Source organism: Rhizobium sp. 10N414 (assembly GCF_056394785.1).
This window is the reverse complement of record NZ_JBFTIN010000010.1, coordinates 55951-112548: the sequence shown is the minus strand read 5'-3', so window position 1 is coordinate 112548 and position 56598 is coordinate 55951. Positions and strand designations below refer to the sequence as shown.

The 56598-nt window shown below is 60.7% G+C and carries 53 protein-coding genes, 1 tRNA gene, 2 pseudogenes and 1 riboswitch (1 of these 57 only partly in view); of the genes and pseudogenes, 34 read left to right on the top strand and 22 right to left on the bottom strand.

The genetic code is table 11. The features are described 5' to 3' along the window. The first annotated feature begins 503 nt into the window (after nt 1-503). Both AC1DE4_RS12195 and AC1DE4_RS12190 read left to right on the top strand, forming a co-directional pair. Nucleotides 504-659, top strand: a complete 156-nt coding sequence (locus AC1DE4_RS12195; protein ID WP_018855882.1) for a DUF3309 family protein — start codon at nt 504-506, stop codon at nt 657-659. A 26-nt stretch (nt 660-685) separates the two neighbouring features. Continuing rightward, nucleotides 686-949 carry a YMGG-like glycine zipper-containing protein gene (locus tag AC1DE4_RS12190; RefSeq protein WP_018855881.1) on the top strand — a complete coding sequence of 88 codons (264 nt, stop codon included), beginning with the start codon at nt 686-688 and terminating at the stop codon, nt 947-949. A gap of 148 nt (nt 950-1097) precedes the next feature. Here AC1DE4_RS12190 and efp read toward each other — a convergent pair whose 3' ends face one another. Further along, nucleotides 1098-1667, bottom strand: a complete 570-nt coding sequence (gene efp / locus AC1DE4_RS12185) for an elongation factor P (RefSeq protein ID WP_018855880.1) — start codon at nt 1665-1667, stop codon at nt 1098-1100. Between the two features lie 150 nt (nt 1668-1817). Here efp and epmA point away from each other — a divergent pair, with 150 nt between their 5' ends. The 7 genes from epmA to AC1DE4_RS12150 all read left to right on the top strand — a co-directional run bounded on the left by epmA (nt 1818) and on the right by AC1DE4_RS12150 (nt 10005). After that, on the top strand, nt 1818-2885 hold the full coding sequence (epmA, locus tag AC1DE4_RS12180) for an EF-P lysine aminoacylase EpmA (RefSeq protein WP_025658088.1): 1068 nt from the start codon (nt 1818-1820) through the stop codon (nt 2883-2885). Further along, on the top strand, nt 2882-3934 hold the full coding sequence (locus tag AC1DE4_RS12175) for a lysine-2,3-aminomutase-like protein (protein WP_025658089.1): 1053 nt from the start codon (nt 2882-2884) through the stop codon (nt 3932-3934). The genes epmA and AC1DE4_RS12175 overlap by 4 nt, the downstream gene beginning before the upstream one ends. Before the next feature lie 262 nt (nt 3935-4196). Then, complete coding sequence (locus tag AC1DE4_RS12170) at nt 4197-4448, top strand: acyl carrier protein (protein ID WP_018855877.1); 252 nt, start codon at nt 4197-4199, stop codon at nt 4446-4448. Then, nucleotides 4449-5630: an acyl-CoA dehydrogenase family protein gene (locus AC1DE4_RS12165; protein ID WP_025658090.1), complete on the top strand. Its 1182-nt coding sequence runs from the start codon at nt 4449-4451 to the stop codon at nt 5628-5630. It begins immediately after the preceding gene. Nucleotides 5631-5634: 4 nt separating this feature from the next. Continuing rightward, entirely contained in the window at nt 5635-6543 is a 909-nt protein-coding gene (locus AC1DE4_RS12160) for an amino acid--[acyl-carrier-protein] ligase (RefSeq protein ID WP_025658091.1), read from the top strand. Nucleotides 6544-6551: 8 nt separating this feature from the next. Continuing rightward, nucleotides 6552-7514, top strand: coding sequence for a DUF1839 family protein (locus AC1DE4_RS12155; RefSeq protein WP_025658092.1), 963 nt, complete (start codon nt 6552-6554; stop codon nt 7512-7514). Nucleotides 7515-7530: 16 nt separating this feature from the next. Next, nucleotides 7531-10005 carry a glycoside hydrolase family 2 protein gene (locus AC1DE4_RS12150; RefSeq protein ID WP_477881448.1) on the top strand — a complete coding sequence of 825 codons (2475 nt, stop codon included), beginning with the start codon at nt 7531-7533 and terminating at the stop codon, nt 10003-10005. Nucleotides 10006-10047: 42 nt separating this feature from the next. Here the strand turns inward: AC1DE4_RS12150 and AC1DE4_RS12145 are convergent, their stop codons facing one another. Together AC1DE4_RS12145 and AC1DE4_RS12140 are read right to left on the bottom strand one after the other, a co-directional pair. Beyond that, on the bottom strand, nt 10048-10284 hold the full coding sequence (locus tag AC1DE4_RS12145) for an Lrp/AsnC ligand binding domain-containing protein (RefSeq protein WP_007794587.1): 237 nt from the start codon (nt 10282-10284) through the stop codon (nt 10048-10050). A 67-nt stretch (nt 10285-10351) separates the two neighbouring features. Beyond that, entirely contained in the window at nt 10352-11242 is an 891-nt protein-coding gene (locus tag AC1DE4_RS12140; protein WP_025658094.1) for a LysR family transcriptional regulator, read from the bottom strand. A 219-nt stretch (nt 11243-11461) separates the two neighbouring features. On the opposite strand from AC1DE4_RS12140, the gene AC1DE4_RS12135 reads away from it, so the two are divergent. The 6 genes and pseudogenes from AC1DE4_RS12135 (at nt 11462) to AC1DE4_RS12110 (ending at nt 19293) form a co-directional block, all read left to right on the top strand. Next, entirely contained in the window at nt 11462-12745 is a 1284-nt protein-coding gene (locus AC1DE4_RS12135; protein ID WP_025658095.1) for an NAD(P)/FAD-dependent oxidoreductase, read from the top strand. 17 nt (nt 12746-12762) lie between these two features. Continuing rightward, nucleotides 12763-14301 (top strand): L-piperidine-6-carboxylate dehydrogenase, encoded by a 1539-nt coding sequence (gene amaB / locus AC1DE4_RS12130; protein WP_477881446.1) that lies wholly within the window; start codon nt 12763-12765, stop codon nt 14299-14301. A gap of 71 nt (nt 14302-14372) precedes the next feature. Continuing rightward, nucleotides 14373-15362 (top strand): Ldh family oxidoreductase, encoded by a 990-nt coding sequence (locus AC1DE4_RS12125; RefSeq protein ID WP_477881444.1) that lies wholly within the window; start codon nt 14373-14375, stop codon nt 15360-15362. Nucleotides 15363-15494: 132 nt separating this feature from the next. After that, nucleotides 15495-16523 carry an iron ABC transporter substrate-binding protein gene (locus tag AC1DE4_RS12120; protein WP_025658097.1) on the top strand — a complete coding sequence of 343 codons (1029 nt, stop codon included), beginning with the start codon at nt 15495-15497 and terminating at the stop codon, nt 16521-16523. A gap of 115 nt (nt 16524-16638) precedes the next feature. Further along, nucleotides 16639-18256 (top strand): annotated as a pseudogene (locus AC1DE4_RS12115) (ABC transporter permease). Continuing rightward, complete coding sequence (locus tag AC1DE4_RS12110) at nt 18253-19293, top strand: ABC transporter ATP-binding protein (RefSeq protein WP_025658098.1); 1041 nt, start codon at nt 18253-18255, stop codon at nt 19291-19293. Before AC1DE4_RS12115 ends, AC1DE4_RS12110 begins: the two are co-directional and overlap by 4 nt. Here AC1DE4_RS12110 and AC1DE4_RS12105 read toward each other — a convergent pair whose 3' ends face one another. The 13 genes from AC1DE4_RS12105 to AC1DE4_RS12045 form a co-directional block, all read right to left on the bottom strand. Continuing rightward, nucleotides 19294-20619: a glucoamylase family protein gene (locus AC1DE4_RS12105; protein ID WP_025658099.1), complete on the bottom strand. Its 1326-nt coding sequence runs from the start codon at nt 20617-20619 to the stop codon at nt 19294-19296. It lies immediately after the preceding gene. Nucleotides 20620-20735: 116 nt separating this feature from the next. Next, nucleotides 20736-21365: a thiamine phosphate synthase gene (locus AC1DE4_RS12100; RefSeq protein ID WP_025658100.1), complete on the bottom strand. Its 630-nt coding sequence runs from the start codon at nt 21363-21365 to the stop codon at nt 20736-20738. Beyond that, nucleotides 21362-22135 carry a thiazole synthase gene (locus AC1DE4_RS12095; RefSeq protein ID WP_025658101.1) on the bottom strand — a complete coding sequence of 258 codons (774 nt, stop codon included), beginning with the start codon at nt 22133-22135 and terminating at the stop codon, nt 21362-21364. Before AC1DE4_RS12095 ends, AC1DE4_RS12100 begins: the two co-directional genes overlap by 4 nt. Before the next feature lie 2 nt (nt 22136-22137). Next, a complete protein-coding gene (gene thiS / locus AC1DE4_RS12090; RefSeq protein WP_025658102.1) occupies nt 22138-22335 on the bottom strand; it encodes a sulfur carrier protein ThiS in 198 nt (65 codons plus the stop codon). After that, a complete protein-coding gene (gene thiO / locus AC1DE4_RS12085) occupies nt 22335-23306 on the bottom strand; it encodes a glycine oxidase ThiO (protein ID WP_025658103.1) in 972 nt (323 codons plus the stop codon). The genes thiS and thiO overlap by 1 nt, the downstream gene beginning before the upstream one ends. A gap of 1 nt (nt 23307) precedes the next feature. After that, on the bottom strand, nt 23308-25134 hold the full coding sequence (gene thiC, locus AC1DE4_RS12080) for a phosphomethylpyrimidine synthase ThiC (RefSeq protein WP_025658104.1): 1827 nt from the start codon (nt 25132-25134) through the stop codon (nt 23308-23310). Nucleotides 25135-25227: 93 nt separating this feature from the next. Further along, nucleotides 25228-25339, bottom strand: a riboswitch (TPP riboswitch). Nucleotides 25340-25386: 47 nt separating this feature from the next. Next, nucleotides 25387-26157: a FadR/GntR family transcriptional regulator gene (locus AC1DE4_RS12075; protein WP_037214695.1), complete on the bottom strand. Its 771-nt coding sequence runs from the start codon at nt 26155-26157 to the stop codon at nt 25387-25389. 18 nt (nt 26158-26175) lie between these two features. Further along, nucleotides 26176-27237 carry a four-carbon acid sugar kinase family protein gene (locus AC1DE4_RS12070; RefSeq protein ID WP_025658106.1) on the bottom strand — a complete coding sequence of 354 codons (1062 nt, stop codon included), beginning with the start codon at nt 27235-27237 and terminating at the stop codon, nt 26176-26178. Further along, complete coding sequence (locus AC1DE4_RS12065) at nt 27234-28226, bottom strand: ABC transporter ATP-binding protein (RefSeq protein WP_025658107.1); 993 nt, start codon at nt 28224-28226, stop codon at nt 27234-27236. Before AC1DE4_RS12065 ends, AC1DE4_RS12070 begins: the two co-directional genes overlap by 4 nt. After that, entirely contained in the window at nt 28226-29233 is a 1008-nt protein-coding gene (locus AC1DE4_RS12060; RefSeq protein WP_025658108.1) for an ABC transporter ATP-binding protein, read from the bottom strand. The genes AC1DE4_RS12065 and AC1DE4_RS12060 overlap by 1 nt, the downstream gene beginning before the upstream one ends. Next, nucleotides 29233-30192: an ABC transporter permease gene (locus AC1DE4_RS12055; RefSeq protein ID WP_025658109.1), complete on the bottom strand. Its 960-nt coding sequence runs from the start codon at nt 30190-30192 to the stop codon at nt 29233-29235. Before AC1DE4_RS12055 ends, AC1DE4_RS12060 begins: the two co-directional genes overlap by 1 nt. 2 nt (nt 30193-30194) lie before the next feature. Beyond that, entirely contained in the window at nt 30195-31151 is a 957-nt protein-coding gene (locus AC1DE4_RS12050) for an ABC transporter permease (protein ID WP_025658110.1), read from the bottom strand. Nucleotides 31152-31293: 142 nt separating this feature from the next. Further along, the gene (locus tag AC1DE4_RS12045) at nt 31294-32943 is read right to left on the bottom strand and encodes an ABC transporter substrate-binding protein (protein ID WP_025658111.1); all 1650 of its coding nucleotides are present in this window, start codon (nt 32941-32943) and stop codon (nt 31294-31296) included. 306 nt (nt 32944-33249) lie between these two features. Between AC1DE4_RS12045 and AC1DE4_RS12040 the strand changes: the two genes are divergently transcribed. The 7 genes from AC1DE4_RS12040 (at nt 33250) to AC1DE4_RS12010 (ending at nt 40279) form a co-directional block, all read left to right on the top strand. Then, nucleotides 33250-34155, top strand: a complete 906-nt coding sequence (locus tag AC1DE4_RS12040; RefSeq protein WP_477881437.1) for a dihydrodipicolinate synthase family protein — start codon at nt 33250-33252, stop codon at nt 34153-34155. Between the two features lie 11 nt (nt 34156-34166). Next, nucleotides 34167-35354, top strand: coding sequence for a sialidase family protein (locus tag AC1DE4_RS12035; RefSeq protein WP_477881435.1), 1188 nt, complete (start codon nt 34167-34169; stop codon nt 35352-35354). A 350-nt stretch (nt 35355-35704) separates the two neighbouring features. Beyond that, nucleotides 35705-36838, top strand: coding sequence for an iron-containing alcohol dehydrogenase (locus AC1DE4_RS12030; protein ID WP_025658114.1), 1134 nt, complete (start codon nt 35705-35707; stop codon nt 36836-36838). 32 nt (nt 36839-36870) lie between these two features. Continuing rightward, nucleotides 36871-37860, top strand: a complete 990-nt coding sequence (pdxA, locus tag AC1DE4_RS12025; RefSeq protein WP_477881488.1) for a 4-hydroxythreonine-4-phosphate dehydrogenase PdxA — start codon at nt 36871-36873, stop codon at nt 37858-37860. 78 nt (nt 37861-37938) lie between these two features. Beyond that, on the top strand, nt 37939-38904 hold the full coding sequence (locus AC1DE4_RS12020) for a hydroxyacid dehydrogenase (protein WP_477881434.1): 966 nt from the start codon (nt 37939-37941) through the stop codon (nt 38902-38904). A 37-nt stretch (nt 38905-38941) separates the two neighbouring features. Then, on the top strand, nt 38942-39991 hold the full coding sequence (locus AC1DE4_RS12015) for an Ldh family oxidoreductase (protein WP_477881433.1): 1050 nt from the start codon (nt 38942-38944) through the stop codon (nt 39989-39991). 114 nt (nt 39992-40105) lie between these two features. Beyond that, the gene (locus AC1DE4_RS12010; protein WP_477881431.1) at nt 40106-40279 is read left to right on the top strand and encodes a hypothetical protein; all 174 of its coding nucleotides are present in this window, start codon (nt 40106-40108) and stop codon (nt 40277-40279) included. A gap of 174 nt (nt 40280-40453) precedes the next feature. Here the strand turns inward: AC1DE4_RS12010 and AC1DE4_RS12005 are convergent. Continuing rightward, nucleotides 40454-40528 (bottom strand) — tRNA-Gly (locus AC1DE4_RS12005). Nucleotides 40529-40781: 253 nt separating this feature from the next. Here AC1DE4_RS12005 and AC1DE4_RS12000 point away from each other — a divergent pair. The 4 genes from AC1DE4_RS12000 (at nt 40782) to AC1DE4_RS11985 (ending at nt 43285) form a co-directional block, all read left to right on the top strand. Next, the gene (locus tag AC1DE4_RS12000) at nt 40782-41291 is read left to right on the top strand and encodes a prolyl-tRNA synthetase associated domain-containing protein (protein ID WP_062374261.1); all 510 of its coding nucleotides are present in this window, start codon (nt 40782-40784) and stop codon (nt 41289-41291) included. A 53-nt stretch (nt 41292-41344) separates the two neighbouring features. Further along, nucleotides 41345-42310 (top strand): thioredoxin, encoded by a 966-nt coding sequence (gene trxA / locus AC1DE4_RS11995; RefSeq protein WP_025658119.1) that lies wholly within the window; start codon nt 41345-41347, stop codon nt 42308-42310. A 112-nt stretch (nt 42311-42422) separates the two neighbouring features. Beyond that, complete coding sequence (locus AC1DE4_RS11990) at nt 42423-43088, top strand: LON peptidase substrate-binding domain-containing protein (RefSeq protein WP_018855843.1); 666 nt, start codon at nt 42423-42425, stop codon at nt 43086-43088. 8 nt (nt 43089-43096) lie between these two features. Next, nucleotides 43097-43285, top strand: coding sequence for a Trm112 family protein (locus AC1DE4_RS11985; protein ID WP_007794429.1), 189 nt, complete (start codon nt 43097-43099; stop codon nt 43283-43285). Here the strand turns inward: AC1DE4_RS11985 and AC1DE4_RS11980 are convergent, their stop codons facing one another. After that, nucleotides 43286-44500 (bottom strand): ubiquinone biosynthesis hydroxylase, encoded by a 1215-nt coding sequence (locus tag AC1DE4_RS11980; protein ID WP_025658120.1) that lies wholly within the window; start codon nt 44498-44500, stop codon nt 43286-43288. 86 nt (nt 44501-44586) lie between these two features. On the opposite strand from AC1DE4_RS11980, the gene tesB reads away from it, so the two are divergent. From tesB to AC1DE4_RS11950, 6 genes are all read left to right on the top strand, one after another. After that, entirely contained in the window at nt 44587-45471 is an 885-nt protein-coding gene (gene tesB / locus AC1DE4_RS11975) for an acyl-CoA thioesterase II (protein WP_018855841.1), read from the top strand. A gap of 211 nt (nt 45472-45682) precedes the next feature. Further along, nucleotides 45683-46033 (top strand): P-II family nitrogen regulator, encoded by a 351-nt coding sequence (locus AC1DE4_RS11970; RefSeq protein ID WP_018855840.1) that lies wholly within the window; start codon nt 45683-45685, stop codon nt 46031-46033. A gap of 28 nt (nt 46034-46061) precedes the next feature. Next, the gene (locus AC1DE4_RS11965) at nt 46062-47495 is read left to right on the top strand and encodes an ammonium transporter (protein WP_477881428.1); all 1434 of its coding nucleotides are present in this window, start codon (nt 46062-46064) and stop codon (nt 47493-47495) included. 241 nt (nt 47496-47736) lie between these two features. Next, complete coding sequence (locus tag AC1DE4_RS11960; protein WP_477881426.1) at nt 47737-50397, top strand: FtsK/SpoIIIE family DNA translocase; 2661 nt, start codon at nt 47737-47739, stop codon at nt 50395-50397. Nucleotides 50398-50533: 136 nt separating this feature from the next. Next, nucleotides 50534-51205, top strand: a complete 672-nt coding sequence (locus tag AC1DE4_RS11955; protein ID WP_025658123.1) for an outer membrane lipoprotein carrier protein LolA — start codon at nt 50534-50536, stop codon at nt 51203-51205. 126 nt (nt 51206-51331) lie between these two features. Beyond that, entirely contained in the window at nt 51332-52135 is an 804-nt protein-coding gene (locus AC1DE4_RS11950) for an exodeoxyribonuclease III (RefSeq protein WP_477881424.1), read from the top strand. Between the two features lie 4 nt (nt 52136-52139). Here the strand turns inward: AC1DE4_RS11950 and AC1DE4_RS11945 are convergent, their stop codons facing one another. Together AC1DE4_RS11945 and AC1DE4_RS11940 are read right to left on the bottom strand one after the other, a co-directional pair. Then, nucleotides 52140-52595 (bottom strand): cyclic nucleotide-binding domain-containing protein, encoded by a 456-nt coding sequence (locus AC1DE4_RS11945; RefSeq protein WP_018855835.1) that lies wholly within the window; start codon nt 52593-52595, stop codon nt 52140-52142. A gap of 1 nt (nt 52596) precedes the next feature. Continuing rightward, nucleotides 52597-53280, bottom strand: a complete 684-nt coding sequence (locus AC1DE4_RS11940; RefSeq protein WP_018855834.1) for a response regulator transcription factor — start codon at nt 53278-53280, stop codon at nt 52597-52599. 143 nt (nt 53281-53423) lie between these two features. Here AC1DE4_RS11940 and AC1DE4_RS11935 point away from each other — a divergent pair. Then, nucleotides 53424-53968 (top strand): annotated as a pseudogene (locus AC1DE4_RS11935) (L,D-transpeptidase family protein). A gap of 138 nt (nt 53969-54106) precedes the next feature. Further along, entirely contained in the window at nt 54107-54937 is an 831-nt protein-coding gene (locus tag AC1DE4_RS11930) for an aldo/keto reductase (RefSeq protein WP_018855833.1), read from the top strand. A gap of 56 nt (nt 54938-54993) precedes the next feature. On the opposite strand, the gene AC1DE4_RS11925 is transcribed toward AC1DE4_RS11930, so the two are convergent. Both AC1DE4_RS11925 and leuC read right to left on the bottom strand, forming a co-directional pair. Beyond that, nucleotides 54994-55530: a SixA phosphatase family protein gene (locus tag AC1DE4_RS11925; RefSeq protein ID WP_025658126.1), complete on the bottom strand. Its 537-nt coding sequence runs from the start codon at nt 55528-55530 to the stop codon at nt 54994-54996. Nucleotides 55531-55642: 112 nt separating this feature from the next. Beyond that, nucleotides 55643-56598, bottom strand: the 3' portion of a protein-coding gene (gene leuC / locus AC1DE4_RS11920) for a 3-isopropylmalate dehydratase large subunit (RefSeq protein ID WP_018855831.1). Its footprint extends 454 nt past the window's final position; 956 of the gene's 1410 nt are visible here — the last part of the coding sequence; the start codon falls outside the window, past its right edge; the stop codon is at nt 55643-55645.

The following is a 56598-nucleotide window of genomic DNA, read 5'->3' as shown; positions in this document are numbered from 1 at the left end:
TGAGGCGAGGGTGCCCCAGGTCAAGTCAGCTCCTCTCCGAGCAGCACACACATGGACAGCCGTTGTCTCAAACGCAAGGGCCGATTTGAATTTACTCCGCAGTTTTCTGTTGCGCGAATAGCTTGCAGATTGCTCGTTTTGCGATTCGGAACAGCTTGAGAACGAATCGGAGACGAATCGCAGACTCCGCATGATTCAGTGTTTGTTCACGGCTAAGTATTGATTTTGAATCACTTTTTCCCACAAGATGCTGAATCTCGAAATTCGCGGCATACGTGCAACGCAATCTTGTCCAGGCTGTCAACGTCGTTTTGTCCGAAATCGACGAGCGACATCTGCCCGTGTCTTGTTGTCATGGGGGCAATATTACGCGGCGGGACGGAAAACGGCGTACGATTAGGTCATTTTGCCGCTAAAACCAAACATTTGATACATATGGAACAAAAATCGGAGATGTGTGTTTCTCGTCCATTCCAGGTGTAATGACGTCGAGGACTTGAACCATGCTTGGCACCATACTGCTCATTATCCTTATTCTGCTTTTGATCGGCGCCTTACCAAATTGGGGCTATAGCCGCGGATGGGGCTATGGACCTTCCGGCGGTTTAGGGCTAGTTCTCCTCATTATTGTTATTCTTGTGCTAATGGGTCGCATCTAAGCGACGAAAAAACTGGGAGTTATGTCATGATGAAGAAGATTGTGCTCATTGGCGCCCTCGTCGGCGCACTTGCTTCCTGCACGGCGACGGAACAGGGAACCGCAATCGGCGCGGGTTCCGGCGCTATTATCGGCGGTGCCGTCAGCCATAGCTGGGGCGGTGCTGCAATCGGTGCCGTTGCCGGCGGTCTCGCTGGCGCACTGATCGGCCAGTCCGTTGAACGTCGCGGTTACTGCGTCTACAGAGACCGCTACGGGCGCCGTTACGAGGCACGTTGCCCGCGCTACTAAGGCGCTAGGATTACTATTTTTGAGATCGAAAGCGCCGGCCTGACTGGCGCTTTTTGTTTGAGCAACCGCCGGATCAGCTAACTGCCGACAGCAAAAAAGCCCCTCGTTTCCAAAGCGGCTTAGTTTACTCGGCGCATGCGGCAGACAGTCAGTCTTTTGCGCGCTCGACGTAGGAATTGTCTTCCGTGGCGATAACGACGCGCGTGCCGGCGTTGATGTGCGGCGGCACCATGGTGCGCACGCCGTTCGACAGCATTGCCGGCTTGTAGGAGGACGAGGCCGTCTGGCCCTTAACGACCGGTTCGGTTTCCGTGATTTCGAGGGTCACGTGGCGCGGCAGTTCGAGAGCCAGCGGAACGCCTTCATGGATCGACAGGATGCAGGTCATGCCTTCCTGCAGATAGGCCTTCTGATCGCCCATCGTTTCATCGTTCACGACCACCTGGTCGTAGGTCGCCGGGTTCATGAAGTGGAACCCTTCGCCATCTTCGTAGAGATACTGGAAGTTCACGTCTTCGACGAAGGCGCGCTCGACCTGTTCGGTTGTACGCCAGCGCTCGGAGACCTTGACGCCGTCAACGATACGACGCATGTCGACCTGCGTGACCGGCGTGCCCTTGCCCGGATGAAAGTTCTGGGCAGTCAGAACGACGTAGAGCTTGCCATCCACGTCGAGAACGTTGCCCTTGCGGACGGAAGAGGCGATGACCTTGACCATTAAGACTTCCTTGTAACTCGGCTTTTGGCGTCGTAGAGGACTGTCGATACAGCCCCGAAGACGCGATTGATTGTTCTTTGGGGGCGCAACTAACCTAAAATCCGGCAAATAGCCAGCCCTAGCGTTGGAAGGCCGGCCAGGACGACGCCAATGAATCCCTCGAACGCCAAAGTATCGCCGTGGTGGACGCCGAGCGTGCATTTGGACCGCCGTCCGTTCCTGATTGGGCGCAATGCCATCCAGTCCGCGCTGCGCCGCTATTTCCTGAGCGAGGATTTTCTGGAGGTCGACACCGCGACGCTGCAGGTTTCGCCGGGCAACGAGGCGCATCTTCATGCGTTTGCCACCGAAGCCTTGACGACGGACGGCCAGACTGCAGCGCCGCTTTATCTGCATACCTCGCCTGAATTCGCCTGCAAGAAGCTGCTTTCGGCTGGCGAACAGCGCATCGCCTGTTTCGCCCACGTCTATCGCAACCGCGAGCGCGGCCCCCTGCACCACCCGGAGTTCACCATGCTCGAGTGGTATCGCGTGGGCGAAAGTTACGAGAGCCTGATGATGGATTGCGTTCGAATCCTGGCGCTTGCTGCGGAAACCATGAAGACGGCGCGGCTCACCTATAAAAGCCGGGACTGCGATCCGTTTGCCGGGCCGGACAGGATCAGTGTTGCCGCGGCTTTCGAACGCTATGCCAGTATTGATCTGCTGGGCTCCGTTGCAGCCGACGGTGCGACGGATCGGGCGCATCTAGCTGACCAGGTCAGGAGGGTCGGCATGCGTGTTGCCGATGACGATGGTTGGGCGGACTTGTTCAGCCGCGTGCTTGTCGAAAAGGTCGAGCCTCATCTGGGTTTCGACCGTGTGACCATTCTTGACGAATATCCGGTGTCGGAAGCGGCACTAGCGCGCCCCTCGGCGCGAGATCCCCGTGTTGCCGAACGTTTCGAGGTCTATGCCTGCGGCGTCGAGCTTGCAAACGGCTTCGGCGAGCTTACCAATGCGGCGGAACAGCGCCGCCGCTTCGAGATCGAGATGTCTGAAAAAGCTCGCATCTACGGCGAAAGCTATCCTCTCGATGAGGACTTTCTGGACGCGCTTGCCATCATGCCCGAGGCAAGCGGCATCGCTCTTGGCTTCGATCGGCTGGTGATGCTGGCAACCGGGGCCTCGCGGATCGATCAGGTGATGTGGGCTCCGGTCGCGGAGTACGGCAGATGAACAGTAACGGGCCCATCAAGACGGTCGAAGGGCTGGCACGCGCAAGGCTGCTGGCTCGGAGAGACCGGGACGCGCTGGCTGATGTCGCCGCACGCTATGCCATTGCATTGACTCCGACCGTTGCAGGATTGATCGACCGAGCCGATGATTCAGATCCAATCGCCCGGCAATTCGTTCCTGAGCCGGCTGAGCTGATCACGACGCCCGAAGAGCGCGCCGACCCGATCGGCGACGAAGCCCATAGTCCCGTACAGGGGATCGTTCATCGCTATCCCGACCGGGTGCTGTTGAAGGCGGTGCATGTCTGCCCCGTCTACTGTCGCTTCTGCTTTCGCCGCGAGATGGTCGGTCCGGAAGGCTTGGGCACCCTTGACCCCAATGCAATGTCTGCGGCCTTCGCCTATATCCGCGACCATGAGGAAATCTGGGAAGTGATCCTGACGGGCGGCGATCCGCTCGTATTGTCACCGCGACGGCTGGAAGAAATTCTTCGCGAACTGGCATCGATCGACCACGTCAAGATCGTGCGGTTCCATACCCGGGTTCCCGTGGTTGATCCATCGAGAGTGGATGCGGCCCTGATTGCGGCCCTGAGAGCGAGCGGCAAGACCGTCTACGTGGCGCTGCACGCCAATCATCCCCGCGAACTGACCGCCGAGGCGCGCGCAGCATGCGCTCGCCTGATCGATGCCGGCATGGTCATGGTCAGCCAATCGGTGCTTCTGAAGGGCGTCAATGATGATCCGGCGGTGCTGACGGAGTTGATGAAGGCCTTCGTCGAGACGCGTGTGAAGCCGTACTATTTGCATCATCCCGATCTGGCGCCAGGCACGAGCCATTTTCGGCTGACGATCGAAGAGGGGCAGAAGATCGTCGCCGCATTGCGTGGCCGGATTTCAGGTCTTTGCCAGCCCACCTACATACTCGACATACCCGGTGGCCATGGCAAAGCAGTGATCGCTCCTCAGTCGATCAGTGAGATGGGCGAAGGCTGCTATTCGGTTTCGGATTATCGCGGCGGCGAGCACCTGTATCCGCCGGTCGCCTAGTCAAAAATGGGCGAAAGAAGTGTTGTTATTGGACAATGTGTCACAAGATCCGTTGGTCACCCAAAAATACAGCTCGCGAGCAAGATGTTGAAATCTAACACAAGCTCCCCCCCTTCCCCGTTTCTTTCGTAGGAATTTAGCTGAGAAGCTTAGCTGACTTTAACTACGTCATTTAGGACAATTTTGTCTTTTCCAGACTACGCGTACTCCGAGAACAAGGCGGTTTCGCCACTCGAGATATGATCATCTTGGAGAAGTCATAATGAATACTACGATCCGTGAGCTCCTGGTCAAATTTGGAAAGCTCCCTGTCTCTGTCGATCAGGTCGCCGATGATGCCGACCTCTATGCGGTCGGCCTAACGTCTTTCGCTTCCGTGCAGCTTATGCTTGGCATCGAAGAAGCCTTTGATATCGAGTTTCCCGACAATCTCTTGAATCGCAAGTCTTTCGCCAGCATCGCGGCGATCGCAAGGACCGTTGACCAGATCAAAGATAGCCGGAAGGTCGCCTGAATGAACTTTCCGGTCAAAATCGCGCAAGAGGATCTTGCCGCCAGAGCCGCGCGCGTGTCAGCGATTGCGGCAAAGCATGCAGACTCCGTCGATTTTGAAGGGAGGTTCCCGCACGAAGCCGTGGAGGCAATGAGGGCCGAGCGCTTGCTAGGCGTTCAGATCCCACGCCATTTCGGTGGCGAAGGCGCGACGATCGCACAGATCGCCGAGTTATGCTCGATGCTTGGTCAGGCTTGTGCTTCGGCTGCCATGGTCTTCGCCATGCATCACATCAAGCTTTGCAGCCTTGTTGAGCACGGCGGCGAGAGCGAGTGGCATCGGGCCTTCATGCTACGTGTTGCTGCCGAGCAATTGCTGGTCGCGTCGGCAACGACGGAAGGCGGGATCGGCGGCAATCTCAGGAATAGCATCTGCGCGATCGAGGTGGATCGTGACATTTGCCGTCTGGAGAAAGATGCCACTGTCATATCCTACGGCTCCCACGCCGATGCGATCATGGTTACCTCGCGTGCCCACGCAACTGCCGCCTCTTCCGATCAGGTGCTGACCGTCTTTCTGAAGGAGCAGTACACGTTGGAAAAAACGCATACGTGGGACACGCTCGGCATGCGCGGTACCTGCTCAGATGGTTTCCTCTTCAAGGGCGAGGCTGCGGCCGAACAGATCCTGCCGAAGCCTTTCGCAGAGATCGCGGCGCAATCGATGCTGGCATCGTCGCACCTTCTTTGGAGCAGCGTGTGGTATGGCATCGCGGTAGACGCGGTTGGCCGTGCACAGGCGTTCGTGCGCGCCGCAGCGCGCAAGTCGCCGGGTACGCCACCGCCCGGAGCCTTGAGGCTCGCCGAGGTGTCAAACTTGCAGCAGATGGTTCGATCGAACGTTGTCGCCGGTCTGAAGGCCTACGAGGACGCCAGGAGCGACGCCGACAAGCTCTCTTCCATGGGCTTCGCCGTCACGATGAACAACGTAAAGATTGCCTCATCTGAGACGATCCTCGAGATCGTCAATCACGTGATGCTGATTTGCGGGATCATGGGCTACAAGAACGGCACGCCATTCAGCGTCGGCCGCCATCTGCGCGATGCCCACTCGGCGCAACTCATGATCTCGAATGACCGCATTCTCGGCAATACGTCGAGCATGCTTCTTGTTCATAAGCAGGACACTAGCTTACTGGGGTGACGACATGGACGTGCAGACAACGTTTCTGGACAGGCTATTTGAATCGGGTCTCTTGATCGATACGGGCGTTGACGGTCTCTACGGGCGCAGCGGACAATTCGAAGACGTGATCGCCGCCTTCGAGCGCCTGATCGACAGGTTCGGCGGCGCCGACGGCGCGGAAGCGATGCGCTTTCCGCCCGGGATGAACCGCGCCTTCTTCGAGAAGAGCGGCTACATGAAGAGCTTCCCGCAGCTTGCCGGCACCGTCCACAGTTTCTGCGGCAGCGAGCTCGACCACATCAGCCTACTCCAGTGCATGGAGGTGGGCGACGATTGGACCAAGGATCAACAGGCAACCGACATCGTATTGACGCCTGCAGCTTGCTATCCGCTTTATCCGACTGTCGCTCGGCGCGGCAAACTGCCGATGAGCGGCGGCCTCTTCGATCTGCAATCCTATTGCTTCCGCCACGAGCCTTCGCAGGATCCCGCCCGCCAGCAGCTCTTCCGCATGCGTGAATATATTTGCATGGGGACCGAGCAGCACGTCACGGATTTCCGTCAACGCTGGATGGATCGCGGCGTCGAAATGATGAAGGCGGTCGGTCTGGATGTGACCATTGATGTCGCGAACGACCCGTTCTTCGGCCGTGCCGGCAAGATGCTGGCCAATAATCAGCGCGATCAGAACCTGAAGTTCGAGCTGCTTATCCCGATCACCTCGGTTGCCAAGCCGACGGCCTGCATGAGCTTCAACTACCACCAGGACGCATTTGGTGCGAAATGGGGCCTGTACCTCGAAGACGAGAGCGTTGCGCACACCGCTTGCGTCGGCTTCGGGCTTGAGCGTATCGCGCTCGCGCTGTTTCATCACCACGGGCTCGAGGTCAAGCATTGGCCTTCCAAGGTGCGTCAAGCGCTGTGGGGCTGAATGAAACGATGAGAGCCGTCTTTCCGCGGGTCCGCCCGGACGGCTATCAACCGCATTCGCTCCATTCCGGCGAGCGCATGTGGCCTGAAACCAATTGCTATGTCGACCTCTGGATCGAAGTGCTGAGCGGCTGCGGCGCGGTACCGGAGGCGATGCTTGGCTTTACGCTCACGCAGGACTTCGAGGGCGATCAGTTCACCTTCTTCAAGGTGCCGCTCGAGGATCTCGAGTCACTCTATGACATCCGTGTCACTGAGCTTGCCATTTTCGACCGCGTCGAACGGCATATCGAGGTGCAGATCGCACGCGGGCGCCTTTGCCTGATCGAGATGGACTCGTTCTATATGCCCGATACGCAGGGTACCGCTTATCGGACCGAGCATGGCAAGACCACCGTGGCGATCAACAGGCTCGATCTCACCGGCAAGCGCGTGGAGTATTTCCACAATGGCGGCTATTTCCAGCTTGAGGGTGAAGACTTCGAGGGGCTGTTCCAGCTGCAACTGACGGCGGACGATCCGTCGTTCCTTCCCTACACCGAGTTCGCGAAATTTCCGGTTCGCATGCCGGATACGGCGCATGTCAGCACTATGGCACGCAGGCTTCTAGGAACTCACTTCGGTCGCCGCCCAGTCTCGAATCCGATTCGCGCCTTTGTCGAAGTGTTTCCGCAGCAGGTGGAAGCAGTCGCAGAGCGGCCGTTTGGCTTCTTTCACAAGTACGCATTCAATACGCTGCGCCAGTTCGGTGCCAATTTCGAGCTTGCCGGAGATCACCTGGCTTGGCTTTCTGCGAGCGAATTCGCGTCCGCAATTGAAGACGCGCGCCGAATTTCCGAAGTCGCGAAGTCCGTGCAGTTTCAGCTCGCCCGGGCGGTCACCCGGAAGAAATACGAGCCATTACGCACGGCGCTTGATCCGGCAGCCGATGCGTGGGATTCCATGATGGCTTCTCTCAAGGAGCGCTTGTGAAGCCGGGAGTCTAAGCATGCGGGGACGGTTGGCGAGTGTCGGTGCGGAGGAAACTCTGCTCGCCGAAGGTTGGAATCTGGTTCTGACGGAACCGGGCGCTTGTGCGACGCCGCATGACATTCCGTTGTCGGCGCAGTTTATCGCCGCCGAGGTGCCGGGGACCGTTGCCGCGGCATTGGAGAAGGCCGGGCACTTCGATCGTGAAAACCCGGAGCCGCTCGACACGCGCGATGCGTGGTATCTTTGCCGACTTTTTGACGTACAACCCGGCGATGCGCTTCTTCGCTTCGAGGGCTTGGCGACGCTGTGTCATGTCTTCCTCAATGGGCAGGAGATCCTGTCATCGGGAAGCATGTTCACCATGCACGAGATACCGGTGACGCTTTCCGGCGGCGACGAACTGGCGCTTTGCTTCCGGGCGCTGGCACCGCGGCTTGCCGAGCCCGGCCCGCGCGCTCGTTGGCGGCCGCAGATGATCACGCCGCAAGGCTTGAAGAATATTCGAACAACGCTGCTCGGGCGCATGCCGGGCTGGTGTCCGGAAGTTCATGCTGTCGGTCCGTGGCGCCCCATCACGCTTGTCCCGCGCGATGTCGTTTCGATTGACAACGTCACTGTCCGCGCCGTGCTCGAGGCGGATAACACCGGGCGACTGAGCGTTTCGCTTCATGCAAATGTCAACAATCCGGATCTAGTGCTCCGGTGCGGAGGCGTTCAGCAGACATTCGAGAAGATCGGCGAGAATCACTATTCGGCAATCGTCAGGCTGGAGAACGTCGATCTCTGGTGGCCCCATACTCACGGCGCACAGTGCCTCTATGATTTCTCGATCCTCGTCGACGGCGTTGAGCATCACGCCAGCCGAATCGGCTTTCGGCGCATCGACGTCGACCGCGGAAAAGACGGAGAGGGTTTTGCGTTGTTGATCAACGGCGAGCGCATCTTTTGCCGCGGTGCGGTCTGGACCACGGCGGATATCGTCCGGCTGCCGGGTGGCAAGGCCGACTATGAGCCGTTCCTGCGCCTTGCCGCGCAGGCAGGCATGAACATGCTCCGCATTGGCGGCACGATGGCCTACGAAACGCGGGAGTTCTTTGAGCTCTGCGACGAGCTTGGTCTGCTCGTCTGGCAGGACTTCATGTTTGCCAATTTCGACTATCCGAAGAACGACAAGGCTCTCACTGCGCAAGTCCACGCGGAAGTCGAGGAATTGCTGCATGCCGTTCAGGGGTGCCCGTCGTTGGCGGTGGTTTGCGGCGGCAGCGAGATCTATCAGCAGGCCGCGATGCTGGGATTGCCGCAGGACTATTGGTCGGGTCCGATCACGGAGGAGATTATTCCGGCGATCGCCGGGCGTATGCGCCCCGACGTCCCCTATGTGCCAAATTCGCCTTCGGGCGGCGCGATGCCGTTTTCTCCGAATGCGGGAGTCACCCACTATTACGGGGTCGGCGCTTATATGCGCCCGCTTGACGACGCGCGCCGTGCCAACGTTCGCTTCGCGACCGAGAGCCTGGCTTTCGCCCATGTTCCACAGCAGCGAACGCTGCAACGCCATCTGGATGTACCGCCTGTCCATAGTCCGCTATGGAAATCACGTGTCCCCCGCGATCGCGGCGCATCGTGGGATTTCGAGGACGTCAGGGATTTCTATCTGGCGGAACTCTATGGCGAGGATCCGGCGCGTCTCCGTCGTGAGGATCGTGATCGATACCTCGATCTCTCCCGCGTCGTCACCGGTGAAGTTGCGGAAGCGACGTTTGCCGAATGGCGCCGGAAGGGGTCGAGCTGCAACGGCGCGCTGGTCTGGACCCTGCAGGATCTGATGCCCGGAGCTGGTTGGGGTGTGATCGATTCAACCGGCGAGCCCAAGCCGGTGTGGTATGCCCTGCGCCGCGCTTTCCGGCCTGTGCAGGTCGTCGTGACCGACGAGGGCACAAATGGCCTCGACGTTCACGTCCTGAATGAGACCGAGCATGCTCTCCAGCTTGATCTCGAGCTGGTTTGCTTGCGGCATGGCAGGCAGCACGCCGTCAGCGGCGGCCGCATTCTGACCTTGGCGCCGAGAAGCTGCGAGACCTTTGCCGCCACTGATCTCTTTGGCGCCTTTTTTGACACGACTTACGCCTTCCGCTTCGGCCCGCCCTCTCACGACGTCACCGTCGCGCGCTTGCGTCTGCCGGACGGAGGTCCTGTGGTCGCCGATGCCTTTCATTTTCCGTTGGGGCGCTCCAAGGCCCTCCACGACGCCGAAATCCAAGTGTCGGTGGCGCCACAGGACGAAGGGTGGGTCGTCGATCTCGCAGCCGACAGGTTCGCCCAGTCGGTCCACCTCAACGTCGATGGCTATCGGCCGGAGGATGATTGGTTTCATCTTGCGCCTGGCGCTAGCAAACGCGTCAGTCTGCTTCCGACGGCTGGAAGGACAGACGGAGAGGCACCCTCGGGTGAGGTCACAAGCCTTGGCGGTACGCGGGCGCTTTCCTTTTGACACCTCCAGCCTGCTCCTTGTTGAGCGGAATGGAACGGCAGTTCAGAAGGCCTTGAAGGTCAGTGTCGTCAGGGAACGCACGATGCCCGGGATGTTGGCGATGTTATCGTTGATGAACTTGCCAATGTCCTGCCCCTCTTCGATGTAGACCTTGAGCAGGAGATCATAGTCGCCGCTCGTCGAATAGAGCTCCGAAGCGCGCTCGGTCTGGTAGATGGCATCGGCGACTTCGTAGGTCTTGCCTGGCGCGCACTGGAGCTGAACGAAAATTGGCTTCATCGGAGTTTCCTGCATCATATTCTGGTTCGGCGCATAATGATCGAAAGCGCCATGTCAGCGCAAGGCTTCAGATCGCGGCTTCTCGAACGATCCAGTCGCGAAATGCATCCAGCGGCGCGTAGTCGGCCCGTTCTGGCGGATAGGCAAGATAGTAGTGCTCGCTGCTTTCCGTTTCGCGATCAACGGCTGCAACAAGGTCGCCGCGTTTCAATTCATCTTGAATCAGGAACGTCGGCAGCAGCGCAACGCCGAGACCGGCCATCGCTGCTTGGGCTGCCGTCGCGAACTGATCGAAGAGCATGCCGTGCACGGTTTGAAAGCTCACGCCGTTGTCCGCAAACCAGCGCTCCCATGCATCCGGGCGCGTCGTCAGGTGCAGCAGCGGGGCATCGAGTAGATCCTGTGCCGCGTTGATCGCATGTCGGCTGCGGAATTCGGGGCTGCAGGCCGGAATGGTCTTCTCCGACATTAGAAATGTCAGCTCCGCGCCCGGCCAATGAGCGTGGCCGAAGTGAATGGCCGCGTCGATCGAATCGAGCCGGAAGTCGAAGGGTGACAGCCGGGTGACAAGATTGATCGTCACTCCCGGATTGGCGGCAAGGAAACCTCCCAGCCGGGGTGCCAGCCAGCGCGTCCCGAAGGTGGGAAGAATCGCCAGGTTGAGCGTACCACCATGCGGATTGGCACGAAGATTGAGTGATGCGCTCGAAATGCGCCGCAGCGCCTCGCGTATCTCGCGGGCATAGCCGTCGCCGGCCAGCGTCAACCGCACGGTTTGGCGCTCGCGCACGAAGAGTTCGACGCCGAGCTGCTCTTCCAGTGCCTTGATCTGGCGGCTGACAGCGCTCTGAGTAAGGTCGAGTTCGCGCGCGGCGGCCGTCACGCTGCCGGTGCGTGATACAGCCTCGAAGGCGATAAGCAGGGATGTCGACGGAAGAAAGCGTCGCGATGCCAGCATCCATCATTCCATTTTAGAATAAGCTATTTCCTAAATGTCGATATTTACGGCTTATCCGGCTTTGTAAAGTCATCCATCTGACAGAATCGGAATGAACTGAAAAATGCGATCGAACTGCCTGGTGCGTACTCCTGGCTGCGATCGGCAACCTGATCAGCGGTTTAACAAGCAATCGCACGGCGCTAGAATGCCGCCTGCCTAATGGATGGATTTTGATCGATGCTGAACGATCCCCGCTCCCACGGCCTCTGGGAAAAAACCGCTCCTCAGCCGCCCGTGACACCGGCGCTCGCAGGCGCTGTGAACGCCGACGTCGTGGTCGTGGGCGGAGGCTATACCGGCCTTTCCTCAAGTCTCCATCTGGCGGAAGCGGGCTCGAAGGTCGTGTTGCTGGAAGCCAAGGAAATCGGCTTCGGCGGTGCGGGCCGCAACGTCGGCCTCATCAACGCCGGCATGTGGGTCATGCCGGATGACCTTCCCGGTGTTCTCGGCCCGGTCTATGGCGAGCGGTTGCTGGACCTGTTGGGCAACGCGCCGCGGCTTGTAATGGAGTTGATCGACAAGCACGGCATCGCCTGCGAGCTTGAACGAAATGGCACGCTTCACGTCGCCGTTGGCGAAAGTGGCTTGAAGGAAATCGAGGATCGCGCGCGGCAATGGGCGGCACGCGGCGCTCCGGTGACGCTGCTGGACGCGGCGGAGACGGCCAAGCGTGTCGGCAGCAGCGCCTATACCGGGTCGTTGCTCGACATGCGCGCAGGCACACTTCAGCCGCTCGCCTACGCCCGCGGGCTTGCGCATGCGGCCGTCAAGGCTGGCGTTTCAATCCACACGTCGAGCCCGGTCATCGGAACTGAGCGGAAGGGCAATCGCTGGACCGTCAGCACTGCAAAGGGAGAGGTTACGGCCGACTGGATCATCGTGGCGACGGACGCCTACAGCACAGGCCCTTGGGAAGCGGTACGCAACGAGCAGGTCCATCTGCCCTATTTCAATCTTGCAACCCGGCCGCTCAGCGACAATTTGCGCCGCTCGATCCTTGCCGGGCGCGAAGGCGTTTGGGATACGAAGGAAATCCTCTCCTCCTATCGCATGGACCAGGCGGGACGCTTGGTCTTCGGCAGCGTCGGTGCGCTGCGCAACACCGGGCTTCAAATCCACACGGCCTGGGCCAAACGGTCCTTGAAAAAGCTCTTTCCGCAGCTTGGCGATGTCGAGTTCGAATGCGAGTGGTACGGCAAGATCGGGATGACCGACAATGCGCTGCCCCGCTTCCACAGGTTTGCGCCGAATGTTGTGGGCTTCTCCGGCTACAACGGTCGCGGGATCGCGCCCGGCACAGTGTTTGGCCGCACGCTCGCCCAGCTCATCCTGGGGCAGACGACGGAAGCGGACTTGCCACTGCCCCTTACAGCACCGTCCGAACCTAGCTTCCGCGCGGTGAAGGAAATGTGGTACGAAGCCGGCGCCCAAGTGGCCCATTTCGCAGACGCCCGATTTTGAGAACCGAGGTTGACCCCATGACCATCTCTGCACTTGATCTCGCCACCGAGACGAAAAAACTGCTCACGGAACTGGGCGTCGGCGCTGATCGCTATATCGGCGGCACGCTTCGCGTTACCTCTCCGGTCACCGGCAAGGAGATCGGTGCGCTGAAGGAGCATTCTGCTTCAGAAGCAAAGGACGCCATCGAGGCTGCACACAAGGCATTCCTCGAATGGCGGGCCGTCCCGGCACCGAAGCGCGGCGAACTCGTGCGCCTGCTCGGCGAAGAGCTCCGCTCGGCAAAAGCCGCTCTCGGCCGCCTCGTCTCGATCGAGGTTGGCAAGATCACATCCGAGGGGCTCGGCGAAGTCCAGGAAATGATCGACATCTGCGACTTTGCCGTCGGCCTGTCCCGCCAGCTCTACGGTCTGACCATTGCCACCGAGCGCTCCGAACACCGGATGATGGAAAGCTGGCACCCCTTGGGCGTGGTCGGCATCATCTCGGCCTTCAATTTCCCGGTCGCCGTCTGGTCGTGGAATGCTGCCCTGGCGTTGGTTTGCGGTAATTCGACAGTCTGGAAGCCGTCTGAGAAGACGCCGCTGACAGCGCTTGCCGTTCAGGCGCTGTTTGAGAAGGCATTGAAGCGGTTCGTTGCCGAAGGGGGCGCGGCACCTTCGAACCTGTCGACGTTGCTCATTGGTGGACGCGATGTCGGGGAAGTGCTTGTCGACCATCCCAAGGTGCCGCTCGTCTCGGCGACCGGTTCGACGGCCATGGGCCGCGTTGTTGGTCCCCGCCTGTCACAGCGCTTTGCGCGATCCATCCTCGAGCTCGGCGGCAACAATGCAGCGATCATCTGCCCGACGGCCGATCTTGACCTGACGCTGCGTGGCGTTGCCTTTTCGGCCATGGGCACGGCCGGTCAACGCTGCACAACGCTGCGTCGCCTGTTCGTGCACGAGAGCGTCTATGACAAGCTCGTTCCACGCCTGCAGAAGGCCTATGGCTCGGTGTCGATCGGCAACCCACTGGAAACGGGGACGCTTGTCGGGCCTCTAATCGACAGGCAGGCCTTTACGAACATGCAGTCGGCTCTTGAGCAAGCGAAGGCTGCCGGTGGCAAGGTTACCGGTGGCGAGYGCGTCGAGAACGGTGCGGGAGACGCCTTCTACGTCCGGCCGGCGCTCGTTGAGATGCCTGTTCAGGCCGGCCCCGTCGAGCATGAGACATTTGCGCCGATCCTCTACGTTATGAAGTACACGGATTTCGATGAGGCTCTGGAACTGCACAACGCGGTGCCGCAGGGACTGTCTTCTTCGATCTTCACGAACGATATGCGGGAGGCCGAGACCTTCGTTTCTGCTCGCGGTTCGGACTGCGGTATTGCCAACGTCAACCTCGGTCCGTCCGGGGCCGAAATCGGTGGTGCCTTCGGCGGTGAAAAGGAAACTGGCGGCGGTCGCGAATCCGGTTCGGACGCCTGGAAAGCCTACATGCGCAGGGCGACGAACACGGTCAACTACGGCAAGACGCTGCCACTTGCCCAGGGCGTCAAGTTCGACGTCGAATGATCGTTGCTGCATTGCAGCCGAACGGGTGATGACATAACACGTCATCACCCTTTTTCGTTTTGCAGGTTGCCATGCATTTCACCCTAGCTGCGGCGGAAACGCTCGTTGTCGATGCCTTGACGCGCAATCGTGTGGACGAGGCCAATGCGCGCTCGGTCGCCAGGGCACTCGTTGCCGCCGAAGCTGCTGGACAAGGCGGTCATGGCCTGCGCCGGGTCGAGGCCTATACAAAACAGGCGAAGGCAGGCAAGGTCGACGGATTCGCCAGGCCGCAGCTCGAACGGCAGTTTCCCGCCGTCGTGCGCATCGACGCCTGCCATGGCTACGCCTATCCAGCCTTTGATCTTGCCGCTGCAGCGCTTCCGGAGATCGTCAGGGAGCAGGGTATCGCCTTGGCAGCGGTTCATCGTTCGCACCACGCCGGCGTGCTTGCCTTGACCGTCGAGCGCTTTGCGGACATGGGGTTTGTCGCTCTGATGGTCGCCAACGCCACGGCGTCCATGGCCGCCTGGGGCGGGCGCAAACCCGTCTTTGGAACGAATCCGATCGCGTTTGCCGCGCCGATCCCGGAGGCCGACCCGCTCGTTATTGACCTGGCCCTTTCGCGCGTCGCCCGCGGCAAGGTGATGGCTGCGCGCCAGAAAGGCGTCGCTATCCCTGCGGATTGGGCCTTTGACCGCAATGGCCAGCCGACGACGGATGCGGTTGCGGCACTCGAGGGGACGATGGCCCCATCCGGCGAAGCCAAGGGGGCAGCGCTGGCGATGATCGTCGAATTCCTCGCCGGCGCACTGACCGGGGCCAATTTCTCGTTCGAGTCCTCCTCGCTTTTTGACGACAAGGGTTCGGCGCCCGGCCTCGGGCAGATGCTTGTCGTGATCAACCCTGTCGCCAGCGGTGGAAAGGGCGTGGCGGAACGGCTGGCCAGGCTGGTGGACGAGATTTCATCCGACCCCGGAGTGCGGCTTCCGGGGCGTCGCGGCCAAACTGCCCGACGCCAGGCGCTGGAGCATGGCATCGATGTCGAGGACGAAGTGATTGCGACGATCTGCGAGCTCTAGAACGATTCTAAAGTTGATCAATGGTTTCAAGTATTTGTGATATTTGTGCCATCACTAAAACTTGAAATTCCAAATCAACAAAAATATACGGCTCATCATCCCGGGATCCCCGGTGAAACAATGGAGGGCTTCATGACAACTTCCCTTAATCGCCTTTCCGGCGCGCTGGCGCTTGCCGCCTCGCTCGTTGCCGCAACTTCGCTGGCCACCGGCGCCGCTGTCGCGCAGGAATCCGAAGGTATCGTCGTCTACAATGCGCAACACGAGAGCCTCGGGCGCGAGTGGATCGATGCGTTCACCAAGGCAACCGGCATCAAGGTTACGGTGCGCCAGGGCAGCGACATGCAGCTCGCCAACCAGATCGTCCAGGAAGGCGACGCGTCGCCGGCAGACGTATTCCTGACCGAGAACTCTCCGGCCATGACGCTGGTCGACGCCGCCGGCCTGTTTACACCGGTCGACAAGGAAACCCTCGAGCAGGTCCCAGAGCAATATCGTCCGTCTGACGGCATGTGGACCGGCATTGCCGCCCGTTCGACGGTTTTTGCATACGACAAGACGAAGCTGACCGAAGACAAGTTGCCGAAGTCGCTGCTCGACCTCGCGGATCCGGCCTGGAAGGGTCGTTGGGGCGCTGCGCCTGCTGGTGCCGACTTCCAGGCGATCGTCAGCGCCTTGCTCGAGCTCAAGGGCGAGGAAGCGACCGCAGCCTGGCTCAAGGCGCTCAAGGAAAACTCCACGCCATATAAGGGCAACAGCGTCGCCATGAAGGCGGTCAATGCCGGCGAAGTCGAGGGTGCGGTGATCTATCACTACTACTGGTTCGGCGATCAGGCGAAGACCGGTGAGAACAGCAAGAACGTTGCCCTGCACTACTTCAAGAACCAGGATCCCGGCGCCTTCGTCAGCATTTCCGGCGGCGGCGTTCTGAAGTCGAGCCAGCATGCCAAGGAGGCTCAGGCTTTCCTCAAATTCGTCACCGGCAAGCCGGGCCAGGACATCCTCAAGAACGGCACGTCCTACGAATATGCGGTCGGCAAGGATGCAGCATCGAATGAGAAGCTCGTTCCGCTGGCTGATCTCGATGCACCGAAGGTCGATGCAGCCAACTTGAACAGCAAGAAGGTGACGGAACTGATGACGGCCGCCGGCATCATCTAAGTCTTTCTGTCACGGGCCCGGGGGCTAAAACTGTTGCTTTTGGCTCAAGAAAAACGTAGGGCATGACGAAATCGGCAACCGCCTTTCATAGGCGGTTGCCTTCCTTTTTCAGCGTATAAAGGCGGCAGGCCTTGCTGCAGGACAACAGATTGCTTGTTCCCGGTCATGAAAGGCCGATGGTGCGGCCGGTGGCGGGAATAGATCGGCTGCGGGCGCGTTTGCCCCACGCTTCCGTCATCCTCTTTGCTTCCGTCGTGGCGCTGTTCAGCCTGGTTCCGCTTGGTTTCATCGGCTGGATAACCTTTGATGTCGGCTGGCAGACCGTCAAGGAATTGGTGTTTCGTGCGCGCGTTGGCGAACTGCTTGTCAATACGGTGCTGCTGGAAGCCTTTACCATTCCGCTGTCGATCGCCCTTGCCGTAACGCTGGCCTGGCTGGTCGAACGGACGGACATCCCCTTCGCCCGGCTTTGGTCGTGGTTGGCGGTTGCGCCGCTGGCGGTGCCGGCCTTTGTCCATAGCTACGCCTGGATCAGCGTCGTTCCCGGCATGCGTGGGCTGCAGAGCGGTGTCTTCGTTTCCGTACTGGCGTACTTTCCGTTTCTCTATCTGCCGGTTGCCGCTGCCTTGCGCCGGCTGGATCCAGCCATCGAGGACGCGGCCTCTTCCCTTGGCCTCGGACCGTGGCGCTTGTTCTTCCGCACCATCCTGCCGCAGTTGCGCTTCGCCATCTGCGGCGGTTCGCTGCTGATCGGGCTGCACCTGCTGTCGGAGTACGGCCTCTTCGTGATGATCCGTTTCGACACTTTCGCAACAGCGATCGTCGACCAGTTCCAATCCGCCTATAACAGCCCCGCCGCCAACATGCTGGGTGGCGTTCTTGTCGCTTGCTGCCTGCTTCTGCTAGGTCTTGAAATCCTGTTGCGCGGCAATGAGCGGTATGCCCGCGTTGGATCCGGTTCTGCGCGGCCCGCGGATCGCCGCCGGCTCGGCGGGTTCATAGTGCCTGCGATCATACTGCAGGTGGGTCTGGCGGCTTTGACGCTCGGTGTTCCCTTGGTGACGCTGGTGCGGTGGCTCTATCTCGGCGGCCTCGAGGTCTGGCGCGTCGACACGGTCGGCAATGCGTTTGTGCAAACCATTATTCTTGCCATCGCCGGCGGCGTGCTTGCCACGATTGCCGCCGCGCCGATGGCCTGGCTTTCGGTCCGAGCGCCAGGGCGTCTGCAGCGCCTGCTCGAGGCCTGCCACTACTATGTCGGCTCGCTGCCGGGCGTTGTCGTCGCGCTCGCGCTGGTGACGATTACCGTCCGGCTTGTTCTGCCCCTGTACCAGACCTTCGCGACCCTCGTTGCTGCCTACATCCTGCTGTTCCTGCCGCGCGCCATGGTGGGCCTGCGCGCCAGCATCGCCCAAGCGCCCGTGGAGCTCGAGCGTGCTGCAATGGGTCTTGGCCGGACACCTGCCCAGGCCGTGCGACAGATCACCATGCGGCTGGCCGCGCCGGGCGCGGCCGCCAGCGTTGCGCTCGTCGGTCTCGGCATTACCAACGAGCTCACCGCGACATTGATGCTGGCGCCAAACGGGGTGGAGACTCTTGCGACGAAGTTCTGGTCGCTGACCAGCGAGATCGACTACGTGGCGGCGGCGCCTTACGCATTCATGATGGTCGTGCTATCGCTGCCCCTCACCCTTCTTCTCTATGCCCAATCGAAACGGACTGCCGGACAATGACGCTGCTTACGATCGATCGCATCAGCAAGCGCTATGGGCATGTCCAGGCATTGCAGGACATTTCACTCGATGTCGCCGCCGGAAGCCGCACCGCCGTTGTCGGGCCGTCAGGGTCGGGCAAGACGACGCTGCTGCGCATCATCGCCGGCTTCGAGCAGCCCGACGAAGGCCGTGTGACGCTTGACGGCGAGCTTCTGGCCGATGGTCCGGTAGCGGTGCCTGCGCACAAGCGAGGCATCGGGATCGTGTCGCAGGACGGGGCGCTGTTTCCGCATCTGAGCGTTGCCGACAATATCGGTTTTGGCTTCGAGCGCGGCGCGCCCGATCGCGAACGACGCATTATCGACCTGCTCGATATGGTCGAGCTTGACCGCAACATGCTCACCCGCCGGCCGCACCAGCTTTCCGGCGGCCAACAGCAGCGTGTGGCACTTGCCCGCGCGCTCGGCCGCAAGCCGCGTCTGATGTTGCTCGATGAACCGTTTTCGGCGCTCGATACCGGTCTGCGCGAGAATATGCGTAAGGCGGTGGCCCGCGTTCTTCAGTCCGCAGGCATCACCGCGATCCTCGTTACGCATGATCAGGCGGAGGCTCTCTCCTTTGCGGATCAGGTTGCCGTCCTGCGGGAAGGCAAGTTGATCCAGGCCGGGTCGCCGCAATCGGTTTACCTGCAGCCCCTCGATCGGGAGACAGCTCTGTTTCTCGGAGACGCGGTGATGCTTCCAGCCATCGTTCGCGACGGCTTTGCCGATTGTGCGCTCGGCCGTGTCGCCGTCGACGGCGGCCATAAAGGCAAGGTCGAGATCATGCTGCGGCCCGAACAGATCAGGGTCGTTCCCGATGAAAGCGCGCAGACCTATCGTGGACGGGTCGTCGAAGTGGAATTCGGCGGGGCGACCTGCACCGTCGCCGTGTCGCTTGAAGGCGTTGCCCTTCCGCCGATCATGATCAAGACGTCAAGCGTGGCGCTTCCCGAGCGCGGAGATCATGTCCGCCTCGACATCGCCGGCAAGGCGCATGTTCTCGGAAGTCGCTGATCAGGCGATCTTCCGTTCGGAACTCTCGCCTTCCGACAACCAGCCACCGCTAAATCCCGCCAGTTCGAGACCGCGTCGGATGACCGGTGAGCGCCGCATCAGACCCCAGATGAGGTCGGAGCGGTCATTCTCGATCGTCATGACCAGTAGGCCCTGGTCGATGCCGACGCAGCGATCGTCGACCCAACCTTCAGGTCGCTTGGTCTTGACGGTCGGGTTGAATCCACCGGGGAAGCGATCCTCGTAGAGCAGGTTCGGATAGGTGGACATCAGGGCGCGAAGGCCATCGAGCGAGGCCTGGCGGTCATATGGGAGCGATGCAAGCGCTGCCCACGGTGCGATTGTGCCATCATCCGGCCCGAGCGGTGCGCCACGCGCGGCATAGCCGAGCACGCGCGGGTGGCGACCGCCGCGCATGTTGCGGGTCGGAGGCGGGCCATCCGAGGCGGACAGTCCCCAGATGTCCTTGTTGTAGCCGACGAAGTGGCCGGGATTGCGCTCGGCGTAGTCCCGCTGTACGGCGATCGATATCTGCGTGTTGCGGAAATAATCCCAGTTGCGGTCGGCCATCGCCTTGTCCTGGATTCCACGGAAATCGATCCAGGCATGCGAAAAGAAGTGAATGAAGAGCGGGCCGGCATAGACGTAAGGTTGGTCGCCGAACAGCATCCACGAATAGCTCGCGGTAAAGGCATCGTAGCTCGACGCCGGGATCGGATGTGTCGGGGAAGCGAGGGCCAGCGTATAAAGCAGGATCGCTTCGTCGTAGCCCTGCCAGCGCCAACGCTGGAAGCCGCTACCCGGCTTCCAGCCCATGCAGATGGTCTGGCCCTTGTTCAGCGCCCAGTGCCAGTCGATTCTCTCGTAGACCAAACTCGCGAGCCTGCGGATCTCCGTCTCGTCTTCGGTGTTGCGGTCGAAATAGGCCGCGGCGGTCAACATGCCTGCGACGAGAAGCGTGGTGTCGATCGTCGACAACTCGCTGTTCCAGGCGCGGTGGCCGGTGTCCATGTGCAGGAAGTGATAGAAGAAGCCGCGATAGCCGATCGCGTGCCGCTCACGACCTTGGTGGCCGTTGGCAAAGAAGCAGAGCGTCTTCAGCGTGTATTCGATCGCGTCGGAACGCTGCATCCAGCCGCGCTCGACTGCGACGGGATAGGACGACAGGGAAAAGCCGACGGCGGCGATGCTGCAGGGAACGCCCGCTATCGACGTGTCCGCGACCAGCCCGTTTTCCGGATTGTAGTGTTTCGGAAAATAATTGAATGCGCCTTGCTGAAGCCTGTCGATCAGCGCGGCATCCGTTTCCTCGGTCCGTTGTAACATACGTGCCAAGCCCAACTTGTTGTCCAGTCCCCGGTTCAACATGGTGAAGCACGATCCGCAAATCAATCATTTTTGAAGGTGTTGCGACCGAACGACCCATCGACCGTTCTATTCTGCTACCGACCCAATGGCATTTCCACACTGCGCCAATGTGCGGTGGCAGCAAGCCACTGCCGCGTTCGTGTCTCCGGATCGGGGTTCAGGGTAATATCGGTCACGACGGCAGCGCTGTCGGCGCCCTGAGAAAAAACGCCCTCGATCCGATCGACGTTCAACCCGCCGATGGCGACGAGCGGCAGGTCACCGACGCGCGACTTCCATAGGCGCAGGCGTTCCGGTCCTTGCGGCGACCATTTCATCTGCTTGAGAATGGTCGGATAGATCGGACCGAGCGCGATATAGTCCGGCTTTGCCGCCAGCGCCGTCTCAAGTTCCGCATCGTCGTGGGTGGACAGCCCGAGCTTCAGGCCGGCGGCACGAATGGCGCCGAGATCGGCCGCTTCCAGATCTTCCTGACCGAGGTGGACGAAATCACATCCTTCTTCGATGGCAAGCTGCCAGTAGTCGTTGACGATGAGCTGACAGCCATGCTTAGCGCAAATTGCTTTCGCGGTTCGGATTTCGGTGTGCAGCTCGGCCGTCTCTTTATCCTTGATCCTGAGCTGCACGAGCTTGACGCCGAGCGGCACCAGCCGTGCGATCCATTCGGTGCTATCGACGATGAGATAGAAGGGATCGAGCTTCATGCAAATACGGCCTTTCCGATGATGGGTGTCGAGGGAACCGCGACATCACGCGGTTCGAGCATGCCCGCACCGAAAGCCTCGCGGCCGGACTCTATCGCCCTGGCAAACGCGCCCGCCATGGCCACGGGGTCGCCGGCGCCGGCAACAGCGGTGTTCAGGAGGACGGCATCGAAGCCGAGCTCCATGACGGTCGCCGCATGTGATGGCCGCCCGATCCCGGCATCGATAATGAGCGGAATGTCTGGGAAATGTGCGCGCATCGAACGCAACGCCGAGAGGTTGAGCGGTCCCGCGGCACTCCCGATCGGGGCGCACCATGGCATCAATACCCGGCAACCCGCTTCCTGCAGCTTCTCGGCCACCACGAGGTCGTCGGTCGTGTAGGGAAAGACCTCAAAGCCGTCGGCGGAAAGAATGCGGGCGGCTTCCACCAAGCCGAAAACATCAGGCTGAAGCGTATCGTGATTGCCGATCACCTCCAGCTTGATCCAATTGGTGCCGAAAAGCTCGCGCGCCATCTTGGCTGTCAGCACGGCCTCGGAGACGCCATGGCAGCCAGCCGTGTTCGGCAGAACCCGAACGCCGAGTGCCCGTATCATCTCGAAGAAGGCACCGCCGCTCCGTCCGCCGGCGGTCTCGCGGCGGAGCGAGACGGTGACGATCTCGGTTCCCGATCGCTTGACGGCCGCCGCGAGGATCGCGGGTGAAGGATACCGTGCGGTGCCGAGAAGCAGGCGGGAGGAGACTACGGTGTCGTAGAGCGTCAGCATGGTCAGCCTCCCTGCATCGGCGACAGGATTTCGATCCGGTCGTTGTCGTTGAGCGCGTGGTCGGCGCGGTCCTCACGGTGGACGATTTCGCCGTTGACGGCGGTCGCCAGCCAGTCGCCTTCGTATTCCATCAGCGTCAGCAGTTCGGACAAGGTTGGCGCAGCGAGGTCGTGATGCTCGCCGTTGACGATCAGTTTCATCAGCAATTTCCTCCTGGTTCGGTTCTGGAGAAGACAAGGTCCACAGCTTCCTGCGCCATGGTAGGCGCCAGCAGGAAGCCGTGGCGATAGAGGCCGTTGAGCACGACCGCCTCGGCCTCGCGGGTTACGCGTGGAAAATTGTCGGCGAATGCCGGCCGGATGCCCGCGCCGGTTTCGATAACGGTAGCGTCCGCAAAGGCGGGATGCACAGCGTAGGCGGCGTTCAGCAGTTCCATCATCGAACGCGCCGAGATGGGACCGGCGAACTCGGTCTCGATCATGGTGGCACCCACCATGAACAGGCCATTTCCACGCGGAACGATATAAACGGGGAAGCGCGGATGCAGCAGGCGAACGGGTCTGGCGAGGCAGACCTCGGGCGTGTGTAGATAGAGCATTTCGCCGCGCACGCCGCGAAGCCCGCTCGTTTGCCCGATGCGTGCTGCGCCCGTGCAATCGACGATGTCGTCGTAGCCGGTGGTCTCGGCCACTTGGCCGATGAATGCTACGCCCCGGGCGGCGAGCTTTTCTCGCAGCAGACCCAGCACTCGTCTCGGATCGAGATGTCCTTCCAGCGGGAAGAACAGGGCCCGCCTGAAGCGGCCTGCGAGAGCCGGCTCCAATGGGCCGATCTGCTCCTCGCCCAGCCATTCATGGCCGCTGGTGCGGCTGGCAAAGCGATCGAGTTCACCCTGGTCGCGCGCGGGGGCAACGACCAGCGTGCCGTTTCGGTGTACCTCGCCGGGCAGCATCATGTCCCACCGATCGATGGCACCGCGGCCACGCAGCAAGACGGCTTCGTCCGCGCCTTCACGCTCACACCACGGTGCCAGCATGCCGCCCGCGAGCCATGAGGCTGCCTGGCCGAAATCTGGATTCGGATCCATAACGGTGACGTCAGCACTGCGAAGAGTGAGTTCGTGCGCGACCGTGAGGCCGGCAACGCCGGCCCCTTTGACGAGGACATGCATCTCAGTCACGCGACTCTTGGATGATATCGATCGGCATATAGAGATCGCCACCCTCGCGGTATTTCGCCGCCATGGCGTCGAGCCCTTCTTTCTGCGCTTCAGCGCGGATGTCGTGCGAAATCCGCATCGAGCAGAACTTCGGGCCACACATGGAGCAGAAGTGCGCCACCTTGTGCGCTTCCTTCGGCAGCGTCTCGTCGTGGAAGCTGCGGGCCGTCTCCGGATCGAGCGACAGGTTGAATTGATCCTCCCATCGGAATTCGAAGCGGGCGCGCGACAGCGCATCATCGCGAGATTGAGCTGCCGGGTGACCCTTGGCGAGATCGGCAGCGTGGGCGGCGATCTTGTAGGTGATGACGCCGGTCTTCACGTCGTTGCGGTCGGGGAGACCCAGATGCTCCTTCGGGGTGACGTAGCAAAGCATCGCCGTACCGAACCAGCCAATCATCGCAGCACCGATGCCCGAAGTGATGTGGTCATAGCCCGGGGCGATATCTGTCGTCAGTGGTCCCAGCGTGTAGAAAGGCGCCTCGCCGCAGACGGCGAGCTGCTTGTCCATGTTTTCCTTGATCTTGTGCATCGGGACATGGCCTGGGCCCTCGATCATGACTTGGCAGTCCTTGGCCCAGGCGATCTTCGTCAGTTCGCCGAGGGTCTCCAGCTCGGCGAATTGTGCGGCGTCGTTGGCGTCGGCAATCGAACCCGGACGCAGGCCGTCGCCGAGCGAGAAGGAGACGTCATAGGCGCGGCAGATGTCGCAGATCTCCTCGAAATGCTCGTAAAGGAAGCTTTCGCGATGGTGATGAAGACACCACTTGGCCATGATAGAGCCGCCGCGTGAAACGATGCCGGTGACGCGGTTGACCGTAAGTGGGATGTAGTGAAGCCGCACGCCGGCATGGATCGTGAAATAGTCGACGCCCTGCTCCGCCTGCTCGATGAGTGTATCGCGATAGACCTCCCAGGTCAGGTTCTCGGCGATACCCTCGACCTTCTCCAGCGCCTGATAGAGCGGCACGGTGCCGATCGGCAGCGGCGAGTTGCGGATGATCCATTCGCGGATGTTGTGGATGTTGCGGCCGGTGGAGAGATCCATCACGGTGTCGGCGCCCCAGCGCGCGGCCCAGACCATTTTCTCGACCTCTTCGGCCATCGAGGAGGTGACGGCGGAGTTGCCGATATTGGCGTTGATCTTCACCAGGAAGTTCCGGCCGATGATCATCGGCTCGGCTTCCGGGTGGTTGATGTTGGCGGGGATGATGGCGCGGCCGGCGGCGACTTCCTGTCGGACGAATTCCGGGGTGACGTGATCGGGAATATGGGCGCCGAAGCTCTCACCGTCGCGCACAATTGCCTCGGCCTTAGCCTTGCGGCCGAGATTTTCGCGGATGGCGATGAACTCCATCTCGGGCGTGATGATACCGGCGCGCGCATAGGCGAGCTGGGTCACGGCCTTGCCGTCCCTGGCGCGGAGCGGTTGGCGCTTGGCGGGAAATTCCGGCGTCAGCCGCTCGCCGCTGGCAAAGCCGTTATCCTCGGGGCGCATCTGGCGACCCCGATAGGCTTCGACGTCGCCGCGCGCGAGTACCCAGCTGCGGCGCAGTTCCGGAAGCCCCTGCTCGATGCTGATGTCAGCGCCTTCGACCGTATAGATGCCGGAGGAATCATAGACCGTGACCGGTGGCTCGCCCGATGTCGGGTGGACGCTGATTTCGCGCATCGGCACGCGGACATCGGGGTGAATGTCCCCAGGGATGTAGATTTTCCGAGAGGCCGGTAGGGGCCCTGTTGTGACGGTCGGGGTGATGGTCTTTGCGGCAATATTCATGGTTTGAGGCTCCAAGTTTCAAGTTTGGAGACCCAGTCCTCAGCCGGAATGATGAAAAGACGCCGGCACGGATTCCGCGCGTGAATCCAATGCCTTCGAGCGCTTGCACCGTCCCTACGCCAGTATGAACTGGATCAGGTTCAACGGGTCACTGCGCACGATAGCAGTATCTCAGCCCCTTGCCGGGACCCCCCTGGTGAATGCGAAAAGGTTAGAGCCAGAGCAGCAAAGCTGTCAAGCCGACTGCCGTAACTACATGGAAAGGTCCAGAACGCGGCCCTCGAAGAGGCGGCTCTGCGAACCCTCAAGATGCGCCTTCATCAAAGCCCGCGCGTCTTCCGCACGTCCTTCGACGATGGCGAGGTAGATCTTGTTGTGCTCCTCGTAGACCTGCTCGAGGCCCTGACGCGGACCAAGGAGCGATAGGCCGTGAAGGTGCATGCCGACAGCGATGTGAGCCTTCAGGGCGTCGATCGAGGCCGTGTAGTAGTGGTTGTTGGCGGCTTCGGTGACGGCCCGATGGAAGGTGAAGTCGGCGTCGGTGCGATGAAGCTGGTGACTGGTCGCCTCGCGCAGATCGGCGAGTGCTGCCGCGATCTTCTGGATCGCCGCCTCGTCACGGCGCTTGGCAGCAAAGTAGGCGGCGGCAGGCTCGATCGTCAGGCGAAACTCGTAGCAGCGCTGGATGTCGGCGATCGTCTTCACCGGAGAATAGGAGAGCTGCGTCGTCGGCGAACCGTGGGCGCTGACGAAGGTGCCGGCTCCCTGACGGGCATAGACGATACCTTGATCGCGCAACCGCGCCAAGGCGTCGCGCACGATCGGACGCGAGACGCCGAGCATCGATGCAAGCTCATGCTCACCGGGAAGCCGCGAATCCGGCGGATAGTTTCCCGAGCGGATACGCTCCTGCAATTGGTCGAAGACGCGATCGACCAGCTTGACAGCCTTGCCGCGCTCCGGCTTGGCCGCCGAGGCCGTCTGGGCTTTCGCCGATACACCGCTACCTTCGTCCACCTTCACTCTCCCCGTCGGCATGTCCTATGCCGCCTGATTCTGTGCAATCAGTCTTACCAAACTATCAGAATTACCGAAGCCCCCGGACTTCACCGCGCAACGGAAAAGCAGGCCGTCTGCCGTTACGACGTCGAACCACGGAATACCCGCCTCGATTTCGCCCTGCGGCCTCAGGACCCGAATGCCGAGCGCGCGGAAAACCGCGAGCGCCGTATCGCCCCCGCCGACCATCAGCATGTCCGGGCGCGTCATCTCTATGGCCGATTTTACGCCTTTCGCGAAGCGGTCGGCAACTGTCGCAGCCTCGCTGGTGATTTCGCCGGTGCAGCGAAGGAGAATCGGCAAGCCAAATCGCGCTTCGGGAGGCACTGCTCCCATGGGGGCATCAATGGTTGCGGCGAGGCATTCGGTGCCTTCCAGCCTGGCCATTTGTGCTGTTGTGATCGGGTCGCGGGAGCCGAAGGCGAAGACGGTCCGGCTCGATGCGGCAAACGCTTTGCTTGTCCTGTTCGGCTGCCCGATCTTGCGGGCAAGTGCGGCTCCGATACCGCGGGCGCCGACGGCAAGGGCGTTCGTCCAGTCGTGTGCCTCAACCACTTGGTCGAGATCGCCGTCCGTTTCGGCATCGCGGACCAGCACCTCGGTGTCACTTGCGTCAAAAAGCTCGGCAATCGGCAGCGGCCGATCGACACCACGACCGACGACGTGACCGTTGCGGGTCAAACGCTCTTGATCGGGAATGGCTGGTGCCACCACGATTGCCTCGTGACCGAAGGAGGCAGCCAAAGCTGCGCTTTCCGCTGCAACGTTCCCCTTAAGCCGGGAGTCGATCTTTTTCAGAACGATTTGAGGCGAGGCGGCAAGAAGGGCCTTCGCCGCAGCGCTGACCCTTCCTGCCGCTTCCTCCTCCGGGAGAGCTCTCGAAGCCGTGTTGACCACCACGACCTCGCTACCGGTCGCAAGCGTTTCCGATATGGCCCCGACGTCGATCGCGACAGCGACGGAAAGTCCGGCGTCGACAAAGGGGGTTCCCGTGTCGAGCGCGCCGGTCAAATCGTCAGCGATGATCGCGACCTTCAGCGTCATTCAGTCTGTCCTGAGTTGACAGCGTGGCAGGCGACGAGATGGCCAGGCTTGGCTTCTTTCCATTCCGGCACGACCTTGCTGCACACGTCCATGGCGATCGGGCAGCGCGAGTGGAAGCGGCAGCCGCTCGGTGGGTTGAGCGGGCTCGGCACGTCGCCCTGCAGGATCTGGCGCTTGCGCGTGCGCTCCAGCTCCGGATCGGTTTCCGGAACGGCTGACAGCAGTGCCTTGGTGTAAGGGTGCAGCGGGTTCTCGAACAGCTCCTCGCGCGTCGCAAGTTCCGCCAGGCGGCCGAGATACATGACGCCGACGCGGGTACTGATATGTCGGACAACAGCCAGGTCGTGGGCGATGAAGAGGTAAGTCAGGCCATACTTCTCCTGCAGATCGAGCAGGAGATTAATAATCTGCGCCTGTATCGAGACGTCGAGCGCCGAGATCGCTTCGTCGCAGACGATGAATTTAGGCTGGCAGGCAAGTGCGCGAGCGATGACGACGCGCTGTCGCTGGCCGCCGGACAGCTCATGCGGATAGCGCTGCGCAAAGCGCGTCGGCAGGCCGACGTCGGTCAGCAGGGTGGCGATCTTGTCCTTGAGCTCCGCTTTGGTGCAGAGCTTGTGGAAGAGGATCGGTTCGCCGACTGCCTCACCGATCGTCATGCGCGGGTTGAGCGTCGAATAAGGATCCTGAAAGACGATCTGCAGGTCGCGGCGGAAGGGCCGCATCTGTTTTTCATCAAGGGTCGCGAGATCCTGGCCCTTGTAGACGACCTTGCCTGATGTCGCCTTGTAGAGGTTGAGGATAGTGAAGCCGGTCGTCGACTTGCCGCAGCCGGATTCGCCGACAAGCGAGAGGGTTTCGCCTTCCATGATGTCGAGGTTGACGTTGTCGAGCGCATAGACGGTCGCCGAGCGCTCGCCGAAGGCGCCGAGCTTGACGTGGAAATGCTTGACGAGGTTTTCGACCTTGAGCAGCGGCTGTGCACCCATCACGCAGCCTCCTGCATTTTCTGGACGACGAAGCAGGCTGTGCGGTGGTTTCCGGCGCCTGATAGCGGTTCGAGTTTCGGCACGCGCTCGTGGCAGACGGCTTCCGCCAGCGGACAGCGTGGGGCAAAGGGGCAGCCCTTGGGGCGGCGGCCCGGCTCCGGTGGCGTCCCGCCGATGGACGAAAGCCGGCTTGCCGGCGCATCCGAGAGCTTCGGGATCGAGGCGAGCAGACCGCGCGTATAGGGGTGGCTGGGGCGGGCATAAAGCTCGTCAACCGGTGCATCCTCGACGACGGTTCCGGCATAAAGCACGGCGACACGATCGACGAGACCGGCAATCAGCGCCAGGTCGTGGGTAATCCAGACAACCGACATGCCGAGCTTGGCGCGCAGATCCTTCACCAGATCGACGATCTGAGCCTGAATGGTGACGTCGAGTGCCGTCGTCGGCTCGTCGGCGATCAGCAGTTTCGGATTGCAGGCAAGGCCGATCGCGATCATCACACGTTGGCGCATGCCGCCGGAGAGTTCATGCGGATAAGCCTGCAGGCGCTCTTCCGGCCCGGGAATGCCGACGAGGCGTAGCAGTTCGACAGCACGTACGCGCGCATCGGCCTTCCTCATCCCGCGATGATAGATCAAGGGCTCGCAGATCTGGTCGCCGATGCGCATCACCGGGTTAAGCGAGGTCATCGGATCTTGGAAGACGAAGCCGATATCGCCGCCGCGCACCTTGCGCAGTTCCTTGTTCGACATCTTCTGCAGGTCGTGGCCGTCGAAGCTCGCGGATCCCTTGGTGACTCTGATCTTGTTCGGCAGAAGCCGCATCAGGCTCAGCATGGTCAGGCTCTTGCCACAGCCGGATTCGCCGACCACGCCAAGCGTCTCGCCCTTGTTGACGTGCAGATCGATGCCATCGACCACGACCGCTGGGCCGTTTCTGCCATCGATTTCGACCGTCAGGCCGCGGACATCGAGGAGTTTTTCGTTGGATCGGGTGGTGTTCATCACTTCGAACCCCGCGGATTGAGTGCGTCGTTGAGGCCATCGCCGAGGAAGCTGAAGGCGACCGAGGCAAGACCGAGAACGGCTGCCGGGGCGGCCAGCAGATGCGGATAGTGCTGCCAGACGCGCAGACCGTCCGAGATCATGTTGCCCCAGCTTGGGGTCGGCGGGTTGACGCCGATGCCGAGGAAGCTGAAGGCGCTTTCCAGAACCATCGCAGTGCCAAGGCCGGCGCTGACGGAGACGATCAACGGGCCAAGCGCATTCGGAATGACGTAGCGTTTCATGATGATCCAGTTCGAAAGGCCGAGCGCCTGCGCGGCCGTGATGTAGGGCCGGCTCCGGATCGACAGGACCTGGGCGCGAACGAGGCGCGCATAGGGCGGCCAGGAGATCAAGGCCATCGAGCCGAAGACCAGAATGAAGTCGACCCAGATGGTCTGGCGATAGAAGGGATTGAGCGTCGCCAGATACTGCGCCTCCATCCATTTGGTGATGGGGGACTTCAGCGATGCATTGATGACGACGACGAGGAGCAGGTTCGGCACCGACATGGTCATGTCCGTCAGCCACATGATGACGCGGTCGAACGGATTGCCGAAGAAGCCAGCGATCGCGCCAAGGATCGTGCCGATAAACACGGCGATGACGGTGACAATGACTGCGACCAGGAAGGCCGTGCGGGTGCCGAAGACGACTCGGCTGAACACGTCGCGGCCGAGATCGTCGGTGCCGAAGAGATGTTGCAGCGATGGAACGGCGTTGCGGGCCTGTAGATCCTGGCTCAGGTAGTCGTAGGGCGTCAGATACGGGCCAAAGATCGCGGTGAAGGCGAGGATTGCCACGACGATCAGGCCGAAGACGGCAAGCTTGTTGCGCTTCAGGCGATACCAGGCGTCGCGCCACAGGCTGACGGGTGCTTCTTCCTGAGCTGCGACGGGAGAGAGAGGGATGGCGGACATGGTCAGCGGCTCCTTCTTGCATCGTTGGCACGCGGATCAAGCAGCGGATAGAGAACGTCGACCAGAAGGTTCGAGATCATCACCAGGAAGGATCCGATGAGCGTGATCGCCAGAATGACGGGGTAGTCGGAATTGGTCAGCGCCTGCACGGTCAGGCGACCGAGGCCGGGAAGACCGAAGACGAGCTCCACGAAGATCGCGCCGTTGACAATGGTGATCATGATCAGGCCGAGCTGTGTCACGACGGGCGTCAGCACCGGGCGCAGGATATGGCGCAGCGCTACGACCATCTCGGGCACGCCCTTGGCGCGGGCGGTGCGGACGAAATCTTCAGACAGTACCTCGATGACGGCGGCGCGTGTTTGGCGGACGATCAGCGCGATCGGCTGAAATGAGAGCACGATGAGCGGCAACAGGATGCGCACATCGAAAACACCACCCCAGCCATACGGCACCTTGACCATCGGCAGCAGCACGATAAGGCCGACCATCAGCAGCGGGCCGGCGACATAGGCCGGTATCGCCCACAGAAAGAGCGCGCTGCCGAGGATCGTATAGTCGAGGCGGCTGTTCTGGTTCATCGCGGCGATCATGCCAAGCGGAATGGCGATAACAGTCGTCAGGATGATGGAACAGAGCGCAAGCTTGAAAGAAACGGGGGCTGCAGCCGACACCATTGCCCAGACCGAGCGGCCGGATGTTAGCGAGTTGCCGAACTGGCCATGCAGCAGGTTCCAGATGTAAAGGGCGAACTGCTCGATGAAGGGCCTGTTCAGGCCGGCACTTTCGCGGATGGCTTCGATGCGCTGYGGATTGTAGGCGACATCGCCGGGTGCGCGCAGAAAGATCAACTTGATCGGATCGCCGGCGCCGTAGAAGGCCAGCGCGTAGACGGCCAGCATCACGATCAGCACGGACGGAATCCAGATGGCAAACCGGGTCAGCACGTAGCGTAACAAGGTCATCTCCCACCGGTTGGCAGACACCTTCCGCATCAACGCGGACATGTGATGTCTTCTTGAAACTTGCGCGAAGGCCTTGCGGTCTTCGCGCGGTTGCTAATATGCCCGAGGGCTATCTGTTTCAGAGTTTCGTGCCGGCTCAGCCGATCGAAATGTCCCAGGGCGCCACGACCTGCCAGTCGAGGTTCTTCTCCATTCCCTTGACCTCTTTGGTGGCCCAGCGGGACATCGCCTGAGAATACCACGGAATGAATGCCCAATCGTCGCGGAATGCCTTCTGAGCATCCTGGGCGAGCTTGACGCGCTGCGGATCATCGACGGCTTTCGTCGCCGCTTCGGCAAGTGCCGCATCGACCTTGTCGTTCTTGTAGCCGCCAAGCTTGTTCTGTGCGTTCGACGAGGTCGAGGCGATGCAGCCGGCGAGATAGGAAACGGCATCGGGAACACGAGTGCCGACGTCGTCGCGGAAGATCTGGACGGCGTTCTGGTCCGGACCGGCATAGGAGTCCTGCTGCGGCTTCATGTCGACGGCCGTGATGCCAAGGTTCTGGCGCCACTGCTCGGCAATGAACTGGGCGGCAGCCTCGATAGCTGGGGCGGAAATGCCGACGAAGAGGATCTTCGGCAGGCGCTCGGGACCACCATAGGTCGATTCGGCAAGCAGCTTCTTTGCTGCGGCTGGATCGTACGGATAGGGCTCGAAGCCGGAGTTTTCGGCGCCGGGAACGGAATTCAGGATCTGGTCGGCCTTCTTGTGCGGACCGTCAGGATAGGAAGCCTTGAAGAGGCCGTCACGATCGATTGCCATGATCAATGCCTGGCGAACCTTCGGATCGTCCATCGGTGCGCGGGTGACGTTGAACCAGAAGTGCTGGCTGGTCGGGATCAGCGGACCGGCGGAGAATTCGGGGCCGAGGTCCTGGATAATCGTCGAGGTGACCAGTTCCGTGTGTGCGTTGAACTCGCCGGACTTGATGAGCGACGTCGCGGTGACGTTGTCTTCGATCGAGGTGATTTCGATGCGCGCGAGCTTCGGCTTCGGGCCAAAGAAGTTCTCGTTCGGCTCGAATACCAGCTTGCCGGCGTCGATGTCGATGCTCGTCAGCTTGAACGGGCCGGAATAGACGGCGCTGCTGTCGGGCTTGTACCAGTCCGCCACTTCCTCGCCGTCACTACCACGAGACTGCGCGGCCTTGGTGATCGGTGCGATATGGTTGGCAAGGCGCATGAAGAAGATCGGGTCGGCTTCCGCCAGCGTCACGACGACGGTGCCTTCGTCAGGCGTGGCGACGCCCGTCAGCTCGTTGCCGGAACCGGCGCCGATTTCCTTGTAACCCTGAACCTTGCTCAGTACCTGGTCGGCACGCTGGCTCTTGGTGTTGGGCATGGAGGCCACTTCCCAGGATCCCTTGACATCAGCCGAGGTGATCTTGCTGCCATCCGAGAAGACAGCCTTGGGATCGATCTTGAAGGTCCAGACCTTGTTGTCGGTCGACTCCCAACTGGTGAAGACGTATGGCTTGATCTTGCCTTCGCTGTCGAAATACATCGGCGAGGCCCACCAGATCGAATTCCAGCGGAACGGAACGCCGCCGCCGCGCAGCGGCGACCAATCCTGGTTGAAGGCCGGATTGGCAACCTTCAACACCTGACCGTCATCGGCCAGCACGATGCGAGCATTCATGCCGAAGATTGTGAGGCCGACGCCGGCGGCGAGGCCAAGCTTCAACGCGTCGCGACGCGACACCTGCGCTTTCTGCGCAATATTCCCTTCATTCCGATCAGTCATCGTGTCCTCCCATGGCAAAATCAGTGACGGCACCACTTTCACTCTGTTCCCGAAAGTGCGTCACGACATGGCGCAGACACTCGCGCGATAATGTAAATATGTCAATACAAATTAATCGATGGCGCTTGCGTCAAAAAGATCGAAATATTTTCTGTAATTTTTTCAATATGTTAAAAAATCACAATCGAAGCTCTCCGTATTGTCATATTGACAACAAAGGTTCAGGGGATGAAGAAAACGCCATCTTGCGGGCCGGATTTCCGGTCGCTGCCGCCTTTTTCGCGGCGTTCATCCGAGGAGGACGATATGAGCAATCACAAGATTACAGGCGTATTTAGCGCGGCCGCGACGCCACTCAATGCGGATGGCAGCCCGGATCTCAGCCTTTTCACCGAGCACTGCCAGCGACTGTTGCAGGAAGGTTGCCACGGCATCGCCCTGCTGGGCACGACGGGGGAAGCAAACTCCTTCTCCTCCAGCGAGCGCCGTGCAATTCTCGAGGCAGCGCTCAAGGCGGGCGTGCCGGCCGACAGGCTGCTCCCGGGGACGGGCGTCGTCGCCATTCCTGAAACCGTCGAATTGACCAAGCACGCCCTTTCGCTCGGCGTGACGAAGGTCGTGATGCTGCCGCCCTTCTACTACAAGGGAGTTTCCGACGACGGATTGTTCGCTGCCTACTCGCAGGTCCTGGAAAAGATCGCCGACGCGCGGTTGCAGGTCATTCTCTATCACATCCCGCAGGTCTCGGGCGTTCCGCTTTCGATTCCGCTGATCGGCCGACTGATAAAAGACTTCCCCGACACGGTCGTCGGTATCAAGGAATCGGCCGGCGATTTCAATAACATGCAGGCGATCATCGCGGCTTATCCGGGCTTCTCCGTGCTGGCGGGCGCCGATCCGCTGCTCTTGCCACTGCTGAAGGCCGGAGGTGCGGGCTGCATCACGGCAACCTCCAATCTCGTCGCGAATTCGCTGCGAACCGTTTACGACAAGGTGCATGACGAGACGCAGGCCGGCGCCGTCGAGGCCGCCCAGGCTCGCATCAACGCCTATAGAACGCTTTCCAATTCCTACGTGCAGATCCCGACCATCAAGGCCATGGTCGGGCTGAAGACCGGCAACGCTGCCTGGAAGCGCACGCGTGCGCCGCTGATGCCGATCAGCGATGCCGACTACGTCGCGCTTTCCGAAGCCTATGCCAAGCTGCCGTAGGGAGCGCGACCATGAGTTCCACAGCTTTGCCAGCCGAGGCCGTTCCGGCACTGATGACCGGAGAGATCGTCGCGAACGCGAACGAAATGGGGCGCGCAGATGCCTATCTGCCCTCCCCTTGCATCCAGAACCATGCCGCCAACCTCGCCTTTCTGCCTGACGGGACACTCACCTGCGTTTGGTTTGGCGGCACGATGGAGGGTATGGGCGACATTTCCATTTACATGTCGCGGCTTGCCTCGGATGCCGATGTTTGGTCGCAGCCGGAGAAAATGTCCGACGATCCCACCAAATCCGAGCAGAATCCACTGATTTTCACGGCTCCTGATCAAAGGGTCTGGCTGCTTTACACCTCGCAGACCTCGGGCAATCAGGATGGTTCTGTTGTCAAATGTCGGACTTCCGAGGACGGTGGCAAAACCTTCGGAGAGGTCCGCCTTCTCTGCGACATCCCAGGCACCTTCGTTCGCCAACCAATCGTCGTCAACGAGGGCGGCGCCTGGCTCCTGCCGGTCTTTCGCTGCATCGGATTGCGCGGCGAGCGCTGGACTGGCGACGTGGATACGGCAGGCGTGCTGATCTCCCGCGACCAAGGCGAGAGCTGGGCTATGACCGAGGTCCCTGACAGCATTGGGGCGGTCCATATGAACATCGTTCCGACCGACGATGGCAACCTTGTCGCCTTCTATCGAAATAGGTTCGCCGAATCCGTCTTGTGCAGTCGCTCGAGTGATGGTGGTGAGCATTGGAGTGCGCCGCAGCCGATCGATCTCCCGAACAACAACTCGTCAATTCAGGCGACAAAGCTCAAAAACGGCGTGATAGCAATGGTTTATAACCATTCCAATGCGTCGATGTCGGACGCTCGGCGACAGTCGCTTTACGATGAGATCGAAGGTGACGATGAGATCAAGGCGGTGTCGGCGCCGGCGATCGAGCGCCGCAAGGCCGTCTGGGGAGTTCCCCGTGCGCCGCTCAGCCTCGCCTTCTCCAACGACGGCGGCGCAAGCTTCCCACGTCGTATCGACCTCGATACCGGCGATGGATATTGCCTGAGCAACAACTCGAAGGACTCGGTGAATCGCGAGTTTTCCTACCCTTCGGTTGTCCAGGGGCCTGATGGCACTGTGCACATCGCCTATACCTACTATCGCCGAGCCATCAAATACGTCCGGCTTTCGGCAGATGCGATTGCCTGACGCCTTCACAGGTTGTCAGTTGTGAACCTCATCGATCCGACGCGGCTCATCGGAGCACTAAACGCGTCGAATTGGGTGCTTGTTTTGACAACTTTTGCGCCCTTCTTCCGACGATCCAGTGCGGGCGCTCTCGGCGCCTGCCAAGCGACGCATCGCTTCAGTATTGTAATAAATTTCAATATGTTGGCTTGTATAATGTGTTTTCTTCCCTGCGATGATCTCGAGGAGAAACGCATTTTATTTCGACACTATCGAATGTGTCGCTTGCCAAGTACGGGATCATTGTATAACAAATTTACATCTTGTGCGACCTGATGTGTCGCTAGCACTTGCAGGGGAGGACTGGTCCAGTGGTTAGCTTGGATTCGCCTATCACAATCGTTCGGCCGCATCTGATCGAGTTCGGTGTCGGTACGGCGGGGCGGCTCGGCAAGTGGGCGAGCGAGAAGTGCTATCGCCGGACTCTCGTCATTTCCGACGCCTTCAATGCGACGCGCGTCGATGTGCTTGCGCTCAAGGGTGAAGTCACGGTGTTTGCCGATGTGACGCCCGAGCCTGACATTACCAATCTCGACAAGGTGCTGGCGGCGGCGAACGCGGCGGATGCGCAGCTTGTCGTCGGCTTCGGCGGCGGGAGCGCCATGGATCTTGCCAAGCTCGCAGCTGTTCTCGCCGGCTCATCGCAAACGCTTCATGAAGTCGTCGGACCGAACAAGGTCAACGGACCGCGCCGCGTTGCTCTCGCGCAGGTGCCGACCACATCAGGCACGGGAAGCGAGGCCGGCATCAGAGCTCTGGTCACCGACCCGAAGACGATGGCGAAGCTCGCCGTCGAAAGCATGCACATGTTGGCCGATATCGCGGTTGTCGACCCGGCGCTTACCTTCAGCGTGCCTGCGCGCACGACCGCGGCGACGGGTGTCGACGCCATGGCACACTGTGTCGAGGCATTCACCAATCGCAAGGCGCATCCGATGATTGATCTCTACGCCATCGAGGGTACGCGGTTGGTCGGAAAGTATCTCGCGCGGGCGGTCAAGGACGGATCCGACGCCGAGGCGCGTGCGGGCCTGTCGCTTGCCTCGCTGTATGGCGGCTTCTGTCTTGGCCCGGTCAATACGGCTGGCGGCCATGCACTCGCCTATCCGCTCGGTACACGCTGGCATGTCGCGCATGGCGCGGCAAACGCCCTGATCTTTCCGCATGTTCTCGCATTCAACACTCCCGCCGTGCCCGAAAAGACCCGTGCTGTCATGGACGCCCTTGGCCGCAGGACCTCCGACGAGATCGCGTCGGTGTTCCATGCCGCCTACTCGTTCTGCGCCGAACTCGGCATTGAGATGAAACTCTCCGGCCTCGGCGTTCCGGAAAGCGATCTGGATGCGATGGCCGAGGATGCCTTTGCCATCCGCCGCCTGCTCGACAATAATCCGCGCGATCTGTCGCGCGCCGATATCCGCTCGATCTACGAAGCCGCCTTCTAAGGCGCGTTTCCATTCAAAGAGGACCGTGAGTGATGGACAGAAATGCGAAAGTCGCCGTGACGCTCGGCGATCCGGCGGGCGTCGGCCCCGAGGTGATCGTCAAGGCGCTCGCCACGATGCCGGAACAGGAGCGGCGTGATTTCGTCATTGTCGGCAACACGGAAGCGCTCGAGCGCGCCAATCGCGCGGCAACAACCGGACTTTCCTTTGCGCCGGCGGATGCAGCGGGCGCCGGCAAGATTGCCGTCGATGAGGTGGACCTCGGCGCACCGTTACCGGAGATCGGCAAGGTCAGCCCTGTAGCGGGCGATGCCTCGGTTCGCTACATCAGCCGCGCGGTCGATCTTGCGATGTCGGGCGACGCCGATGTCATCGTCACCGCGCCGATCAATAAGGAAGCAATGAACCTTGCTGGCCACCATTATGATGGTCACACCGGCTTGCTGGCGCATCTCACAGGTTCGAAGAGCTCGTTCATGCTGCTCGCCTCGGAGCGGCTGAACACCATCCATGTCTCTACCCATATTTCGCTGAAGGGCGCGATCGAGCGCGCGAAGACCGAGCGCGTGCTGGCGACGATCGAGGCAGGCCACAACCACTTCATGCGCCTTGGCAAGAAGGCGCGCATTGCGGTCGCCGGCCTCAATCCGCACTGCGGCGAAAACGGTCTGTTTGGCACAGAGGATACCGAGTTCCTGGCCCCGGCCGTCGAGCTGGCGCAGGCGAAGGGGATCGATGTCGTTGGTCCGATCTCGGCGGATACGGTCTTTGCCCGTGCCTATAACGGCGCCTTCGATCTCGTCATCGCGCAGTATCACGATCAGGGCCATATCCCGATCAAGCTCATTGCCTTCGACACGGCGGTCAACGTGTCGCTCGGCTTGCCGATCGATCGCGTGTCGGTCGACCATGGGACGGCCTTCGATATTGCCGGCACGGGCAAGGCCAACCACGTGAATATGCTCTCGGCCATTGCCTATGCACGGCTGATGGCGCGGTCTCCACGCCGACGGGAGGCTTAACGCTTCGCGTGCTTGTTGCATTGTCAGCGGCGCAGCGTTGCGCCGCCTGCCGCTTTGCTCGTTGGAGGAAATGAGCGAATGGAAAAGACTGTTGTCATTCTCGGCGGTGAATTGGCGCCGGAAGGTCGCTCGCTTCTGGAAGAGGCCGGAGCAAGCGTCATTGCCACAGCGCCCTATATCGACCGGCGCGCTGTTATCGAAACAATGAAGGCCCACCGACCGGATGCCGTCATCGTGCGATTGTTGGCTGATCTTCTTGGTTCGGAGGAAATGCAGGCAGGCGGAAGGCTCCGGCACATTGCCAAGCACGGGGTCGGGACGAACGACATCGATGTGAAGGCAGCCACAGCGCTCGGCATTCCGGTGTCGATGACTACGGGCAGCAACGGGCACTCCGTTGCCGAGCATGCGCTCGCGCTGATCATGGCGCTGGTCAAGGATCTGCCGCGCCAGGACGCGCTGATCCGGGACGGTATCTGGGACAAGAACCAGTACAAGGGACGCGAGCTGCGCGGCCAGCGGCTTGGCCTCGTCGGTTTCGGCTTCATCGGCCAGACGCTGGCGAAAATGGCCGGCGCGGTCGGCATGACCGTCTCGGCCATTGATCCACACGCGCCAGACAGCGCCTTTGGCGATGAGGTGGGCCGCGAAACAGATCTCGATACGCTTCTTGCGAATTCCGATATCGTCAGTCTGCACTGTCCGCTGACACCTGAGACGCAAGACCTGATCGACGCCCGCCGCATCGGCCTGATGAAACAAGGTGCGTTCCTGATCAACACGGCGCGGGGCGAAGTCGTCGATGAGAAGGCATTGGTTGCTGCCCTCGAAGATGGGCACCTCGCCGGAGCCGGTCTCGACAGTTTCGCCGTCGAACCGCCGGGCATCGACAATCCCCTGTTCCAGCTTTCGAACATACTCGTCACGCCACATGTCGCGGGCGTGACCCTCGACGCGAAACGCGCCGTCTCCATCATGTCGGCCGAGAACGTGCTTGCCGCGCTCGACGGTGTGACGCTTCACCCGCGCTTTCTGGCGCGCTGACCCGACGGCCCGGTGCCGGCAAATAATGGAGTAAGCCATGGGCGAGACATCCGACATCCGCTACGCGCCGGATAGGCTGCGCCAATTTGCACGGGCGCTGTTTGCCGCTGCCGGGCTCGAGGAGGAGAAAGCGGCCGCCGTCGCCCACTATCTCCTCGAAGCCGATCTGATGGGACACACGACGCATGGTTTGGCATTGGCCGGCTGGTATCTCCAAAGTATCGCCGATGGCGTGATGAAGCGCGAAGGTCTGCCGGAGGTGGTCTCCGACCGCGGGCCGGCCATTGCGTGGCAGGGGCAGCGCCTGCCCGGTGCCTGGCTGACATCGGAGGCGGTGAAGCTTGCCTGCGAGCGTGCGGCGAGCTACGGCACAGCGACGATCGCGATTGCGGACAGCCATCACATCGGGTGCCTTGCCGCCTATCTCACCATCGCGACCGATCGCGGCTATATGGTCAGCATCGCGAGTTCCAGCCCATCCGGGGCGCAGGTCGCTCCGTTCGGGGGACGAAAGGGCGTCTACACGCCGAACCCCGTCGCTCATGGTATTCCGACGCCCGGCGATCCGATCCTGATCGATATCAGCGCTTCGATCACGACGGTCAACATGGCGCAGCGTCTGGTCCGCGAGGGCCGACAATATGATCATGCGTGGCTGATGGACGAGAACGGCGAGCCCAGCCGTGATCCGCGAGTGATCGAACGCGGTGGCACGCTTATGCCGGTCGGAGGGCTCGATCATGGCCAGAAGGGCTATGGCATGGCGCTTCATGTCGAAGCCTTCACCCAAGGTCTTTCAGGGCTCGGCCGCGTCGACGGGCTGAAGGGTACCAATGCTGCTGTCACCGTCCAGGTTTTCGATCCTGACGCCTTTGGCGGCCGCGATGCCTTTCTGCGGCAGACCGGCTGGCTCGCCGATGAGTGTCGCAGCAATCCGCCGCGACCCGGTGTTGCCCGCGTTCGGCTGCCCGGGGAAAACGGCCTGGCGCGCAAACGCTCTGCCCTGGCGGATGGGGTCGCCCTGCACTCCAACATCATGGCATCGCTCGCGTCCCATGCCGAACGGCTCGGCGTCGCAATGCCCTAGCTTCGGGCCACCACTCATCTGGAACAAAAGCACGTGGAGAGTTCGATCGAGCCGTTTCGATCACCGCTCACAGCGGCTAAGTGTTTACAAAGCGTAAACAGTCGGAGGGATGAGATGAGACGTTTCGCAGCAGGTCTGACCGCGGCTCATTTGGAGCAAATGCTCGCACCCTACATCGCCGACCGGCAGGGTGAAGCGGATCGCGGCAATGCCGAGCGTGGTGACGAGCGCGAAACCGCCCCGACCAAGAAGGCCGCGGAGAATGCCTGGACATCGCCTCGCAACTAAATTCCGCTGACCGTTTTTCGAGATCCGAGAACCGACGACTTTGGCGCGGCCGAACGTCGGTTTTTTTGTTGCCCGGCGATCTCGCCAAGCGCCAGCACGCATTTCTAATGTCTTGAAAACACAAGCGATCGTCAGGCCAAAGCCTGAAAAAAGATCACCTGTTAGAAGGAGATTTGGAGCGGGCGAAGGGATTTGAACCCTCGACCCCAACCTTGGCAAGGTTGTGCTCTACCCCTGAGCTACACCCGCTCAATCCGCATCGGTCCGGGGTAGTTGTGAGGACCGTGGGCGCCACCTTGCGGCGACGGGCGCTATATCGCCCAAACGATTTTCAAATGCAACAGGGAAATGACGGAAACTCGAAGAAAAATTTGCGGGCCTCGTTCGGAGACATCGGAAGTGCCGCAAATGCAGGGCAAAGCGTCGACCGCGAGCGTTGCAAAAGATGATGGCGGGACGTAATCAGGCATGCATCCACTTTCCCGACCGCATGGATTTTCCGATGACCGACGCGACGCCGAAGACGAGAGACGACCTTTTTGCCTTTCTTGATGGCTTGGATATCAAGCACAGCACCAAAAACCATGCGCCTGTCTTTACGGTTGCCGAATCGGTCGCACTGCGTGACGAGATCCCCGGCGGCCACACGAAAAATCTCTTCGTCAAAGACAAAAAGGATCAGTTCTTCCTGCTGACGGTTGAAGAAAATGCGACTGTAGATCTGAAGACGGTGCACACGCTGATCGGCGCCGCCAGCAAGGTCTCATTCGGAAAGCCGGAAAGGCTGATGGAGTATCTTGGGGTTGCGCCCGGTTCGGTCACGGCCTTTGGGGCCATCAATGACACCGGTGGAAATGTGACGTTCGTTCTCGATGCCGATCTGATGAAGGACGAGATCATCAATTGCCACCCACTGTCCAATGATGCAACGACTTCGATTGCAAGCGGAGATCTTATTCGCTTCATGGAAGCGACGGGACACAAGCCGCTTGTCTTGAAAGTGACGTCCTGACATACGATTTTAGCGCTAGAAAAGCCGGCTGACCGGCACGGCGGGAGATATCCATGAGCGGCAACGACAATCCTTACAGCAATTCCTTTGGCCAGATGACGGCAACGGCGAATTATGGGGCGGCCCCGGCTGCGGGCGCGGGCGGTTACATCAAGGATACGACGACCGCGAACTTCGCGAAGGATGTCATCGAGGAATCTCGCAACCAGCCGGTTCTGGTCGATTTCTGGGCACCGTGGTGTGGTCCCTGCAAACAGCTGACCCCAGTGCTGGAAAAGGTCGTCAATGAAGCGCAAGGGCGCGTCAAGCTGGTCAAGATGAACATCGATGACCATCCGTCGATCGCAGGCCAGCTTGGTATCCAGTCGATTCCGGCCGTAATCGCCTTCGTCGGCGGTCGTCCCGCCGATGGTTTCATGGGCGCTGTGCCGGAGAGCCAGATCAACCAGTTCATCGATCGGATCGCCGGTCCGGCCGGCGCCGACCAGGCGGCCGAAATCGAAGGCGTCCTCAAGGAAGCGAACGAGTTGTTGGCATTGGGCGATATCAATGGTGCCGCACAGCTTTACGGCGCCGTCATGCAGGCCGATCCCGAGAATGCGAAGGCTTTGGCGGGAATGGCCGAATGCATGATTGCCGCAAACCAGCACGAGCGTGCGCGCGAGGCGCTGACTGACCTGCCTGAGGAGATGGCGAAGGACCCGGCGATCCAGGCGGTATCGAAGAAGCTCGATCAGATCGAGGAGGCGCGCAAGCTTGGTGATCCCGTCGCTTTGGAGCAGGACCTAGCGCGAAATCCCGACGATCATGAGGCCCGCCTGAAGCTTGCCAAAATCCGCAACGTCGAGGGTCGGCGCGAAGAATCGGCAGAGCATCTGCTTTATATCATGCGCAAGGACCGCGTTTTCGACGACGATGGCGCTCGCCGGCAACTGCTGCAGTTCTTCGACGTCTGGGGCTTCAAGGATCCTGCGACGGTTTCGGCGCGGCGCAAGCTCTCGGCCATGCTATTTTCGTAATTCGGGCTTCAAGTTTCGATCGCCCGCCCTTGCGTTTTCGGGGGCGGGCCCCACATTCCCGATTGTGCGGGCGCATCCTGTCGCGCCCGCGGGTGACGCAGGACCAGTCTCTATGCAAGTGGGGAATGCACGATACTTAAAGCCCGGTGATCTGCCCGATACGATCGCTGTCTTTCCGCTTGGCGGTGCGCTTCTGTTGCCCACAGGCCAGTTACCTCTCAACATCTTCGAGCCGCGTTATCTCGCGATGTTCGACGCCGCTTTGTCGGGAAATCGACTGATCGGCATGGTCCAGCCCGCTTTGGGGGACCAGGAAGGGCAGGGCGAGGTTCTGGCCCCGGTTGGCTGCCTTGGACGCATTACATCCTTCGCCGAAACAGGGGATGGTCGCTACATTGTTTCTCTCACCGGCATCTGCCGCTTTCGCCTTCTAGAGGAGCGCGAGACCCACAATCCATTCCGGACCTTCCGCATTGCGCCGTTCATTGCCGATCTTTCGGCACGCGATGAGGAGGACGCCGTCGATCGCGCCGCGCTTCTGGCTGCTTTCAAGGCCTATCTCGATGCAAACAAGCTCGAGGCCGATTGGGAAAGCGTCGAGCGCGCCAGCAACCTGACGCTCGTCAATTCGCTGGCGATGATGTCGCCCTTCGGGCCTGCCGAGAAGCAGGCGCTTCTGGAGGCGCCCGACCTCAAGACACGAGCGGAAACGCTGATCGCGATCACCGAGATCGTGCTGGCGCGCGTGTTCGGTGACTCGGACACCGTTCTGCAGTAAAAAGGTTCATGGACGAAAAACTCAGCCGCGTTGATCCGAAGCTTCTCGAACTGTTGGTATGCCCTCTGACCAAGGGCAGGCTAACTTACGACCGCGAACACAATGAACTCGTGTCGGAGAAGGCGCGCCTCGCCTATCCGATCCGTGATGGCATTCCGATCATGCTGGTCTCGGAGGCCCGTGGACTGGACGACTGACTAGATCGTCTGTCCTGCGAGCAGGCGAGGATTGTCCTTGGCTGTGGTGCCTGCCGCCTGGCCGATGAAGAACGACTTCAGGCCGGGAAGCCGATCGACGACGCCGAGGCCAAAATCGCGGGCGATGCGCAGCGGCGCCAGGTCATTCGAAAAGAGCCGATTGAGTACGTCGGTCGTGACGCCCATACGGAAGGTGTCAAAGCGACGCCATACCTGATACCGCTCGAGAATGTTGATCGAGCCGATATCAAGGCCAAGCCGATCGGCCTCGACAACGGTTTCGGCAAGGGCTGCGACATCCTTGAAGCCGAGGTTCAGGCCCTGGCCGGAAATCGGATGGATGCCATGGGCCGCATCGCCGGCGAGCGCTACACGCGGAGCGACGAATGCCCGCGCCAGCGTCAATCCGAGCGGGAAGGCGCGCTTGTCACCGACAGTCCTCAACGTGCCAAGCTTGTGACCGAAGCGGCGCTCCAGTTCCTCTTCAAAGATGAGATCGTCGGACGTGACGAGACGGTTTGCTTCCGACGTTGGCTCCGTCCAGACGAGCGAAGAGCGATTTCCTTTCAGCGGCAGGATCGCAAACGGGCCAGACGGAAGGAAATGCTCTTCCGCGCAGCCGTGATGCGGACGCTCATGCTCGACCGTTGTGACAATTCCCGACTGACCATAATCCCAGGACACGGTCTTGATGCCTGCCAGATCCCTTAAGTGTGAGCGGACGCCGTCGCAGGCGACAACAAGTCGGGCTTCCAACACGCTGCCATCCGAGGCGGTGACGGTTGCGTGCGTATCTTCCACGGAGAGACCGGTTGCGCTGAAGCCGTGGCGAATTTCGATGCCAAGACGCTCGCATGCGCCCCGCAGCGCCCGCACGAGCGTGACATTCGAAATCATGTGCGCGAAGGGCCGTCCATCCTCCACTTCGCCATCGAAGGTCAGGAAAACCGGCCGTACGGGATCTGCGGTTTTCGAATCGGTAACGATCATCTTGGTGATCGGCTGCGCCTCGGGCTCGATCTCATCCCAGATGCCGAAAACCTCGAGCATCCGGGTGGCGGCGGCGATAATCGCCGAGGCACGCATGTCCTTCTGCCAGACGCCCGCAGGTGCTGCCTCGACGACCGCGATATCGAGATGAGGTGCTGCCTGCTTGACCGCTACGGCCGCGGAAAGACCGACATAACCTGCGCCTACAACCAGCATGTCCCGCATGGAGTTTCGTTCCGTTTCTTGTGAATATCGTATTGATCTATATAGATCATCGCTGCCGCACTTCCTACCGTCCGGAGCTATACAAAATGACGCGTGACACCGAAAAACCAACTGCGATGGAGACGCTGCTTTCCACGCTGGACCTTGAACCGATCGAGGTCGACATCTTTCGTGGACGCAGCCCGCAGGTTGGTTGGCAGCGTGTTTTTGGCGGTCAGGTGATCGCACAGGCCCTGATGGCAGCACAGCGCACGGTGGCGCGCGACCGCATTGTACATTCGCTGCACGCCTATTTTATGCGCCCTGGCGATCCTTCGGTGCCGATCGTCTATCAGGTCGAGCGGATCCGCGATGGGTCGAGTTTCAATACACGCCGCGCCGTCGCCATCCAGCATGGAGAGGCGATATTCGCTCTCTCTGCCTCATTCCAGATCGAGGAGCCCGGCTTCGGCCACCAGATCCTCATGCCGGATGTTCCCGCTCCTGAGAAGCTGCTCGATGAACGGCAGATCGCAGCACAGTTTCTTGCCAACGCGCCGGCACCGATTCGCAAGTATTGGGAGCGTGAACGGCCGATCGAGATCCGGCCGATATCGCTGACTCATTATTTCTCGGATGAGAAGCTCGATCCGGTTCAGCATGTCTGGGTGCGGGCGACGGGGCCGGTTCCCGACGATCGCTATTATCAGGCGGCGATCCTGGCTTATCTTTCCGACATGACCCTGCTCGATACATCGCTTTATCCGCATGGAACGTCGATCTTCGATCAGACGATCCAGGTTGCGAGCCTCGATCACTCGATGTGGTTCCATCGGCCAACCAAACTCGACGATTGGCTTCTTTATACGCAGGACAGTCCTTCGGCTTCCGGCGCGAGGGGCCTCACTCGCGGTAGCTTGTTTACGAGGGACGGTACCCTGATTGCGTCGGTGGCGCAGGAGGGGCTGATTCGTAAAAGGGCAAATGAATAAATTGTAGGCACATTTGTTCATTTGGGTATTTTTTGAGCGATTATTGGGCAGTCATTTGCCTGTTTATTAGTGCCGCTTTATATAACCATTATATTTCAATAGGTTAGCTTCCTCGTGGGAATCTGGCACGCTCCTTGAATGTATATCCCCGGTCGCTGTTCGTGAACGTCAGCGGCAAGGAGAGTCGGCTCCGCGCCGAGGATAACGAAGGATGGGAAACCAGATGAAAATTGTGATGGCCATTATCAAGCCGTTCAAGCTGGACGAGGTGCGCGAAGCCCTCACGGCGATCGGCATCCAGGGCCTGACCGTGACCGAAGTGAAGGGATACGGGCGCCAGAAGGGGCATACTGAGATTTATCGCGGCACCGAATATGCGGTGAGCTTCCTGCCGAAGCTCAAGATCGAAATCGCGGTTGCTTCCGAACTCGTCGACAAGGCCGTTGAGGCCATCGTGTCATCCGCCAAGACCGGCCAGATCGGCGATGGCAAGATCTTCGTTTATTCGATCGACCATGCCGTGCGCATCCGCACCGGCGAAACCGACACAGAAGCGCTGTAAGAGCGGCAGAGCAAGGGAGCCTCTTTCAATGTCAATCTCGAAATTTTCCTCCACATATGCGCGGCTTGCTGCTGCGCCTACCGCGCTGCTCGCGCCGGTTGCCGCCTTCGCGCAGGATGCCGCCACGACCGCTGCGCCTGCTGCCGCCGCTGCTGCTCCTGCGATGACGGTCGACAAGGGTGACAACACGTGGATGCTCATCTCCACCGTGCTTGTCCTGCTGATGACAATTCCGGGCCTCGCCCTGTTCTACGGTGGCCTCGTCCGCGCCAAGAACATGCTTTCCGTTCTCATGCAGGTCTTCATGATCACGGCCGTGGTCATGATCATCTGGGTTACCTACGGCTATTCGCTGGCCTTTACGGACGGCGGTTCGCTCAACAGCTTCGTCGGCGGCTTCTCGAAGGCATTCCTTGCAGGCGTCGACACGACCACCCTGTCAGAGACCTTTACGAAGGGCGTTGCAATTCCCGAGCTGACCTTCGTTTGCTTCCAGATGACCTTCGCCTGCATCACGCCAGCCCTGATCGTCGGCGCCTTTGCCGAGCGCATCAAGTTCTCGGCCGTCATGCTGTTCGTGGTTCTGTGGGTCACTTTCGTCTACTTCCCGATGGCACACATGGTCTGGTTCTGGGGTGGCCCAAGCTCCTACACCTCGCCGTCTGGCCTGATCTTCTCCTACGGAGCGCTCGACTTCGCCGGCGGCACGGTCGTCCACATCAATGCCGGTATTGCCGGTCTGATCGGCGCCATCATGCTAGGCAAGCGCACGGGCTATAAGAAGGAAATCATGGCACCGCACTCCATGACCCTCACGATGGTCGGTGCTTCGCTTCTGTGGGTCGGCTGGTTCGGCTTCAATGCCGGATCGAACCTCGAAGCAAATGCCTACGCCTCGCTCGCGATGATCAACACCTTTGTCGCAACGGCTGCTGCCGCTGTGTCCTGGTGCCTCGTTGAAAACTTCACCCGCGGCAAGGCTTCAATGCTCGGTGCAGCTTCGGGCGCTGTCGCTGGTCTCGTTGCCGTTACCCCGGCAGCTGGCTTCGCCGGCCCAATGGGTTCGATCGTTCTCGGCCTCATCGTCTCGCCGGTCTGCTACTTCTTCGTTGACGTCGTGAAGAACAAGTTCAACTACGACGACTCGCTTGATGTCTTCGGTGTTCACTGCATCGGTGGTATCCTTGGCGCCATCGGCACCGGTATCCTGGTCAACCCGGCACTCGGCGGGGCAGGCATTGTCGACTACTCGACGGCCGATTTCGCCGCCGGCTATCCGGGCACGGCGACGCAGGTCTTCGCTCAGCTGAAGGGCGTCCTGACAACGATCGCATGGTCGGGTATCGGTTCCCTGATCCTCTACAAGATTGTTGATGTCGTCATCGGTCTGCGCGTCTCTGTTGAAGCCGAGCGCGAAGGTCTCGACCTTTCGACTCACGGCGAGGCCGCTTACCACGCGTAATCAAGGCATTGCGGCGCTCGCGCAAGCCGGCGCCGCTGAACAGCCCGTCGCGGCCTATTCATCCGAGTAGACCGCTCTTGGCCCGGACCTCCATAGGTTCGGGCTTTTTTATTTTCCGCTGCAAGATGTGGGGGCGGCATGGTTAATACCGCTTTAACTGTCCTCTGATTAGGTGGGGCGAAGGTACTGAGCGCAGACGCTTGGCGATTCGAACGCTCTCACGCATTGGACGGGTACACACATGGCAAGAAGCACATCGCCAGCAATGGATGGCCGGCCGGACCGTTTTTCCCTCTCGGGTTTCATGTTCCGGCAGGCGCAGACCCTTTTTGGCTTCGCCATCTTCCTGCTGCTCGCATTGGCGGTCGCAGCGCTCGCGACCTGGAACGTCGCGGACCCGAGCTATTCCTATGCGACCGGAAACCAACCGACGAACATCCTGGGTTATGGCGGCGCCGCGTTCGCCGACATCGCCATGCAATTCTTTGGCCTGGCCAGTGTCGTGGCGCTTCTGCCGGTTGTCGCTTGGGCTCTCGCTCTGATCTCAGGCAGGCGTTTCAGCCGCATTCCCGCGCGCGCCGCAGCCTGGGCCTTGGGTTCCGTGCTCTCCTCCGCCGTTATTGGCTGCTTCCCGCCACCGCTCACCTGGCCGATCCCGAATGGCATCGGCGGCGTTATCGGCGACATGATCCTGCGGTTTCCTGCCTTGTTCGTCGGTGCCTATCCGACGGGCGCTTTTGCGACTGCCGTCGGTTGCGTATTCGCTGTCCCGACCGTCTGGATGATGCTGTTTGCTGCCGGCATCGTCGGTCGCAGCGAGGACGATGAAGAGGAAGCCGAGGAAGCCTACGCAAGCACTCGCTCCAAGCTGCGCTCGGTCGGCGACGAAGATGAAGATGACGATGAAGGCGGCTGGCTTGCCTTCGGTGCGCTGACGCACGCCTGGTACATGAGCCAGGCCCGAATACGCCGGCTGCTCGGCATGGGTCCGCGCAAGCGCCGGCAGGATGATTTCGAGTCGCCGTACGACTTCAACGACGACGAGTTTGGCAAGCTGAACGAGCCGGTTCGCGCCAAGGCGCCGGCCGGGCGTGGCGATCGCATGGAGCCATCAATGGAGCCGCGCGCTGCCTCGCAGCGCCGCGTTGTTTCTACTCCGTCCGTTTCGCTTGATGATGATGACGATGACGACGATCTGCCTTTCGACGACATGCCGCCGCGGCCGGCCGATATCCTGCCCGATGACGATGACTGGATGATGCGCGCGCCGGCCAAGGCGACCGGGCGCGCGGAACCGCGCGTCGTGCAGCCTCCGGCGCGGCCGAAACCTGGTGCGCGTCTCGAACGGGAGCAGCAGGGGTCGTTCATTCGTCCTGAAGGCTTCCAGCTTCCGTCGATGCACCTGCTCGCGGAACCGAAGAATGTCGTGCGAGATTCGACACTATCTGCCGACGCGCTGGAACAGAATGCGCGCATGCTCGAGGGCGTGCTCGAGGATTTCGGCGTCAAGGGCGAGATCATCCACGTTCGCCCCGGTCCGGTCGTCACGCTTTACGAACTGGAACCTGCGCCGGGCATCAAGTCGTCCCGCGTTATCGGCCTTGCCGACGATATTGCCCGTTCGATGAGCGCGATCGCTGCCCGCGTCGCCGTCGTGCCGGGTCGCAACGCGATCGGCATCGAACTGCCGAACTCCACGCGGGAAACCGTCTATCTGCGTGAACTCATCGCTTCCCGCGACTTCGAGGGCTCCAAGGCCAAGCTTGCCATGGCACTCGGCAAGACGATCGGCGGCGAGGCCGTGATTGCTGATCTGGCGAAGATGCCGCACTTGCTGGTTGCCGGTACGACCGGTTCCGGTAAGTCGGTCGCCATCAACACCATGATCCTGTCACTGCTCTACCGCATGACGCCGGAGCAGTGCCGCCTGATCATGATCGATCCGAAGATGCTCGAATTGTCCGTCTACGACGGCATTCCGCACCTTCTCTCGCCTGTTGTGACGGATCCGAAGAAGGCAGTCGTTGCGCTCAAGTGGACCGTCCGCGAGATGGAAGAGCGGTACAAGAAGATGTCGAAGATCGGCGTCCGCAATATCGACGGCTTCAACAGCCGCGTCGAGCAGGCGCTTGCCAAGGGCGAGGTGATCTCGCGCACTGTCCAGACCGGTTTCGACCGCCATACCGGCGAAGCGATGTACGAGACGGAAGAATTCGACCTGCAGCCCATGCCTTACATCGTCGTCATTATCGACGAGATGGCCGACCTGATGATGGTCGCCGGCAAGGATATCGAAGGTGCGGTGCAGCGCCTGGCGCAGATGGCACGCGCGGCCGGCATCCACGTCATCATGGCGACCCAGCGTCCGTCCGTCGATGTCATCACGGGCACGATCAAGGCAAACTTCCCGACGCGCATCTCCTTCCAGGTGACGTCGAAGATCGACAGCCGCACCATCCTCGGAGAGCAGGGCGCCGAGCAGCTGCTCGGCATGGGTGACATGCTCTATATGGCCGGCGGCGGGCGCATTCAGCGCGTCCATGGTCCGTTCGTTGCCGACATGGAAGTGGAGGAGATTGTCTCCTATCTGAAGACTCAGGGCTCGCCGCAATATCTCGACGCCATCACCGCCGATGACGACGAAGATGGCGACTACGGCGGCGGTCCGGCAGGGACGTCCAATCTCTCCGATTCCGACGATCCGTACGACCAGGCTGTCGCCATCGTTCTGCGTGACGGAAAGGCGTCAACGTCGTATATTCAGCGTAGACTTGGCATTGGATACAATCGCGCCGCATCACTGATCGAGCGGATGGAGCAGGAAGGCATCATCGGTCCCGCCAACCATGCTGGAAAACGCGAGATCCTGGTTCCGACCGAAGACGATATTCTGGACCGTTGAGGTCGACAGCGATCGAAATGACGCCGGGATCACGGAAACCTGATCGCGCTGAAACCGTTAGTTTATGCAGGTCTGCGAACTACGCCATGAAGGCGCCGCGTTTCCGCAGCATTCGAATTGCATAAAGGAGACATAGATGAACAACTCCGATTCCATCTTGGATCGCATCTCGCTGAGCCGGCGCCATCTTCTCGGCTCGCTGGCCGCCGCTGCGGCGTCTGCGATTCCGATTGCTGCCTATGCGCAAGCGGCATCCGCTGCTTCAGGTGCCAGCACCGCGCAGGCGATCGCGGATCACTTTTCGAGCGTCGCTACGATGCAGGGCGAATTCGTTCAATTCGGCCCGCGTGGCGAGCAGACCGGCGGAAAGTTCTACATTCAGCGCCCCGGCAAACTGCGCTTCAACTATGACAATCCGTCACCGATCCGTGTCATCGCGGACGGCAAGAACGTCGCTGTTGGAAATATGAAGCTCAAGACGTGGGATCTCTACCCATTGTCGAAGACGCCGCTCAGCCTGCTGCTGGCGCAACGGATCGATCTCTCGGCCGGCTCGGTGAAGAGCGTGAAGCAGGAATCCGACCTGACGACGATCGCCCTTGGCAACAACACGATCTTCGGTAACTCGACAATTACGATGATGTTCGACCCGAAGACCTACGATCTCCGCCAGTGGACGATTACCGACAATCAGGGTAAAGACACTTCGGTGATGGTGTTCAACGTCAAGACTGGCGTCCAGTTCGACGACAAGGTGTTCAGGGTACCGTACGAGGTAATCCCGGGAACGGCCGCTTACCGAGATTGATTTCAGCTGTTTTATGAGAAGAACGCCTCGCGATCTCGCGGGGCGTTTTTCTTTGCGCGCATCCGTTCCATCGGCAAAGCCTTTGCTCTAAAGCCAGTTCGTCCGGTTTTGAAAGGCAACGATGGAATGAGCTTCTCGGTTACGACGTGGAATATCAACTCTCTGCGGCTGCGCATGCCGATCGTCGAGCAATTCGTCCTCAAACATAAGCCAGACATCCTTTGCTTCCAGGAAACGAAGGTTCCGAACGACTTGTTTCCTGCCTCGCCATTGCGCGCGATGGGCTACGAACACATCATCATCCATGGTCAGAAGGGCTATCATGGTGTTGCCATCGCATCGCGCGTTCCGTTGGTCGAGGACCACCGGCAGGACTATTGCAACGTCGGCGACGCGCGGCACATCTCGGCCATCTTCGAGCGCAGTAGCCGGCGTATTCGGCTGCATAACTTCTACGTGCCGGCCGGAGGCGACGAACCGGATCGGGAGATCAATCCGAAGTTCGGCCACAAGCTCGATTTCATCGAGGAAATGAAGCAGCTCAAGGCAAATGGTGAGGCGAATACATCGTCAATCCTTGTCGGCGACCTCAACATCGCTCCGCTTGAGCATGACGTCTGGTCCCACAAGCAGTTGCTGAAGATCGTCAGCCACACGCCGGTGGAGACAGAGGGCCTTCTCGAGGTGATGCAGCGCGGCGCCTGGCTCGACCTGATGCGGCAGCACGTGCCTGAGAACGAAAAGCTCTATACCTGGTGGAGCTATCGCGCCAAGGACTGGGAAGCGGCCGATCGCGGCCGTCGCCTTGACCACATCTGGAGCTCAAAGGATCTTGGGCCACACCTGCAGCGCATCGACATCCTGAAGGAAGCGCGCGGCTGGGAGCGGCCGTCCGACCACGTGCCTGTCACGGCGCACTTCAATCTCTGATCTGTCAGATAAAACGGTGAAGCTGGGCCGCGGCTCGGGCCGCAAGCTCGGCAATATTGTCGCGGATGCGGCTTTCGATCAGCCGGGCTGCATCCGGATACTCCTCGATCAACCGATGGAAGAGCGAGCGTGTGATGCGGATGATGCTCGTGTCTTCCGTTGCAACGGCCGTAAACTTGCGTTCGACCAAGGTGATCAGGGCAAGTTCGGATAGAAGCGTGCCGGGTCCGACGGTGTTCTGGATCTCGGGCTGACCGTCGCGACCGGTGCGGCTGAGTTCGACATTGCCGCTGAGGATCACATAAGCGCTTTCTGCCGGCGAGCCCTCGCGAAAGAGCATCTGGCCGGCCGACATGACGCGGCGATCCGCACCAAAGGCGATCAGACGCAGCTGATCCTCGGACATGCCGTGGAACAGCGGCAGCTGCGACAGTAGCCTGATGTCGTCGTTTAGGGCCATGCTACGGTATGATCTTGTAGCCGCCGTTTTCCGTTACCAGAATCTCGGCGTTGGAGGGATCGCGTTCGATCTTCTGGCGGAGACGGTAAACGTGGGTTTCCAGGGTGTGTGTCGTCACCCCCGAATTGTAACCCCACACCTCTTCCAGCAGCACGTCACGGGTGACGACCTTTTGCTCCGCGCGATAGAGGTAGCGAATGATCGCGGCTTCCTTTTCGGTCAGACGGATCTTCTGCCCGCTGTCCATCGTCAGGAGCTTCTGGCTCGGCTTGAAGACGTAGGGGCCGACATTGAAGGTGGCGTCCTCGCTCTGCTCGTGCTGCCGCAGCTGCACGCGGATGCGGGCAAGCAGGACGGCAAAGCGGAAGGGCTTCGCGATGTAGTCGTTGGCGCCAGCCTCCAAGCCCAGGATCGTATCCGAGTCCGTGTCATGGCCGGTCAGCATGATGATCGGGGCTTTCAAGCCGCCCTTGCGCAGCAGCTTCACGGCTTCGCGGCCGTCCATGTCAGGCAGGCCCACATCCATGATCAACAGGTCGATCGGCGTTGATCGCGCGCGCTCGACACCCTTGGCCGCTGTCGTTTCCTGGAGGACCGTGAATTCGTCATAGAGCGAAAGCTGCTCCGTGAGTGTCTCGCGGAGGTCGTCATCATCATCCACCAAGAGAATGGTGCGTGCGGTCATGCGGCTCTTTCCCTCGCCTACGGTCCCTCACTCCTACGCCAATTTTCCGGCATTGGCAAAGATCGGGTGACCGAGCTGTTGTCGTATACGATGCTATGTGATCTCAATCACAAACCTAGCAATCGCAAACACATGTGAGAAAAATGGAGAAAACAAGGCGTCCGACGCGGATAAAGTCGACGACCCTCCTCGTTCGTCCTGCGCCCGGCAAAAAAGCAGGGCTTTGATCCAGTTCGGCGCCCTCAGGGTGCCTGCAGCGATCGGTCGTTCAGGCCGAACGGTTCTCAAGCGCGAGGGAGATGGCGCCACCCCTATCGCCTCGATGAAGCTGCTTTCCGGCTTCCGCCGCGGCGACCGGCCCACACATCTGGAGACGCCGCTTGCAATTCGCCGCATCCGTGAGGATATGCTCTGGTGCGACCAGCCGGACGACGCCAATTACAATCGCCTGGTCCGGGCGCCCTTCGGCCGCAGCCATGAGGAGATGAAGCGCAAGGACGGCCTCTACGACATCTGCCTCGTGCTCGACTGGAACGTCACTGCTCGGGCGCGCAATCGGGGCTCCGCGATTTTCTTCCATCTGATCAGGCCGGGTTACGAGCCGACCGCCGGCTGCGTCGCCGTTCATCCGCGCGATATGCAGCGTCTGCCCTTCATGCGCAGAGGCACTGTCGTTCGTGTTCTTTGACGCTCGGGGGTGATAAACCAGTCCCGCTTACCTATATGCCCTTTCGACCGGCGCACGGCTGAAATGCGCGCAGGGAAATCCGCAAGAAGCGGATTCAATCATGCCTCGTCCAATTCTTCAAAATTACGGAGACATATTGTGGCACAGCAACCCATCATCACTTTCCATGACGGACATTCCATTCCCCAGGTCGGTCTCGGCGTGTGGCAGACGCCCCAGGAGATTGCGGCACCGACGGTGCGCACGGCCATTGCCGCCGGCTATCGCCACATCGACACGGCGTCCGGCTACGACAACGAGGAAGGCGTCGGCGAGGGTATCCGCTCGTCCGGCCTCGATCGCAAGGACATTTTCGTCACCACCAAGCTCCGCAACACCGACCAGGGCTACGACGCGACCATGCGCGCCTTCGAAGGCAGCCTGAGGAAGCTCGGTACTGATTATGTCGATCTCTACCTCATCCACTGGCCGTCGCCGCAGCGTGCGCTCTATCGCGAAACCTGGAAGGCCTTCGTGAAGATCCGGGAAGAGGGCCGCGCTCGTTCGATCGGCGTTTCCAACTTCTATCCCGACCATCTCGAACAGATCATCGGCGATACAGGTGTCGTCCCTGTCATCAACCAGATCGAGCTGCATCCGGATTTCCAGCAGCGGGCGGCGCAGGAAGCGCACAAGAAGCTGAACATTGCCACCGAATCCTGGAGCCCGCTCGGTCAGGGCAAGTTGATCGCCGATGCGACGATTGGGGAGATCGCCAGGAAGCACGGAAAGACACCCGCGCAGGTCATCATCCGTTGGCACATCGACAGCGGTCTCGTCGTCATTCCGAAGTCGGTGACGCCGTCGCGCATTGAGGAGAATTTCAAGGTCTTCGATTTCAAGCTGGATGCAGCCGACATGGCGGCGATTGCCAAGCTTGACGACAAGAGCGCCCGCATGGGGCCGGATCCGTACACGGCCAATTTCTGATCTGAACTTTGCGCTCCCTCCTCTCTATGCGGGGAGGAGGGAGACGCAGTTTTCGCTCAGGCGAGCGAACGCGGCGTGACGAACCGCTCCAGTGTGCCGCTCTTTGGCTTTAGCCCTTTCCAGCGATCCACATCGAACTCGATGACGGCAAGTGCGGCTGTCGGGAATTTCTCCCTGATGCCAACACATGCCTCCGGGTCGCCTGCACCGATCAGGCCATCCGCAAGATCCTGAAAACCGGGATTGTGTCCGATCAACATGAGGGTCCGGACCGATGGATCGATCGACTGTACGACGGCAGCGATCTTCGCCGCAGAGGCTTCGTACAAGTCCTCCGAATCCTGCTTTGCGATCGAGGGCGGCAGCTTTTTGGCGACGAGTTTCCAGGTCTGCTGCGTGCGGCGCGCGGACGATACAAGCACGAGATCGGGAATAAGCTTTTCACGCGCGAGGTAGCGGCCCATCAATGGCGCTGTCTTTTCTCCACGGCCGGCCAGCGGGCGGTCGTGGTCGGCCACGTCCTCCGGCCATGCGGATTTGGCGTGACGAAGAAGAAGCAGGCGTCGTTTGGTGGAGGGTTTTGCGGCGCTCATATGCTCACCTGAAAGGAGCCAGGGGGGTCGAACGCGGCTATTGTCGCACCGAATACGTCCGGTGTCTGCTGAGATAGCCTCCCCCTCGTTTCCGAAGGGGAGGCCTTTATGCTTAGTTCCACTCGCGGATATCGACGAAGTGGCCGGCGATCGCCGCTGCGGCGGCCATCGCTGGAGACACCAGGTGCGTACGACCCTTGAAGCCCTGGCGGCCTTCGAAGTTGCGGTTCGAGGTCGAGGCGCAACGTTCGCCGGGCTTTAGGCGGTCGTCGTTCATGGCGAGGCACATGGAGCAGCCCGGCTCGCGCCAGTCAAAGCCGGCTGCCTTGAAGATCTTGTCGAGGCCTTCCTTCTCCGCTTGCTCCTTCACGAGGCCGGAGCCCGGAACGATCATGGCGTTGACGGTCGAGGCAACGGTCTTGCCCTCGACGACCTTGGCAACAGCGCGCAGGTCTTCGATGCGGCCGTTCGTGCAGGAGCCGATGAAGACGCGGTCGATGTTGATCTCGGTGATCGGGGTGCCGGGCTTCAGGCCCATGTAATCAAGCGCACGCCACTTGGAAGCGCGCTTCGTCTCTTCCGGGATTTCATCAGGGTTCGGAACGACGCCCTGAACGGAAATGACGTCCTCCGGCGAAGAGCCCCAGGATACGATCGGCGGCAGTTCAGCGGCGTTGAGCTTCACGACGCGGTCAAAATGCGCGCCTTCGTCCGACTTCAGGGTCTTCCAGTAAGCGATTGCCTGCTCCAGCGCCTCGCCCTTCGGCGCGCGCGGCTTGCCCTTGATGTACTCGAAGGTGGTCTCGTCAGGCGCGATCAGGCCGGCGCGGGCGCCGCCTTCGATCGACATGTTGCAGATGGTCATGCGGCCTTCCATCGACAGCGCGCGAATGGCTTCGCCGGCGTATTCGATGACGTAGCCGGTGCCGCCGGCGGTGCCGATTTCACCGATGATGGCGAGAACGATATCCTTGGCGGTGACGCCAGCCGGCAGTACGCCGTCGACCTGCACCAGCATGTTCTTCGCCTTCTTCTGGATCAGCGTCTGGGTGGCGAGCACGTGCTCGA

Bases quoted from the DNA above. Each gene is read 5' to 3' on its own strand.
- AC1DE4_RS12195 (WP_018855882.1), top strand. From the start codon at position 504: ATGCTTGGCACCATACTGCTCATTATCCTTATTCTGCTTTTGATCGGC.
- AC1DE4_RS12190 (WP_018855881.1), top strand. From the start codon at position 686: ATGATGAAGAAGATTGTGCTCATTGGCGCCCTCGTCGGCGCACTTGCT.
- efp (WP_018855880.1), bottom strand. From the start codon at position 1,667: ATGGTCAAGGTCATCGCCTCTTCCGTCCGCAAGGGCAACGTTCTCGAC.
- epmA (WP_025658088.1), top strand. From the start codon at position 1,818: ATGAATCCCTCGAACGCCAAAGTATCGCCGTGGTGGACGCCGAGCGTG.
- AC1DE4_RS12175 (WP_025658089.1), top strand. From the start codon at position 2,882: ATGAACAGTAACGGGCCCATCAAGACGGTCGAAGGGCTGGCACGCGCA.
- AC1DE4_RS12170 (WP_018855877.1), top strand. From the start codon at position 4,197: ATGAATACTACGATCCGTGAGCTCCTGGTCAAATTTGGAAAGCTCCCT.
- AC1DE4_RS12165 (WP_025658090.1), top strand. From the start codon at position 4,449: ATGAACTTTCCGGTCAAAATCGCGCAAGAGGATCTTGCCGCCAGAGCC.
- AC1DE4_RS12160 (WP_025658091.1), top strand. From the start codon at position 5,635: ATGGACGTGCAGACAACGTTTCTGGACAGGCTATTTGAATCGGGTCTC.
- AC1DE4_RS12155 (WP_025658092.1), top strand. From the start codon at position 6,552: ATGAGAGCCGTCTTTCCGCGGGTCCGCCCGGACGGCTATCAACCGCAT.
- AC1DE4_RS12150 (WP_477881448.1), top strand. From the start codon at position 7,531: ATGCGGGGACGGTTGGCGAGTGTCGGTGCGGAGGAAACTCTGCTCGCC.
- AC1DE4_RS12145 (WP_007794587.1), bottom strand. From the start codon at position 10,284: ATGAAGCCAATTTTCGTTCAGCTCCAGTGCGCGCCAGGCAAGACCTAC.
- AC1DE4_RS12140 (WP_025658094.1), bottom strand. From the start codon at position 11,242: ATGCTGGCATCGCGACGCTTTCTTCCGTCGACATCCCTGCTTATCGCC.
- AC1DE4_RS12135 (WP_025658095.1), top strand. From the start codon at position 11,462: ATGCTGAACGATCCCCGCTCCCACGGCCTCTGGGAAAAAACCGCTCCT.
- AC1DE4_RS12125 (WP_477881444.1), top strand. From the start codon at position 14,373: ATGCATTTCACCCTAGCTGCGGCGGAAACGCTCGTTGTCGATGCCTTG.
- AC1DE4_RS12120 (WP_025658097.1), top strand. From the start codon at position 15,495: ATGACAACTTCCCTTAATCGCCTTTCCGGCGCGCTGGCGCTTGCCGCC.
- AC1DE4_RS12110 (WP_025658098.1), top strand. From the start codon at position 18,253: ATGACGCTGCTTACGATCGATCGCATCAGCAAGCGCTATGGGCATGTC.
- AC1DE4_RS12105 (WP_025658099.1), bottom strand. From the start codon at position 20,619: ATGTTACAACGGACCGAGGAAACGGATGCCGCGCTGATCGACAGGCTT.
- AC1DE4_RS12100 (WP_025658100.1), bottom strand. From the start codon at position 21,365: ATGAAGCTCGATCCCTTCTATCTCATCGTCGATAGCACCGAATGGATC.
- AC1DE4_RS12095 (WP_025658101.1), bottom strand. From the start codon at position 22,135: ATGCTGACGCTCTACGACACCGTAGTCTCCTCCCGCCTGCTTCTCGGC.
- thiS (WP_025658102.1), bottom strand. From the start codon at position 22,335: ATGAAACTGATCGTCAACGGCGAGCATCACGACCTCGCTGCGCCAACC.
- thiO (WP_025658103.1), bottom strand. From the start codon at position 23,306: ATGCATGTCCTCGTCAAAGGGGCCGGCGTTGCCGGCCTCACGGTCGCG.
- thiC (WP_025658104.1), bottom strand. From the start codon at position 25,134: ATGAATATTGCCGCAAAGACCATCACCCCGACCGTCACAACAGGGCCC.
- AC1DE4_RS12070 (WP_025658106.1), bottom strand. From the start codon at position 27,237: ATGACGCTGAAGGTCGCGATCATCGCTGACGATTTGACCGGCGCGCTC.
- AC1DE4_RS12065 (WP_025658107.1), bottom strand. From the start codon at position 28,226: ATGGGTGCACAGCCGCTGCTCAAGGTCGAAAACCTCGTCAAGCATTTC.
- AC1DE4_RS12060 (WP_025658108.1), bottom strand. From the start codon at position 29,233: ATGAACACCACCCGATCCAACGAAAAACTCCTCGATGTCCGCGGCCTG.
- AC1DE4_RS12055 (WP_025658109.1), bottom strand. From the start codon at position 30,192: ATGTCCGCCATCCCTCTCTCTCCCGTCGCAGCTCAGGAAGAAGCACCC.
- AC1DE4_RS12045 (WP_025658111.1), bottom strand. From the start codon at position 32,943: ATGACTGATCGGAATGAAGGGAATATTGCGCAGAAAGCGCAGGTGTCG.
- AC1DE4_RS12040 (WP_477881437.1), top strand. From the start codon at position 33,250: ATGAGCAATCACAAGATTACAGGCGTATTTAGCGCGGCCGCGACGCCA.
- AC1DE4_RS12035 (WP_477881435.1), top strand. From the start codon at position 34,167: ATGAGTTCCACAGCTTTGCCAGCCGAGGCCGTTCCGGCACTGATGACC.
- pdxA (WP_477881488.1), top strand. From the start codon at position 36,871: ATGGACAGAAATGCGAAAGTCGCCGTGACGCTCGGCGATCCGGCGGGC.
- AC1DE4_RS12020 (WP_477881434.1), top strand. From the start codon at position 37,939: ATGGAAAAGACTGTTGTCATTCTCGGCGGTGAATTGGCGCCGGAAGGT.
- AC1DE4_RS12015 (WP_477881433.1), top strand. From the start codon at position 38,942: ATGGGCGAGACATCCGACATCCGCTACGCGCCGGATAGGCTGCGCCAA.
- AC1DE4_RS12010 (WP_477881431.1), top strand. From the start codon at position 40,106: ATGAGACGTTTCGCAGCAGGTCTGACCGCGGCTCATTTGGAGCAAATG.
- AC1DE4_RS12000 (WP_062374261.1), top strand. From the start codon at position 40,782: ATGACCGACGCGACGCCGAAGACGAGAGACGACCTTTTTGCCTTTCTT.
- trxA (WP_025658119.1), top strand. From the start codon at position 41,345: ATGAGCGGCAACGACAATCCTTACAGCAATTCCTTTGGCCAGATGACG.
- AC1DE4_RS11990 (WP_018855843.1), top strand. From the start codon at position 42,423: ATGCAAGTGGGGAATGCACGATACTTAAAGCCCGGTGATCTGCCCGAT.
- AC1DE4_RS11985 (WP_007794429.1), top strand. From the start codon at position 43,097: ATGGACGAAAAACTCAGCCGCGTTGATCCGAAGCTTCTCGAACTGTTG.
- AC1DE4_RS11980 (WP_025658120.1), bottom strand. From the start codon at position 44,500: ATGCGGGACATGCTGGTTGTAGGCGCAGGTTATGTCGGTCTTTCCGCG.
- tesB (WP_018855841.1), top strand. From the start codon at position 44,587: ATGACGCGTGACACCGAAAAACCAACTGCGATGGAGACGCTGCTTTCC.
- AC1DE4_RS11970 (WP_018855840.1), top strand. From the start codon at position 45,683: ATGGGAAACCAGATGAAAATTGTGATGGCCATTATCAAGCCGTTCAAG.
- AC1DE4_RS11965 (WP_477881428.1), top strand. From the start codon at position 46,062: ATGTCAATCTCGAAATTTTCCTCCACATATGCGCGGCTTGCTGCTGCG.
- AC1DE4_RS11960 (WP_477881426.1), top strand. From the start codon at position 47,737: ATGGCAAGAAGCACATCGCCAGCAATGGATGGCCGGCCGGACCGTTTT.
- AC1DE4_RS11955 (WP_025658123.1), top strand. From the start codon at position 50,534: ATGAACAACTCCGATTCCATCTTGGATCGCATCTCGCTGAGCCGGCGC.
- AC1DE4_RS11950 (WP_477881424.1), top strand. From the start codon at position 51,332: ATGAGCTTCTCGGTTACGACGTGGAATATCAACTCTCTGCGGCTGCGC.
- AC1DE4_RS11945 (WP_018855835.1), bottom strand. From the start codon at position 52,595: ATGGCCCTAAACGACGACATCAGGCTACTGTCGCAGCTGCCGCTGTTC.
- AC1DE4_RS11940 (WP_018855834.1), bottom strand. From the start codon at position 53,280: ATGACCGCACGCACCATTCTCTTGGTGGATGATGATGACGACCTCCGC.
- AC1DE4_RS11925 (WP_025658126.1), bottom strand. From the start codon at position 55,530: ATGAGCGCCGCAAAACCCTCCACCAAACGACGCCTGCTTCTTCTTCGT.